General features: G+C 68.4%; 59 protein-coding genes and 1 tRNA gene (1 of these 60 cut by a window edge). 28 read left to right on the top strand and 32 right to left on the bottom strand.

Features of this window, described 5'->3' with window-relative positions:
- Positions 1-1,492: the 5' portion of an ABC transporter substrate-binding protein gene (locus MOX01_RS07850; RefSeq protein WP_046749589.1), read on the bottom strand. The gene continues 197 nt to the left of window position 1, outside the view; only the first 1,492 of its 1,689 coding nucleotides appear in the window; the start codon lies at positions 1,490-1,492; the stop codon falls past the left edge of the window.
- 268 nt (positions 1,493-1,760) lie between these two features.
- Here MOX01_RS07850 and MOX01_RS07845 point away from each other — a divergent pair, with 268 nt between their 5' ends.
- Genes MOX01_RS07845 through MOX01_RS07815 form a run of 7 tightly spaced genes read left to right on the top strand, consistent with a single transcriptional unit; the run spans position 1,761 to position 9,093 of the window.
- On the top strand, positions 1,761-2,477 hold the full coding sequence (locus MOX01_RS07845; protein WP_141369209.1) for an NUDIX hydrolase: 717 nt from the start codon (positions 1,761-1,763) through the stop codon (positions 2,475-2,477).
- On the top strand, positions 2,474-3,811 hold the full coding sequence (nadA, locus tag MOX01_RS07840; RefSeq protein ID WP_058631905.1) for a quinolinate synthase NadA: 1,338 nt from the start codon (positions 2,474-2,476) through the stop codon (positions 3,809-3,811). Before MOX01_RS07845 ends, nadA begins: the two co-directional genes overlap by 4 nt.
- Complete coding sequence (gene nadB / locus MOX01_RS07835; protein ID WP_141369207.1) at positions 3,808-5,331, top strand: L-aspartate oxidase; 1,524 nt, start codon at positions 3,808-3,810, stop codon at positions 5,329-5,331. Before nadA ends, nadB begins: the two co-directional genes overlap by 4 nt.
- The gene (gene nadC, locus MOX01_RS07830; protein ID WP_058631903.1) at positions 5,331-6,182 is read left to right on the top strand and encodes a carboxylating nicotinate-nucleotide diphosphorylase; all 852 of its coding nucleotides are present in this window, start codon (positions 5,331-5,333) and stop codon (positions 6,180-6,182) included. Before nadB ends, nadC begins: the two co-directional genes overlap by 1 nt.
- A gap of 5 nt (positions 6,183-6,187) precedes the next feature.
- Positions 6,188-7,324: a cysteine desulfurase family protein gene (locus MOX01_RS07825; RefSeq protein ID WP_141369205.1), complete on the top strand. Its 1,137-nt coding sequence runs from the start codon at positions 6,188-6,190 to the stop codon at positions 7,322-7,324.
- 22 nt (positions 7,325-7,346) lie between these two features.
- Entirely contained in the window at positions 7,347-8,294 is a 948-nt protein-coding gene (locus MOX01_RS07820; RefSeq protein WP_141369203.1) for a glycosyltransferase family 2 protein, read from the top strand.
- A 25-nt stretch (positions 8,295-8,319) separates the two neighbouring features.
- Entirely contained in the window at positions 8,320-9,093 is a 774-nt protein-coding gene (locus MOX01_RS07815) for an SDR family NAD(P)-dependent oxidoreductase (RefSeq protein ID WP_141369201.1), read from the top strand.
- Positions 9,094-9,168: 75 nt separating this feature from the next.
- On the opposite strand, the gene MOX01_RS07810 is transcribed toward MOX01_RS07815, so the two are convergent.
- Positions 9,169-11,226 (bottom strand): ABC transporter ATP-binding protein, encoded by a 2,058-nt coding sequence (locus tag MOX01_RS07810; protein WP_141369215.1) that lies wholly within the window; start codon positions 11,224-11,226, stop codon positions 9,169-9,171.
- 164 nt (positions 11,227-11,390) lie between these two features.
- Here MOX01_RS07810 and MOX01_RS07805 point away from each other — a divergent pair, with 164 nt between their 5' ends.
- The gene (locus MOX01_RS07805) at positions 11,391-12,869 is read left to right on the top strand and encodes an MDR family MFS transporter (protein WP_141369199.1); all 1,479 of its coding nucleotides are present in this window, start codon (positions 11,391-11,393) and stop codon (positions 12,867-12,869) included.
- Positions 12,870-12,903: 34 nt separating this feature from the next.
- Here MOX01_RS07805 and MOX01_RS19125 read toward each other — a convergent pair whose 3' ends face one another.
- Positions 12,904-13,050: a hypothetical protein gene (locus MOX01_RS19125; RefSeq protein ID WP_170224175.1), complete on the bottom strand. Its 147-nt coding sequence runs from the start codon at positions 13,048-13,050 to the stop codon at positions 12,904-12,906.
- A 95-nt stretch (positions 13,051-13,145) separates the two neighbouring features.
- On the opposite strand from MOX01_RS19125, the gene MOX01_RS07800 reads away from it, so the two are divergent.
- Entirely contained in the window at positions 13,146-13,757 is a 612-nt protein-coding gene (locus MOX01_RS07800) for a 1-acyl-sn-glycerol-3-phosphate acyltransferase (RefSeq protein WP_058631898.1), read from the top strand.
- 2 nt (positions 13,758-13,759) lie between these two features.
- On the opposite strand, the gene MOX01_RS07795 is transcribed toward MOX01_RS07800, so the two are convergent.
- On the bottom strand, positions 13,760-13,963 hold the full coding sequence (locus tag MOX01_RS07795) for a hypothetical protein (RefSeq protein WP_061015142.1): 204 nt from the start codon (positions 13,961-13,963) through the stop codon (positions 13,760-13,762).
- A gap of 69 nt (positions 13,964-14,032) precedes the next feature.
- On the opposite strand from MOX01_RS07795, the gene MOX01_RS07790 reads away from it, so the two are divergent.
- Positions 14,033-14,560 carry a DUF6328 family protein gene (locus tag MOX01_RS07790; RefSeq protein ID WP_046749599.1) on the top strand — a complete coding sequence of 176 codons (528 nt, stop codon included), beginning with the start codon at positions 14,033-14,035 and terminating at the stop codon, positions 14,558-14,560.
- Between the two features lie 30 nt (positions 14,561-14,590).
- Here MOX01_RS07790 and MOX01_RS07785 read toward each other — a convergent pair whose 3' ends face one another.
- Positions 14,591-15,136 carry a Dps family protein gene (locus tag MOX01_RS07785; RefSeq protein WP_046749600.1) on the bottom strand — a complete coding sequence of 182 codons (546 nt, stop codon included), beginning with the start codon at positions 15,134-15,136 and terminating at the stop codon, positions 14,591-14,593.
- Positions 15,137-15,290: 154 nt separating this feature from the next.
- On the opposite strand from MOX01_RS07785, the gene MOX01_RS07780 reads away from it, so the two are divergent.
- The 4 genes from MOX01_RS07780 (at position 15,291) to MOX01_RS07765 (ending at position 17,348) form a co-directional block, all read left to right on the top strand.
- Positions 15,291-15,749, top strand: coding sequence for a GNAT family N-acetyltransferase (locus MOX01_RS07780; protein ID WP_061015145.1), 459 nt, complete (start codon positions 15,291-15,293; stop codon positions 15,747-15,749).
- Positions 15,750-15,856: 107 nt separating this feature from the next.
- A complete protein-coding gene (locus tag MOX01_RS07775; RefSeq protein WP_045262755.1) occupies positions 15,857-16,156 on the top strand; it encodes a Fe-S cluster assembly protein HesB in 300 nt (99 codons plus the stop codon).
- Between the two features lie 122 nt (positions 16,157-16,278).
- Complete coding sequence (locus MOX01_RS07770; protein WP_141369197.1) at positions 16,279-16,944, top strand: hypothetical protein; 666 nt, start codon at positions 16,279-16,281, stop codon at positions 16,942-16,944.
- Between the two features lie 59 nt (positions 16,945-17,003).
- A complete protein-coding gene (locus MOX01_RS07765; protein WP_046749603.1) occupies positions 17,004-17,348 on the top strand; it encodes a LysR family transcriptional regulator in 345 nt (114 codons plus the stop codon).
- A 13-nt stretch (positions 17,349-17,361) separates the two neighbouring features.
- Here the strand turns inward: MOX01_RS07765 and MOX01_RS07760 are convergent, their stop codons facing one another.
- The 6 genes from MOX01_RS07760 to MOX01_RS07735 form a co-directional block, all read right to left on the bottom strand.
- Positions 17,362-17,937 (bottom strand): alpha/beta fold hydrolase, encoded by a 576-nt coding sequence (locus MOX01_RS07760; RefSeq protein ID WP_046749604.1) that lies wholly within the window; start codon positions 17,935-17,937, stop codon positions 17,362-17,364.
- A gap of 159 nt (positions 17,938-18,096) precedes the next feature.
- Positions 18,097-18,651 (bottom strand): GNAT family N-acetyltransferase, encoded by a 555-nt coding sequence (locus MOX01_RS07755; RefSeq protein WP_141369195.1) that lies wholly within the window; start codon positions 18,649-18,651, stop codon positions 18,097-18,099.
- Complete coding sequence (locus tag MOX01_RS07750; RefSeq protein ID WP_141369194.1) at positions 18,648-20,309, bottom strand: ABC-F family ATP-binding cassette domain-containing protein; 1,662 nt, start codon at positions 20,307-20,309, stop codon at positions 18,648-18,650. The genes MOX01_RS07755 and MOX01_RS07750 overlap by 4 nt, the downstream gene beginning before the upstream one ends.
- Before the next feature lie 40 nt (positions 20,310-20,349).
- Positions 20,350-21,369 (bottom strand): hypothetical protein, encoded by a 1,020-nt coding sequence (locus MOX01_RS07745; RefSeq protein ID WP_141369191.1) that lies wholly within the window; start codon positions 21,367-21,369, stop codon positions 20,350-20,352.
- A gap of 100 nt (positions 21,370-21,469) precedes the next feature.
- A complete protein-coding gene (gene ychF, locus MOX01_RS07740) occupies positions 21,470-22,543 on the bottom strand; it encodes a redox-regulated ATPase YchF (RefSeq protein WP_058631893.1) in 1,074 nt (357 codons plus the stop codon).
- Positions 22,544-22,715: 172 nt separating this feature from the next.
- Complete coding sequence (locus MOX01_RS07735; protein WP_046749610.1) at positions 22,716-23,456, bottom strand: class I SAM-dependent methyltransferase; 741 nt, start codon at positions 23,454-23,456, stop codon at positions 22,716-22,718.
- 59 nt (positions 23,457-23,515) lie between these two features.
- On the opposite strand from MOX01_RS07735, the gene MOX01_RS07730 reads away from it, so the two are divergent.
- On the top strand, positions 23,516-24,118 hold the full coding sequence (locus MOX01_RS07730) for a 3'-5' exonuclease (protein ID WP_046749611.1): 603 nt from the start codon (positions 23,516-23,518) through the stop codon (positions 24,116-24,118).
- A gap of 66 nt (positions 24,119-24,184) precedes the next feature.
- Positions 24,185-25,474 carry a DNA recombination protein RmuC gene (locus MOX01_RS07725; RefSeq protein WP_058631890.1) on the top strand — a complete coding sequence of 430 codons (1,290 nt, stop codon included), beginning with the start codon at positions 24,185-24,187 and terminating at the stop codon, positions 25,472-25,474.
- A gap of 32 nt (positions 25,475-25,506) precedes the next feature.
- Here the strand turns inward: MOX01_RS07725 and MOX01_RS07720 are convergent, their stop codons facing one another.
- Positions 25,507-25,791, bottom strand: coding sequence for a hypothetical protein (locus MOX01_RS07720; RefSeq protein WP_046749613.1), 285 nt, complete (start codon positions 25,789-25,791; stop codon positions 25,507-25,509).
- Positions 25,792-25,971: 180 nt separating this feature from the next.
- Positions 25,972-26,958: a class II fructose-bisphosphatase gene (gene glpX, locus MOX01_RS07715; protein ID WP_045262743.1), complete on the bottom strand. Its 987-nt coding sequence runs from the start codon at positions 26,956-26,958 to the stop codon at positions 25,972-25,974.
- A 185-nt stretch (positions 26,959-27,143) separates the two neighbouring features.
- On the opposite strand from glpX, the gene fbaA reads away from it, so the two are divergent.
- A complete protein-coding gene (gene fbaA / locus MOX01_RS07710; protein WP_046749615.1) occupies positions 27,144-28,172 on the top strand; it encodes a class II fructose-bisphosphate aldolase in 1,029 nt (342 codons plus the stop codon).
- A gap of 93 nt (positions 28,173-28,265) precedes the next feature.
- Here the strand turns inward: fbaA and MOX01_RS07705 are convergent, their stop codons facing one another.
- The 3 genes from MOX01_RS07705 to MOX01_RS07695 all read right to left on the bottom strand — a co-directional run bounded on the left by MOX01_RS07705 (position 28,266) and on the right by MOX01_RS07695 (position 30,902).
- The gene (locus MOX01_RS07705) at positions 28,266-28,820 is read right to left on the bottom strand and encodes a DUF6264 family protein (protein ID WP_141369189.1); all 555 of its coding nucleotides are present in this window, start codon (positions 28,818-28,820) and stop codon (positions 28,266-28,268) included.
- Between the two features lie 235 nt (positions 28,821-29,055).
- A complete protein-coding gene (locus MOX01_RS07700) occupies positions 29,056-29,847 on the bottom strand; it encodes an IclR family transcriptional regulator (protein ID WP_046749617.1) in 792 nt (263 codons plus the stop codon).
- Positions 29,848-29,849: 2 nt separating this feature from the next.
- A complete protein-coding gene (locus MOX01_RS07695) occupies positions 29,850-30,902 on the bottom strand; it encodes a 4-hydroxy-3-methylbut-2-enyl diphosphate reductase (RefSeq protein WP_371861847.1) in 1,053 nt (350 codons plus the stop codon).
- A 93-nt stretch (positions 30,903-30,995) separates the two neighbouring features.
- On the opposite strand from MOX01_RS07695, the gene xseA reads away from it, so the two are divergent.
- The 5 genes from xseA to MOX01_RS07670 are packed head-to-tail and all read left to right on the top strand — an operon-like array spanning position 30,996 to position 35,264.
- Positions 30,996-32,273: an exodeoxyribonuclease VII large subunit gene (gene xseA, locus MOX01_RS07690; RefSeq protein ID WP_058631887.1), complete on the top strand. Its 1,278-nt coding sequence runs from the start codon at positions 30,996-30,998 to the stop codon at positions 32,271-32,273.
- 36 nt (positions 32,274-32,309) lie between these two features.
- The gene (locus MOX01_RS07685) at positions 32,310-32,549 is read left to right on the top strand and encodes an exodeoxyribonuclease VII small subunit (RefSeq protein WP_046749620.1); all 240 of its coding nucleotides are present in this window, start codon (positions 32,310-32,312) and stop codon (positions 32,547-32,549) included.
- Positions 32,546-33,190: a DUF4245 family protein gene (locus MOX01_RS07680; protein WP_046749621.1), complete on the top strand. Its 645-nt coding sequence runs from the start codon at positions 32,546-32,548 to the stop codon at positions 33,188-33,190. The genes MOX01_RS07685 and MOX01_RS07680 overlap by 4 nt, the downstream gene beginning before the upstream one ends.
- Positions 33,187-33,873 carry a carbonic anhydrase gene (locus MOX01_RS07675; RefSeq protein WP_141369185.1) on the top strand — a complete coding sequence of 229 codons (687 nt, stop codon included), beginning with the start codon at positions 33,187-33,189 and terminating at the stop codon, positions 33,871-33,873. The genes MOX01_RS07680 and MOX01_RS07675 overlap by 4 nt, the downstream gene beginning before the upstream one ends.
- Entirely contained in the window at positions 33,870-35,264 is a 1,395-nt protein-coding gene (locus tag MOX01_RS07670) for a class II fumarate hydratase (protein WP_046749623.1), read from the top strand. The genes MOX01_RS07675 and MOX01_RS07670 overlap by 4 nt, the downstream gene beginning before the upstream one ends.
- Positions 35,265-35,433: 169 nt before the next feature.
- Here MOX01_RS07670 and MOX01_RS07665 read toward each other — a convergent pair whose 3' ends face one another.
- The 4 genes from MOX01_RS07665 to MOX01_RS07650 form a co-directional block, all read right to left on the bottom strand.
- Positions 35,434-36,036, bottom strand: coding sequence for an endonuclease domain-containing protein (locus MOX01_RS07665; protein WP_052748833.1), 603 nt, complete (start codon positions 36,034-36,036; stop codon positions 35,434-35,436).
- 504 nt (positions 36,037-36,540) lie between these two features.
- Positions 36,541-37,923, bottom strand: a complete 1,383-nt coding sequence (gene phoH2, locus MOX01_RS07660; protein WP_046749845.1) for an RNA 5'-3' helicase PhoH2 — start codon at positions 37,921-37,923, stop codon at positions 36,541-36,543.
- A 158-nt stretch (positions 37,924-38,081) separates the two neighbouring features.
- The gene (locus MOX01_RS07655; RefSeq protein WP_141369183.1) at positions 38,082-39,212 is read right to left on the bottom strand and encodes an aminotransferase class V-fold PLP-dependent enzyme; all 1,131 of its coding nucleotides are present in this window, start codon (positions 39,210-39,212) and stop codon (positions 38,082-38,084) included.
- Between the two features lie 41 nt (positions 39,213-39,253).
- Positions 39,254-40,033, bottom strand: a complete 780-nt coding sequence (locus tag MOX01_RS07650; RefSeq protein WP_046749846.1) for an isoprenyl transferase — start codon at positions 40,031-40,033, stop codon at positions 39,254-39,256.
- A gap of 97 nt (positions 40,034-40,130) precedes the next feature.
- On the opposite strand from MOX01_RS07650, the gene trhA reads away from it, so the two are divergent.
- Complete coding sequence (trhA, locus tag MOX01_RS07645; RefSeq protein WP_058632530.1) at positions 40,131-40,862, top strand: PAQR family membrane homeostasis protein TrhA; 732 nt, start codon at positions 40,131-40,133, stop codon at positions 40,860-40,862.
- A gap of 7 nt (positions 40,863-40,869) precedes the next feature.
- Here the strand turns inward: trhA and MOX01_RS07640 are convergent, their stop codons facing one another.
- A complete protein-coding gene (locus MOX01_RS07640; RefSeq protein ID WP_046749626.1) occupies positions 40,870-41,163 on the bottom strand; it encodes a hypothetical protein in 294 nt (97 codons plus the stop codon).
- Between the two features lie 67 nt (positions 41,164-41,230).
- Here MOX01_RS07640 and MOX01_RS07635 point away from each other — a divergent pair, with 67 nt between their 5' ends.
- Both MOX01_RS07635 and greA read left to right on the top strand, forming a co-directional pair.
- Positions 41,231-41,617: a DUF4307 domain-containing protein gene (locus MOX01_RS07635; RefSeq protein WP_046749627.1), complete on the top strand. Its 387-nt coding sequence runs from the start codon at positions 41,231-41,233 to the stop codon at positions 41,615-41,617.
- Positions 41,618-41,714: 97 nt separating this feature from the next.
- Entirely contained in the window at positions 41,715-42,203 is a 489-nt protein-coding gene (greA, locus tag MOX01_RS07630; protein WP_045262727.1) for a transcription elongation factor GreA, read from the top strand.
- Between the two features lie 70 nt (positions 42,204-42,273).
- Here greA and ilvA read toward each other — a convergent pair whose 3' ends face one another.
- Both ilvA and MOX01_RS07620 read right to left on the bottom strand, forming a co-directional pair.
- On the bottom strand, positions 42,274-43,503 hold the full coding sequence (gene ilvA / locus MOX01_RS07625; RefSeq protein WP_046749628.1) for a threonine ammonia-lyase: 1,230 nt from the start codon (positions 43,501-43,503) through the stop codon (positions 42,274-42,276).
- Positions 43,500-44,696, bottom strand: coding sequence for an AI-2E family transporter (locus MOX01_RS07620; protein ID WP_061017106.1), 1,197 nt, complete (start codon positions 44,694-44,696; stop codon positions 43,500-43,502). Before MOX01_RS07620 ends, ilvA begins: the two co-directional genes overlap by 4 nt.
- A gap of 87 nt (positions 44,697-44,783) precedes the next feature.
- On the opposite strand from MOX01_RS07620, the gene MOX01_RS07615 reads away from it, so the two are divergent.
- Together MOX01_RS07615 and MOX01_RS07610 are read left to right on the top strand one after the other, a co-directional pair.
- Positions 44,784-46,049 (top strand): winged helix-turn-helix domain-containing protein, encoded by a 1,266-nt coding sequence (locus tag MOX01_RS07615; protein WP_141369181.1) that lies wholly within the window; start codon positions 44,784-44,786, stop codon positions 46,047-46,049.
- On the top strand, positions 46,046-46,975 hold the full coding sequence (locus tag MOX01_RS07610) for a hypothetical protein (protein WP_141369179.1): 930 nt from the start codon (positions 46,046-46,048) through the stop codon (positions 46,973-46,975). Before MOX01_RS07615 ends, MOX01_RS07610 begins: the two co-directional genes overlap by 4 nt.
- 39 nt (positions 46,976-47,014) lie before the next feature.
- Here MOX01_RS07610 and MOX01_RS07605 read toward each other — a convergent pair whose 3' ends face one another.
- The 3 genes from MOX01_RS07605 to MOX01_RS07595 all read right to left on the bottom strand — a co-directional run bounded on the left by MOX01_RS07605 (position 47,015) and on the right by MOX01_RS07595 (position 50,227).
- A complete protein-coding gene (locus tag MOX01_RS07605; protein WP_046749632.1) occupies positions 47,015-47,581 on the bottom strand; it encodes a LemA family protein in 567 nt (188 codons plus the stop codon).
- 88 nt (positions 47,582-47,669) lie between these two features.
- Entirely contained in the window at positions 47,670-48,983 is a 1,314-nt protein-coding gene (locus MOX01_RS07600) for a D-arabinono-1,4-lactone oxidase (RefSeq protein WP_058632526.1), read from the bottom strand.
- The gene (locus tag MOX01_RS07595; RefSeq protein WP_141369177.1) at positions 48,980-50,227 is read right to left on the bottom strand and encodes an alanine racemase; all 1,248 of its coding nucleotides are present in this window, start codon (positions 50,225-50,227) and stop codon (positions 48,980-48,982) included. Before MOX01_RS07595 ends, MOX01_RS07600 begins: the two co-directional genes overlap by 4 nt.
- Positions 50,228-50,312: 85 nt before the next feature.
- Between MOX01_RS07595 and MOX01_RS07590 the strand changes: the two genes are divergently transcribed.
- Positions 50,313-50,385: transfer RNA gene (locus MOX01_RS07590), tRNA-Leu, on the top strand.
- A gap of 10 nt (positions 50,386-50,395) precedes the next feature.
- Here the strand turns inward: MOX01_RS07590 and MOX01_RS07585 are convergent.
- The 6 genes from MOX01_RS07585 to MOX01_RS07560 form a co-directional block, all read right to left on the bottom strand.
- On the bottom strand, positions 50,396-51,061 hold the full coding sequence (locus tag MOX01_RS07585; protein WP_141369175.1) for a DedA family protein: 666 nt from the start codon (positions 51,059-51,061) through the stop codon (positions 50,396-50,398).
- A 6-nt stretch (positions 51,062-51,067) separates the two neighbouring features.
- A complete protein-coding gene (locus MOX01_RS07580) occupies positions 51,068-51,922 on the bottom strand; it encodes a cation-transporting ATPase (RefSeq protein WP_141369173.1) in 855 nt (284 codons plus the stop codon).
- Between the two features lie 291 nt (positions 51,923-52,213).
- Positions 52,214-53,686 carry an NAD(P)/FAD-dependent oxidoreductase gene (locus MOX01_RS07575; protein ID WP_141369213.1) on the bottom strand — a complete coding sequence of 491 codons (1,473 nt, stop codon included), beginning with the start codon at positions 53,684-53,686 and terminating at the stop codon, positions 52,214-52,216.
- Between the two features lie 25 nt (positions 53,687-53,711).
- Positions 53,712-55,019 carry a S8 family serine peptidase gene (locus MOX01_RS07570; RefSeq protein WP_046749637.1) on the bottom strand — a complete coding sequence of 436 codons (1,308 nt, stop codon included), beginning with the start codon at positions 55,017-55,019 and terminating at the stop codon, positions 53,712-53,714.
- Positions 55,016-55,558: a DUF501 domain-containing protein gene (locus MOX01_RS07565; protein WP_141369171.1), complete on the bottom strand. Its 543-nt coding sequence runs from the start codon at positions 55,556-55,558 to the stop codon at positions 55,016-55,018. The genes MOX01_RS07570 and MOX01_RS07565 overlap by 4 nt, the downstream gene beginning before the upstream one ends.
- A 47-nt stretch (positions 55,559-55,605) precedes the next feature.
- On the bottom strand, positions 55,606-56,137 hold a 532-nt coding region (locus tag MOX01_RS07560), incomplete at its 5' end, for an FtsB family cell division protein (RefSeq protein ID WP_230979365.1).

The following is a 56,137-nucleotide window of genomic DNA, read 5'->3' as shown; positions in this document are numbered from 1 at the left end:
CCTTCTTCGTCGCCTCGTCGTTCGTGCTGATCGCCGACTGGATCGCCGTGTCGACGACCGGGTTGCTGTAGCGGCTGAAGTTCCAGCGTCCTGCGGGGATCTCGGTGCCGACCGGGGTCGTCGACTCGACGGCCGTGCCGCCGAACCAGTCGCGGTAGATCTGGAACGGGTCGGCGACGGACGTGCCGATCACACCACCCATGATGAGCTGGAACTCGCCACCCTGACGGGAATCGGAGAACTCCTGCCACTGCACCGTCGATGCCGTGATCTTGATGCCTGCGGCCTCGGCCTGCTCGGCGATCAGCTTCGCGGCGTCGTTGTAGTCGGTCCAGCCGTCGACCGAGGTGAGCGTGAGCTCGAGCGGAACCCCGCCCTTCTCGTAGATGCCGCTCGAACCCTTGGTGTAACCGGCGGCCTCGAGGATCGAACCGGCCTCGGCGGCGTTGGCCTCCTGCGGGCTGACCTCGTTGGCCGGGTCGGCGAGCCACTTCTCGTCACGCGGCAGCAGCGTGAAAGCCGGCGAGATGTCGCCCGTGAGGCCGACGAATGCCTTGTCCTTGATGATGCCGCGGTCGATCGCCACGTTGAGCGCCTGACGCACCGCGACGTCCGTCTGCGGGCCGGTGCAGCCGAGCTCGGCGTTCGAGCAGGTGTAGAGCACCGTCGGGTCCTGCGGGGTGTTGATCCAGTCGATCTTGCCGTTGCCGGTCACGTCATCCGGGTTGGGGATGAACATGCCGGTCCAGTCGAGCTTGCCGGCGGCGAGCAGGTCCTGTGCCGTCTGGTTGTTGTCGACCGCGATGTACTGGACCTTCTTGACGCCGAGCTTGTCGGCATCGCGGTAGTTCTTGTTCGCGACGAGGGTGTAGGACTCGCTCGTGGTCTTGTCGACCACGTAGGGGCCGGATCCGACGGGCTCCTCGTTCGTGAAGTTGGCGAAGTCCTTGACGTCCTTCCAGACGTGCTCGGGGAGGATGTAGCTCGACCCCATCCGCTGGAACTCGGTCGTGTACTGGGCAGACGAGTACGTCAGCACGGCGGTGGTGTCGTCCGTGGCCTCGGCGGAGATCAGACCGTTGCCCTCGGGGTTGTTGGCCTCGTAGTTGAACGAGAACGCGACGTCCTTGGCGGTCAGGGGCTCACCGTCGCTCCACTTGAGGTCGGGCTTGATGGTGACCGTGATCACCGTGCCGTCCTCGTTGTACTCGAACGAGTCGCCGATCAGGCCGACCGGCTCGGAGTCCGCGGTCTTGTTGTAGAAGAACAGCGGCTCGTAGATCGGCCCGAGCGCGCCGTGGAGCACGGTCGGAGCGAACGGGTTGTAGTTCGCGGCGATGGGGGTCTGGCTGCCGGCCCAGACACGCAGGGCCTTGTCGCCATCGGCGTTGCCACTGTCGCTGCCGCCGCCACAGGCGGTGAGGCCCAGGGCGAGGACGGATGCACCGGCAATCGCGGTGAGCGCGATCTTGCGCCTTCCGTTACGGATCATTTCTCTTGTTTCCTCTCGGTGCTGCACTGCAGGAGGGATCGCTCCGGATGGAGCAGAACCCCGGAGGTGGGGTTCTCGGGCCCGGGGAGACGACCGGCGGCCACTCCCGAAGGGGTTTGTTAGGACAGTAACCTAACAAACCCCGTCCTCGTGGACAAGCCTCCTCGCGCTCCTCAGATAACGTTTCGGACTCAGCCCGAATCCTCGTCACAGAGGACCACTAAGAGTCTCGATGACACTAAGATCGACATCGGAGGTTAAGGTGCGAATGACTCAAAGCGGTGACATCCGAGTCGCCGTCTCGACGGTGATCCTGACGCTGCGGAGGACCGACGACGGACGGGCGGTGCTCTCCCTGCCCCTCGTGCTGCGCACGCGCGAGCCCTTCGCCGGCCAGTGGGCACTCCCCGGAGGTTGGCTCACATCGACGGAGTCTCCCGTCGATGCCGCGGCCCGCACCCTCGCCGAGACAACGGGACTCGCCCCCAGCTACCTCGAGCAGCTGTATGCCTTCGGAGCGGTCGACCGCTCCCCCACGCGGGTCGTCTCCATCGTGTACTGGGCCCTGTTGCGGCAGGACGACGTGACCGCGCAGAGCGCCGCACATCGCGCAGCCGGGCACAATCCCGAGAACGTTCGCTGGTTCGACGTCGAGGAGCTGCCGGACCTCGCGTTCGACCATGACCGGATCGTCGAGTACGCGCTGTGGCGACTGCGCAACAAGGTGGGGTACAGCCGAGTCGCACAGGGGTTCCTCCCCGCCGAGTTCACGCTCGCCGAGTTGCGCGAAGCCTATGAATCGATCCTCGGACGCGCCCTCGACCCCGCCAACTTCCGTCGCCAGGTGGAGGCGGCGGGCAATCTGCTCCCGACCGACCGGTTCCGCACCGGAAGCCACCGGCCCGCACGTCTGTATCGCGACAACACTGACATCGAGCTCGCCGATCGCGGCCCGCTCCGACCCGAGGAAACGAGCATCCGATGAGCATCACCTTCGTCCCCGCTCCCGCCGTACCACCGCTGGACCCCTCCGTCGACCATGCGATCCAGGCGATCGTCACCGGCGCGTCCACGGACGCCACGTGCGCGACGGATCTCGCCGCAGGACCGTGGGACTTCGACGCGCGGCCCGGATACGGACCGGGCTCATCGATGGGAGACGTGATCCCGACCGGTGCCCCGCGACAAGGCGAGCTGCCTTCCGAGTACCGCGAGGCTTCGGAAGAGGAACTCGACGGGAGGATCCGGGCGGCCAAGGCCACGCTCGGCGACCGGGTGCTCATCCTCGGACACTTCTATCAGCGCGAAGAGGTCGTGCAGCACGCGGACTACGTCGGGGACTCGTTCCAGCTGGCGACGGCGGCGAAGGGCAGAGCCGATGCCGAGGCGATCGTGTTCTGCGGCGTGCACTTCATGGCCGAGACCGCCGATCTGCTCTCGCAACCCGATCAGGCGGTGATCCTCCCCAATCTCGCCGCGGGGTGCTCGATGGCCGACATGGCCGACATCGACCAGGTCGAGGAGTGCTGGGAGCAGCTCGAGGACGTCTTCGGAGACCTCGCGGCCGCAGACGCCGACGGCCGCGTGCCCGTGATCCCCGTGACGTACATGAACTCCTCGGCGGCGATCAAGGGCTTCGTCGGGCGACACGGCGGGATCGTGTGCACGTCGTCGAATGCGCGGACCGTGCTGGAGTGGGCATTCGAGCGGGGGCGGCGGGTCCTGTTCTTCCCCGACCAGCATCTGGGCCGCAACACCGCCAAGGCCATGGGAGTGCCGCTCGATCAGATGCCCATGTGGAACCCGCGGCGAGCGCTGGGCGGATCCTCCGCCGAGGAGTTGCTCGACTCGCGTGTCATCCTGTGGCACGGGTTCTGCTCCGTGCACCGACGCTTCACGGTCGACCAGATCGACCAAGCGCGCACCGATCACCCCGGTGTCCGCGTGATCGTGCACCCCGAATGTCCGATGGAGGTCGTCGACGCCGCCGACGAAGCAGGGTCGACCGAGTACATCCGCCGGGCGATCGACACGGCGACCGAACCGACCACCTTCGCGATCGGCACCGAGATCAACCTCGTCCGTCGACTCGCTGCGCAGTATCCGCAGCACGAGATCTTCTGCCTCGACCCCGTGGTGTGCCCGTGCTCGACGATGTACCGCATCCACCCCGGCTACCTCGCGTGGGTGCTGGAGGAGCTGGTGGCCGGTCGCACGCCGAACCGCATCACCGTGTCCGACGACGTCGCCGCCCCCGCTCGGGTGGCGCTGGAACGGATGCTCGCGGCGAAGCCCCCGGCGGTCGCGGGCACACGATGAAGGTCATCATCGTCGGGTCGGGCATCGCGGGGCTCACCGCGGCGCTGCACGCGCACGAGTCGGGTCACGACGTGACGATCGTCACCAAGGGTGACCTCGGCGACGGCTGCACCGGGTTCGCTCAGGGGGGTGTCGCCGGAGCGTACGGCCCGGGCGACTCCCCGTCGTCGCATGCCGCCGACACGCAGATCGCCGGCGCCGGGCTGTCCGATCCGGACGCGGTGAGTGTGCTGGTCGCCGACGGCGCGGAGCGGATCGCCGAGCTGATCGCACGGGGTGTCGGCTTCGACCGCGACGACGACGGTTCACTGCGACTCGGACGCGAGGCGGCGCACAGCCACGCCCGCATCGCGCATGCGGGCGGCGATGCCACCGGGGCGGCGATCTCCGCGGCCCTCGTCGAATGCGCACGTCGCGCGCGCATCCCCGTTCTCACCGGCGCTTTCCTTGTCGACCTCGTGAAGCGCGACGGTGTCGTTCGGGGTATCCGAATCCGTCGCGACGGTGTGCTCTCGACCCTCCAGGCCGACGCCGTGATCCTCGCCACCGGCGGTGCCGGCCAGCTCTACGCCCACACCACCAACCCCGGAGGAACGACGGGTGACGGCATCGCCGCCGCGCTTCGCGCAGGTGCAGCGGTCGCCGATCTGGAATTCGTCCAGTTCCATCCCACCGTCCTCGCCTCCGGCCCGGCGTTCCTGATCTCCGAGGCGGTGCGCGGTGAGGGCGCGGTTCTGGTGGACGACCGTGGCCGCCGGTTCGTGTTCGACAGCCACCCCGACGGTGAGCTCGCGCCGCGGGACGTGGTGTCGCGAGCGATCGCACGGCGTGCCGCGGCTCAGGCTGCGCCCGTCAGGCTCGACGCCACGATGCTCGGAGCCCGCACGCTCGCGCTCCGCTTCCCGACCATCGATCGTGTCACGAGAGAGCGTGGCTTCGACTGGGCGAAGAGCCCCCTACCCGTGACCCCGGCGGCGCACTACCTGATGGGCGGCGTGGTCACCGACCTCGACGGACGCACTACGGTGCCAGGGCTCTTCGCCGTAGGAGAGGTCGCCCGCACGGGCGTGCACGGGGCCAACCGGCTGGCATCGAACTCCCTGCTCGAGGGCGCGGTCTTCGGGGCTCGCGCGGCGGCAGCGCTCACGATGCCCTGGCCTCTTCCGGAACAGGAGCACACCCCTTCCGAGATGAGCCTCGACGCGAACCTCGTCGACGCCGAACCGGGGTTCACCCGCTCTGGACTACAGCGGCTGATGTGGGACGAAGTGGGCCTGCTGCGCACGGGCGAGGGCCTCACCCGGGCGCTCGGCGTGCTGCAGGGGTGGGCCGGCGCCCCCACCACGCCCACGACCGTGACGGAGCACGAGGATGCGAACCTGCTGCTCCTCGCGCAGGCGACGGCGGCGGCGGCTCTGAAGCGCACCGTTTCCGTCGGAGCACATCATCGTGTCGACACGGATGCGACAGGTGCCCCTTCTTCATCCCCCACACCCTCATCGATCCTGGAGACCGTCTGATGCTGACCCCCGCCACTCTGCACCGCGTCGTCGGCGCCGCACTGGAGGAAGACGCTCCGTGGGGCGACCTCACGAGCACCACGCTGCTGCCCGCCGAAGCCACGGCCACGGCCGATCTCGTCGCACGAGAGGCCGGGGTCTTCAGCGGAGGCGAGGTCTTCGCCGCCGCCTTCCGTCTCACCGATCCGTCCGTCCAGGTAGATCTGCACGTCGGCGACGGTGACGAGTTCGTTGCAGGAGACGTCCTCGCCTCGGTATCCGGTGCGGCGCGCAGCGTACTGACCGCGGAGCGCGTCGCCTTGAACTTCACGCAGCGGATGAGCGGCATCGCCACGCTCACCGCCGCCTACGTGGCGGCCGTCGACGGCACCGAGACGCGGATCGCCGACACCCGCAAGACCACTCCCGGTCTGCGCGCCTTCGAGCGTCACGCCGTCGAGTCGGGCGGCGGCCGCAATCACCGGCACTCCCTGTCCGACGCGGTGATGGCGAAGGACAACCACCTCGCGGTGCTGAAACGCTCGGGCCTCGACCTCGCGGCCGCCCTGCGCGCGGCCCTGTCCCGGCTCCCCCATACGACCCACGTCGTCGTCGAGGTCGACCGTCTCGACCAGATCGACGCCGTCCTGGACGGTGGAGCGGACACCGTGCTGCTCGACAACTTCTCGCTGGACGACCTGGAGCGGGGCGTGGCCCTCATCGGCGGTCGAGCCATCGTCGAAGCCTCGGGCGGTGTCACCCTCGACACGGTCGGCGAGATCGCACGCACCGGTGTCGACGTGATCTCGGTCGGAGCTCTGACGCATTCCGCCCGCGCCCTCGATCTCGGCCTGGATCTGCGGATCGACTGACGGTCATGCTCTACCTCGATCACGCGGCGACCTCACCGGTGCGTCCGGAAGTGCTCGAAGCGATGCGTCCCTTCCTCACCGGGGTGTTCGGCAATCCGTCGAGTCACCATACGGCGGGCGAGGCCGCGGCGAGCGCCCTCGACGGCGCCAGGGCACGGGTGGCCCGCGTGCTGGGGATGCGGACGAACGACGTCGTGTTCACCGCAGGAGGAACAGAGGCGAACAACCTCGCGGTCAAGGGCATCGCGCTCGCCGCTCTGGAGGCGGGACGGCGCCACCTGGTCATCTCCCCCATCGAACACGAGTCGATCCTCGAGTCCGCCGGGTATCTCCGACGCTTCCACGGCGTCGAGGTGACGATGATCCCGGTGGACTCCCGAGGGCGTATCGCCCCGGATGCGCTGACCGCGGCCATCAGGGAAGACACGTCGCTGGTGTCGTTCGGTCACGCGAACAACGAGATCGGGACGGTGCAGGACGTCACAGCCCTGGCAGCCGTCACGAGCGCGGTGAAGGTCCCCCTGCACCTCGATGCCGTGCAGTCGGCCGGGTGGCTTCCCCTGCGGGATCTCGGTGCCGATGCGTTGTCGATCGCTGGTCACAAGCTGGGTGCCCCCAAGGGCATCGGTGCGCTCGCGGTCCGCGGACGCCTTCCCGTGGAGCCCCTGCTGCACGGCGGCGGTCAGGAACGCGGTCGACGATCCGGCACCGAGAACGTCGCGGGAGCGGTGGCGTTGGCAACGGCCCTGGAACTCGCCGAGCGGGAGCGAGAACTCGTGGCGGCGCGGGTCGCCGCCACGAGCCTGCGCTTCGCCGCCCTGGTGCTCGCCGCCGTGCCTGCAGCAGCACTCACCGGCGACCCGGTGCATCGTCTGCCCGGCACCGCGAGCTTCACGTTCGCCGGCACCAGCGGGGAGGCCGTGCTGCTCGAGCTCGAGCGCCGCGGAGTGATCTCCTCGAGCGGATCGGCGTGCGCGGCGGGCAGCGACGACCCCTCGCACGTGCTGCTCGCCTGCGGAATCGCTCCCGAGGTCGCACAGACGTCGGTGCGCTTCACGTTCGGTCGCGAGGAGCTGGCCACGGACGCTCCCGAGCGCCTGGCGGCGCTCGTCGCGGAATCCGTGCGCGCGGCCCGGGGCTGATGCCCGGCCATAGACTCGGCACGTGACTGCCTCCGCCCCGATCGTGACGCTGATCGTCCCCGGACGCGACATCGCCGCCTTCGCCCCCGCTGCGCTCGACTCGCTCCGCGCACAGACCGAACCCCGCTGGCGGGCGATCCTGATCGACGACGGTTCGACCGACGAGACGGGCGCGATCTTCGATGACGCGGCCTCCGCTGACCGACGTTTCACGACCATCCGCCATGACGCCTCCCGTGGCCTCGGCGCCGCCCGCAATGCCGGTCTCGCCCTGGTGGACACCCCCTACCTCGGCTTCCTCGATGGCGACGACGAACTGCGGCCGGACGCCCTCGCCCGGATGACGCACACACTCGAACGGACGGGAAGCGATTTCGTCGCCGGAGCCTACGTGCGCGCACGCCCTCAGGGAGATGCGTACCTCGCCGGTCGCGTGCAGCCCTGGGTATCCGCAGCCACCTCCCCGGAGAGGCTGGGCACCACGCTCACCGCACATCCCCGGGCGGTGTCGAACATCGTCGCCTGGTCGAAGCTGAGTCGCACTCCTTTCTGGCAGGATCTCCGCTTCCCGGAAGGCGTCGCCTACGAGGACCAGATCGTCGCCCAACAGATGTACACCCGCGCACGGGCGTTCGACGTCATCCCGGATGTGGTCGTGCACTGGCGTCTCCGCGCCGACGGCACCTCGATCACCCAGGGCAAAGGTCGACTCCCCGTACTGCGCGACTACCTGGCAGCTCTGCGCGGCGGCATCCGCGTGCTGCACGACGCCGGCGCACGCGCCTCGGTCGTAGCGCGGATCGAGCTGATCCTCGCCATGGACATCCCCTCACTCCTCGACATCGCGGAGCAGCATACCGACCCGGCATACGCCGCCGAGGTCGATGCCTTCATCGCCGAGCTCCGGGCACTCCCCGAGTTCGCCGATGCCACTCCAGACCCCTCCCTCGCCACGGCTCTCGCCTGGTGAGCGCGGACCACCGATCGGCGGACACATGAACGACTACCTCTCCTCGCTGTTCTCCCTCGAGGGACGCACCGCTGTCGTGACGGGCGGCAGCTCCGGCATCGGTCGAGGGATCGCCACCGCGCTCGCTCGTGCCGGCGCGGCCACGGTCGTGGTCGCCCGCGGTGAGGAACGCATCAGCGAGACCGTCGATGAGCTGCGTGCGCTCGGCTGCCGGGCGACCGGTGTCGTCGGCGATCTCAGCACGAGGGCGGGAATCCACGCCGTCGCCGCAGCGGCTGTCGAGCCCTTCGGGGAACCGGACATCCTCGTCAACTCGGCCGGCATCAACATCCGGCCGCCCTTCCCCGACATCACCGAAGAAGACTGGGACGCCACGATGACGGTCAACGCGCTCGCACCGTTCCTGCTCGGCCAGCACTTCGCGAAGGGCATGGCCGCACGCGGATACGGCCGCCTCATCCACATCAGCTCCCAGCAGGCGCACCGGGCCTTCGTGGGCAGCGGTGTGTACGGTGCGTCGAAGGGTGCCGTGGAGTCGCTCATGCGCTCGGAGGCCGAGGCCTGGGGCGGGACGGGCGTCACGAGCAACACGCTGGTGCCGGGGTTCGTGCTCACGCCGTTGAACGCCCGCCTGCAACAGGACCCGGAGAAGGTCGCCGAGCTCGCGGCCCGCACGATGATCGGACGCAACGGTCTGCCGAGCGACTTCGCGGGTGCGGCGGTGTTCCTGGCCGGGGCAGGATCGGGCTACGTCACCGGTCACTCGCTGTTCGTCGACGGCGGGCTGTCGGTGCACTGACCTGAGACTGCACTGACCTGAGACTGCACTGGCCTGAGACTGCACTGGCCTGAGACTGCACTGGCCTGAGACTACTCAGGGCCCCGGCGGGTAGACCCGCTCGTCGGGTCTCGGCTCGGCCAGCAGAGGCACAGCGGCGGTGATGGTCGCGACGGCGTCTTCGCCGGCGGAATCGGCAGGCGCTCTGTCGGCGCGGCGCTCAGCGAGAGGAGCCGCAGCGCCGCCCGTCACCGCCTCCTCGACCGCTGCCTCGGTGTCGAGCACCCGCGACGCCGCCACCTGCTCAGCCGCGAGCTCGGCATAGAGTCCACCGAGCGCCAGCAGCTCGGAGTGAGTGCCGGACTCGATGATGCGCCCCGCTTCGAGCACGTGGATCACGTCCGCGCCCATCACGGTCGAGAGCCGGTGGGCGATGGAGAGCGTCGTGCGCCCCTTCGCGGCCTCGTCGAGCGCTTCCTGCACCACGCGCTCCGACACCGTGTCGAGCGCCGAGGTCGCCTCGTCGAGGAGTAGCACCGGCGGGTCCTTCAACAGCACGCGGGCGATCGCGATGCGCTGCTTCTCCCCGCCGGAGAGCCGATACCCGCGCTCGCCCACCACGGTGTCGTACCCCTGCTCGAAGCCGGCGATGATGTGGTGGATGTTGGCGGCCGTGCACGCCGCGATCAGCTCTTCCTCGGTGGCATCGGGCTTCGCATAGCGGAGGTTGTCACGGATGGTCGCGTGGAACAGGTAGGTCTCCTGGGACACGATGCCCACGTTGTCGATGATCGACTCCTGCGTGAGGGTGCGCACGTCGGCGCCCGCGAACATCACGGCCCCTCCCTTCGCCTCGTACAACCGCGGCGCCAGGTACAGGATCGTGGTCTTGCCCGCGCCCGACGGGCCGACGAACGCGACGTGCTGACCCGGTTCCGCCGTGAACGACACACCGTCGAGAGTCGGCCTGGCGTCAGCCGAGGCATCGGGGTACCGGAACACGACCTCGTCGAACTCGATGCGCCCGCGGGGTCCAGGAGCCTGATCGACGGTGATCGCGTCGGGGGCGTCCTGGATCTCCGGCACGAGGTCGAGGTACTCGAAGATGCGCGCGAACAGCGCGGACGAGGTCTGCAGATCGAGCGAGACCCTCATGAGGCCCATCAACGGCATGAGCAGCCGCGCCTGCACGGTGGTGAAGGCGACGACGGTTCCCGCGGTGATGGCTCCGGTCCCGCCGGCGATCAGATAGCCGGAGACGAGATAGATCACGGCGGGCACACTCGCCATGATCACCTGCACGACGGCGAAGAACCCCTGGCCGCTCATCGCACGCCGCACCTGGAGCACGACCTGGTTGCGGTTCTCCGCCTGGTACCGCTCCGACTCGGTGCGCTGCCGGTTGAACGCCTTCGACAGCAGCATGCCCGACACGCTCAGGGTCTCCTGGGTGATCGAGGTGAGCTCGGACAGCGACTCCTGCGTCTCCCCCGCGATCCTGGCGCGCACCTGCCCCACCTTGCGCTGCACGACGATCAGGAACGGCATCATGACGACGGCGATGAGCGTCAGCCGCCAGTCGATCAGGATCATCGCGACGAGCGAGGCGATCACGGTCACGACGTTGCCGAGGATGCTGGTGACGGTGTTGGTCAGCACGCCGGACACGCCACCCACGTCGTTCTGCAGCCTCGACTGGATGACGCCCGTCTTGGTGCGCGTGAAGAATCCGAGCTCCATCGCCTGCAGATGCTCGAAGAGCTTCACGCGCAGATCGCCGGTGACGCTGTTGCCGACGGTCGAGGTGAGCCAGGTCTGCGCCACCCCCAGCCCCGCGGAGACCAGGAACAGCGCGACCATAGCGGTGACGAGCCAGGCCAGCAGTTCGAGGTGCGGGCTTCCGCCGTCCACCGGGAACAGCGCGTCGTCGAAGATGCGCTGCACGATCAGCGGCGGGATGACCGCGATCGCGGCGCCCAGCACGACCAGGATGCCCGTGAAGAGGATGCGCCAGCGGTAGGGGCGGAACAGGGAGACCACCCGCGCCCCGAGACCGTTGATCCGCGGCGCCTCGGCGTTCAACTTCCGCTGCGCGTCTTCATCGACTCCGCGGAAGCCACCTCCCCGCGGGCCACCGCCCATGCCGCCGCCCATGCTCATTGCGCCAGCGTACCCACGCGCGCGGACATCGGGCCGCGTGTATCCGCCTTCAGCGGATATCTGTGAATACGGAATGAAATGTCCGCGGCTGCCGTTACGCTGAATGACTCTTGCGAACTCTCGCGATATCCATTTCTTCTTCGCCCTGGAGGCCGCCCATGTCTGCCGTCGATACCGGCTCCATCTCGACGACTCCCGCCGCGGCAGGGGGCGAGATCCCCCGCAAGGACATGCGGGTGATCTGGCTGCTGCTCGTCGCCGCCTTCGTCGCCATCCTCAACGAGACCACGATGGGGATCGCGATCCCCCATCTGAACACCGACCTCGGCATCCCGCCCGAGCTCGGCCAGTGGCTCACGAGCGCCTTCATGCTCACCATGGCCGTGGTCATCCCCACGACCGGGTTCATCCTGCAGCGGTTCACGACGCGCCAGGTCTTCATCGCCGCGATGATCGCGTTCTCCCTCGGCACGCTCGTCGCTCTCGTCGCCCCCGGCTTCGCCGTGCTGCTCGTCGGCCGTGTCATCCAGGCCGCAGGTACCGGCATCATGATGCCGCTGCTGATGACCACGATCATGAACGTCGTGCCGCCGCAGTCCCGCGGTCGCATGATGGGTCGCGTCGGTCTCGTCATCTCGCTCGCTCCCGCGATCGGCCCGACCCTCGCCGGAGCCGTGCTCGAGCTCGCCAGCTGGCGCGCGCTCTTCGGCATCATCCTCCCCATCTCGCTCATCGCCCTCTTCATGGGTGTGAAGTGGATGACGAACCTGGGTGAGACGCGGTCCGTGCCGCTCGACGTGCTCTCGATCCCGCTCGCGGCTCTCGGGTTCGGCGGGATCGTGTTCGGTCTCAGCCAGTTCGGCGGCGAGGGCGGATCCGGCGAGACCGCAGGGATCATCTCCCTGGTGGTCGGTGCCGTCTCACTGGGGCTCTTCGTGTGGCGTCAGCTCGTGCTGCAGCGCATCGACGACGCACTGCTCGACCTGCGCGTGTTCCGCTCGAGCAACTTCACGCTGTCCGTGATCATCATGTCCATTCTGGCGCTGTCGATGTTCGGCACGCTGACCCTGCTCCCGCAGTACCTGCAGAACGTGGCGGGGCTCAACCCGCTCCAGTCCGGCCTGATCCTGTTCCCCGGTTCGCTGCTGATGGGCCTGCTCGGACCGATCATGGGCCGTGTCTACGATGCGCGCGGCACCCGCCCGCTGCTCATCCCCGGCACGATCATGGTGTCGGCGTCGCTGTTCTTCTACTCGACCGTCGGTGAGCACACCGTGTGGTGGGTGCTCATCATCGTGCAGGCTGTCATGTCCGTCGGTCTCGCGATGTCGTTCACACCGCTGTTCTCGGCATCGCTGGGTTCGCTCCCGCGGTCGCTGTACTCGCACGGTTCGGCCGTGCTGAACACACTGCAGCAGGTCGGTGGCGCGGCAGGTGTCGCACTGCTCCTCGTGACCTACTCGTCGATCCTGCACGCGGGCGAGCAGGAGGGCCTGACGACTGCGGTCGCCGGCGCTCCCGGCGCACGCATGGCATTCCTGATCGCGGCGATCATCTCGCTGGCGACTGTGGCGCTCAGCCCGTTCGTCCGCAAGCCTGCAGACGATGCGGGCGAAGGGTTCCACGGCGGGCACTGACCGCGCCGGGACGGCCTGAGATGGCGTCTGCTGCTTACTCGCTCTTCGGGGCGGGGAAGTGGCAGACGCCATTGCTGCAATAGCCGGCCGCTTCCCCCTCGAGCAGGTTCAGAGAATCCAGGAGCGGCTGCAGCCCGACGGGCGCGTCCTGCTGCACGGAGTCCTGCTGCGTTTTCTTCATCCCTCGATCGTACGCCTGCCTGGAGGGAGTGGCACCGAAGGCGCCCGTAGCACGTCGACAGCAGATCGACAGCCGTTCTCCCCTACGGTTGAGCCATGCTCAAACGACTCCTCGCCCGCGTGTTCTGGGCGTTCAGCAGATGGAAGCTCGTGAGCGAGTCGGCGCCGACGCGTCCGACGGTGCTCGTGGGAGCACCCCACACCTCGAACTGGGACTTCGTGCTGATGCTCGCCATCGCGTGGAAGCTCGACATCAGCGTGCACTGGCTCGGGAAGAAGAGCCTCTTCCGCGGTTGGCGGGGTCCGATCATGCGGCGTCTCGGCGGTATCCCCGTCGACCGCACCGACCCGGCGCGCGTGGTGAAGGATGTCGTGGGCCAGGTGCACGACGGCACCGTCTTCGGACTGGTGGTCACCCCCGACGGAACACGCGGGGGCAACGAGTACTGGAAGTCGGGTTTCTACCGGATCGCACGAGAGACGGGCATGCCGGTCACTCTCGGTTTCGTGGATCGGACGACCATGACCACCGGCCTCGGACCGACGATCGATCTCACCGGAGACGTCGCAGCCGACATGGACCGGATCCGCGCGTTCTACGCCGACAAGGCGGGCGTGCGGCCCGACCGACGTACCGAGCCGCGGCTGCGCGAGGAACTCCCCACGACCACCGAACCCGAGTCTCCTCAGGACGCGCCGGCGCCGTGACCTCAGTCCTCGGCCTCGCTGTGCTTTCGCGCGTAGGCGAGGTCTGATTCGCTGAGGGACTCCACCATCCCGACCACGGCGCCGGTGATCACCCGGATCTCCTCGCGCACGGCATCGTCCAGATGAGAGGTGTCGCTGTTCAGCACGGCGCGGCGCCCGTCCTGCGAGAGCTCAGGCCACCAGTCGCGGATCGGTGGGAGCGTCATCTTGCACTCCTTCGTTCGGGGGACGCAAGCGGCTGGACAGCGCCAGGTCGGGAAATCCACACTGAGACCATGACATCAGACCCATCGCGTGGAGAACACGAGCGCGACGACCGTGTCGACGGACGCGACGAGACCGCCAACGAGCGGGCGGATCGCAACTGGGACGAGTTGCTGCAGGAGTTGCGGGTCATGCAGACCGGCACCCAGATCCTCACCGGCTTCCTTTTGGCTGTCGCCTTCCAGCCGCGGTTCACCGACATGGACGAGCTCCAGCGTGACCTGTATGTCGTCCTCGTCGCTCTCGCAGCTGTGGCGACCATCTTGGCCCTCGCGCCGGTCGGAATGCACAGGGCGCTGTTCGGACGTCGTCGCAAGCCCGATCTCGTCCGCATCGCCGCCCGGATCGTGCGTATCGATCTGGTCGTGATCGGTGCGTTGACCGTCGGGGTGACCACGCTGATCGTCGACTTCACGGTGAATCGGACGGCGGGTGTCATCGCTCTCTTCGCGGCGCTCGTCCTGATCGGAGCCCTATGGCTCGCTCTGCCCCGAGTCATGCGCGGAAGGCCTCTCACCCGCGGAGCAGGACCCGAATGAAGAGGGCGTGGTCCGCGGGTGAGCGGACGTTCAGCGTCCCGCGGGGCTGCGGTTCTCCGCGCTGACCATCCAGGCGAACTGTTCGAGCCGCTCGATGATCGCGTGCAGCAGGTCCGCCGAGGTCGGATCCTCCTCGTCGACGGCATCGTGCACGTCGCGAGCGGTGGCCACGGCCGCCTCCAGGCGCTCGGTGACCAGGTCGATCGTCTCGGTGGTGGACACCTCTCCCGCCGGGAACTCGGGAAGCGAAGAGGTCTTCGCGATGGTGGCACTGCGCCCGTCCGGCACAGCGTGCAGGGCACGCATGCGCTCGGCGATCGTGTCGCTGAAGGTGCGAGCGTCGTCGATGATCTCGTCGAGCTGCCGGTGCGTATCGCGGAAGTTGCGTCCTACGACGTTCCAGTGGGCCTGCTTGCCCTGGATCGCGAGATCGAGCAGGTCGACCAGCACCGCCTGCAGGTTCTTCGCGAGCGTGGTCGAGGCGGTGAAGCCTTTCTCCGCGTTCTGCTGCCTGGTCGTCTTGACCGCGCCCTTCGTCGAGCCGCCGGTCTTCTTGGTGGTTGTGGTTTCAGCCATGGTGTGACCTCCTGATCGCGACGCTAGCCCTGGCGATCCTCCACGGCGAGGGGGTTGACACCGCGGGCGCCCACCCCGGAATGTGACTCGGGTGAGTGACGCAGACATCGTGAACGAAGAGCACCGCCCCGACCAGCACGCCGCACCGGGTGAGGTGGTCATATCTCCCATCAGCGACCGCGACGCCGGCGAGGTGCTGACCGTGCAGAGGGCGGCCTTCGTGTCGGAAGCGGCGATCTACGGGAGCGTCGACATGCCACCGCTGACGCAGACGCTCACCGAGCTGGAAGCGGAACTCCGCTCCGAATCCGGGCTGACAGCACGCATCGACGGGCGGCTCGTCGGCGCGATCCGGTACGTGGAGCAGGACGGGCTGTTGCTGATCGGCAGGATCGCGATCGCACCGGACATGCAGGGCGAGGGAATCGGCCGCCTCCTGCTCGAGAGCGCCGAGAAGGCGTCGAACGCGGATGTGGCCGAGCTGTTCACGGGCAGTCTGAGCGAAGCGAACATCCGCCTCTACGAGTCGTGCGGGTATGAGGAGCACGAGCGTGTACCTGACGGCGACGGCACCGCGCAGGTGTTTCTGCGCAAGAACCTGCGAGCAGGGTAAGAGCCTCCTCCGAATCCCCGCAAGGGGGTTGAGACACTCGCCGAGGTTCGGCATCGTAGCCCGGACATGTCGCGACCGTGACATGCCCCAACCGGAAGGAGAGTCTCGTGCTCACCCTCACCGACAACGCCTCCGCCATCGTGACGACTCTGGTGAGCCGTCAGACCGACGCCCCGGATGCCGGGCTCCGCATCCACTCGACAGAGCCTCAGAACGCCGAGGGCGGTGCGCGCCTCGCCGTGCTCGTCGCCGCCGACCCGGAGCCGCAGGACCAGGTCGTGGAAGTGGCCGGCACCCGGCTCTTCCTCGATGAGTCGGCAGTCGCTGCTCTCGACGACAAGATCCTCGATGCCGGCGTGGACGACGAAGGCTCCGTGTCCTTCGCCGTCACCCCACAGGTCGCCTGACCGAAGGATTCCGGATGCCGCGGCCGAATCGGTCGCGGCATCCGTCTGTCCGGAATATCACGATCCGACCCCGTCGGCCTGCCCGTTGCTGCGTCGTCACCCCCTATCGATACCGTGAGACCATGCGACGTTCACTTCTGCCTGCGCTGGCTCTCGCCGGCGCGGCTCTCCTTCTCGCCGGCTGCACCTCAGCTCGCCCCGCAGCCGAGCCCACCACCGTGCCCAGTTCTGCACCCTCGTCGCCGACCCCTAGTCCGACCCCCACTGTGGAGCCACGGATCGTCGTGTCCCTCGACGGCATCGCCGTCACCGACGAGACGGGCACCCGCGACGCCGCTCTCGACGACACCGAGGCGGTGCTCGACCTGTTGGAAGAGACGACGGGAGAGCTCCCGGAGCCGGCGAAAGTGGAGACCTTCCCGGGTTACGACTTCTCGTTCGTGAACTACATATGGGACGGCTTGCGGGTGTTCACCGACACTGAGCACGAAGGTCCGGCCTCTGTGGCGATCACCGGAGCGTCGCTCGACGGTGTTCCGATCACCGCCGCAGACGGTCTCTCCGTCGGATCCACGCGTGCCGAGCTCCTCGATGCGGGCGCCTGGGCGCTCGACGATGCCGAGGACCCCGCCACCGCCGAGTTCCTCGGCCTGGGAGGACGCGAAGCGCCAGGGACCGAGTCGCTCAGCCGCCCTGGCTCCACCGGCATCATCTACACGCTCTTCTGGTTCGACGGCGACACGGTGAAGCAGATCCAGGTCCCCGCGAACGACTACAGCGACCTCTGAACGACACCACGTACCCTGGAAGCAGTCCGCAAGCCCGTGCGGATCATCGAAAGGCTCCCGTGAAGATCTCCCTGCTCCGCCGCTTCGTCGTCCTGGCGGATGAACTCCATTTTCCGCGCGCGGCGGACAAGCTCGGGATTCCGCTGGCTTCGCTCTACACCTCGATCGACAAGCTCGAAGCCGAGGTGGGCCACCCCATCGTGCACCGCGAAGGCCCGACGCGGCTCACTTCCGTGGGTGAGCTGCTCCTCGTGGAGGCGCGTGCCGAGGTCGCGGCTGCGCCGGAGCCGGTTCGCAGCGCCCCTGCCCCTGCCGGAGGCAAGGCCAAGGCGTCGAAGGGCAAGGGGCGTGCTCCCGCGGTGAAGGGCCAGCCGAAGCCCTACAAGAAGCGGCAGGGCCGGTAGGCGAACGGGTCGCTCAGTCCCAGTCGAGGTACTCCTCGATCACGACGGCCGTCTCGATGGGGAAGGTCATCGGGAACATGTGGTCGCCACCTTCGATGGTCTTCACGCTCGCGCGCTCGGGCGCCGTGGACTGCAGCTGCTCGCCGTTCGCCGGAGGCGTCTCGATGTCCTTGCTGCCCTGGATGATGAGAACGGGCATCACCGGCGCGAGCGGCGTCGCGTCGTCTTCGACGGCCAACAGGGCCAGGCCGTTCACGCGGTCGGCGTGGGCGACGGCGAAAGCACGCGCCACCGTACCGCCGAAGCCGTGTCCGCCGATCCAGGTGTCTCCGAGGCCCACGTGGTCGATCACGGCGAGCGCGTCGTCAACCCGCGCAGCCAGCGTCGCCTCGTCGTGCTTACCCTCGGCACGGTGGCCGATCCGCAGCACATGGAAGCCCGCTTCCTCCGCAAGGTAGTGCGCCACGACGCCGAGCACATCCGCCGCCACGTCGCGCTCCTGGATCAGGACCAGCTTGACGGGTCCGTCTCCCTCGTCGACGAAGGGGATGGCGCGGCCGTCGGGCTCGAAGATCTGGGTCTCGGTCATCGGCGTCAATCTCCTCGTGCCGTCAGGGTCAGGAACTCAGGCGGAACGCCCACGGCGGACACCAGCGACCGGACCGCGACCGGAGCCGCCGTGCTCCAGCGTATCCCGACCTGGCGGTCAGCGAGACGACGACACCTTCGAGCGCACTCGGTCAGACGATCACCAGGCGCGCCCGCGGAGATCGATGGCACCTGCCGGCCACGAATCCAGCGGAGCCTCGACCGGGAGCAGCAGAATCGGCGGCCCCGGCGGCTGCGTGACCGGGCGCCCGGCGCGATCGACCGATTTCTCGGCTGCCGTGACCCGCTGCCACCCGCACGACGCGTAGAAGGGGACGACCTCCTCACGGCACCCCAGGTAGCCGAACTCGATACCACCGGCATCGATCATCGACGCGGTCGCGGCCGCCATGAGTCTCGCACCCGCTCCTTCGCCCCGCGCACGCGGAGAGATGAGGACTCCGCCGACACCCGCGATCACGACCTCTGCGGTGCCGACGCCGATCGTCCGCCGCGCCCAGCCGACGTGGCCCACCACGTCGTGCCCGAGTCGAGCGATGACGTGCAGGTCATGGGGCGCGTAGCCGTAGGGCTGATCGGGGTCCCACTCGCCGAACCGCGCGAGATACTCCACGTCGAACAGTTCCCACAGCCGCGCCACGTCATCCTCGGTCAGACGCTCATGGGGGACGGTCTCGATGACGAAGGTCGTCACGCCTCGACCACCTGCCCCGCCTCCACTCTCCAGTGGCGGTCGGTCTTCACGGTCGCGAGCATCCGCCGGTCGTGGGTCACGAGCAGCAGGGTTCCTTCATACGACTCGAGGGCCTGTTCGAGCTGCTCGATCGCGGGCAGGTCGAGGTGGTTCGTCGGCTCATCCAGGACGAGGAGGTTGATGCCACGGGCCTGGAGCAGCGCGAGTCCTGCGCGGGTGCGCTCTCCGGGCGAGAGTTCGTCGACCGCACGGGTGACGTGGTCGGCCTTGAGCCCGAACTTCGCAAGGAGGGTGCGGATCTCGCCCGAAGCCATCTCGGGGACCAGAGCCTCGAACGCCGTCGCGAGCGGTTGCGAGCCGGTCAGTTGCGCACGGGCTTGGTCGATCGCACCGATCTGCACGCTCGCGCCGAGGCTCGCCGTCCCCTCGTCGGGAAGCTGACGTCCGAGCAGCCCGCGAAGGAGCGTCGACTTGCCCGCACCGTTGGGGCCGGTGATGCCGATCCGCTCCCCCGCGTTGACCTGCAGCGACACCGGGCCGAGTTGGAACGTCCCCTGTCGGAACACTGCGGAACTCAGCGTCGAGACGACGGAGCTGGAGCGCGGCGCCGAGCCGATCGTGAACTCGAGCTGCCACTCCTTGCGCGGTTCGTCGACTTCTTCGAGCCTGGCGATCCTGCTCTCCATCTGGCGCACCTTCTGCGCCTGCTTCTCGCTCGACTCGGCCGAGGCCTTGCGCTTGATCTTGTCGTTGTCTGGCGCCTTCTTCATCGCATTGCGCACACCTTGGCTCGACCACTCGCGCTGAGTTCGCGCACGGGAGACGAGGTCGGCCTTCTTGTCGGCGAACTCGTCGTACTTCTCGCGCGCGTGTCGACGGAGCGTGGCCCGCTCCTCCAGGTACGAGTCGTACCCGCCCCCGAACACCCTGTTGCTGCCCTGCGCCAGGTCGAGTTCCAGCACACGGGTCACACACCGCGCCAGGAACTCGCGGTCATGGCTGACCACCACGGCACCGCCACGGAGCCCCTGCACGAACGCTTCGAGTCGCTCGATGCCGTCGAGGTCGAGGTCGTTCGTCGGCTCGTCCAACAGCGCGATGTCGAAGCGCGAGAGCAGCAGGGCGGCGAGTCCGACCCGCGCAGCCTGCCCACCCGACAGCGACGTCATCATCGTGTCGGCGGGATCATCGCCGAGGTCGAGTCCGAGCTCGGCAAGCACCGCCGGAAGCCGCTCGTCGAGATCGGCGGCACCGCTCGCCAGCCAGCGATCCAGCGCGACCGAGTAGGTGTCAGCGGGATCCGTGCCCGGAGGTGCGAGGCTCGGGTCGCCCAGAGCAGCGGCGGCGGCATCCATGTCCCTGGTCGCTGCTGCGCATCCCGTGCGGCGGCCGATGTACTCGGCGACACTCTCGCCGGGGACGCGCTCGTGCTCCTGCGGAAGCCAGCCGACGAAGGCATCTGAAGGTGAGAGACGGATCGTCCCGGCCTGCGGTTCATCGACGCCGGCCAGCAGCTTCAGGAGGGTCGATTTCCCTGCGCCGTTGACCCCGACGAGGCCGACCACGTCGCCTGCCGCGACGGTCAGATCGAGCGAGTCGAAGAGGGTGCGGTGGCCGTAGCCGCCGGCCAGCCCTTGTGCCACGAGAGTTGCGGTCATCCGTCAATCCTGTCACCCGTGCGGGTGGTGCACGGACGCGTCAGCCGTCGAGGCGCTCGGCGAGCCATTCCTCCAACTGATCGGCATACGCGCGCGCTCGGTAGCGGCGAATGCGCGCCATATCCTCGACGTCGGTCGTCTCGTTCAACGCCCGATCGTTGCCTGCTTCGACGATCTCGACGACCTTCGCAAGCATGCCGTCCTGCAGGACACGCTTGAGATAGGCGTGATCGCCGGTGATGCCACCGCCACGTTTCATGGACATCGCCCCCGCCGGCTGGAGGATCTGCAGGAACCTTCCCAGGTGCCGGTCATCAGTGACGAAGACGCATGGAACCTCGAACGCGCCGCGGAACTCGGGGAGAGAGGGCATCGTCGCGACTCGCGAATGCGTCAGGTCAAAGCTCGTGTTCCACAGTGCGTCGAGCGTTGAGGCGAGGTCCTTCTGCTCGCGCAGCTTCATGATGTTCAACGCCATCTCACGCCCCGTGTGATTGCCTGCCAGCAGCAGCGCGCCCAGCAACACCTCGCGTGAGCCACGGGCGAACAGCTCCTCGGCGAACCCGGCGAGGACACGGAACCCGGACTCGGGACTCCTCCCCTGCAAGTACAACTGATATGCCTTCAGCATCACGGCGTAGGACGGAATGAGGAGGTTCTCTCGAACGATCTCGAACTCCTCTGTGCCTATCTCGCTCGGATGCTCAGCGTCCACGGGAACACGAGGGTCGGGTAGAGCCTCACCTTCGAGCCACGCTGTGATCCGCGAGCGGTCACCGGCGAGCAGCTCCTGCGCGTTCTCGCTCCGGCGCCGGTAGTTCGAGACGTCTTGCAGTCCCGCCCGCCGCATGACCCCCTCGCCTGCACCGAGGCCGGGCAGGACCCGTGCGTCAGCATCGAGACGGCGGACAAGATCCGCCATGCGTCGATTCACCACTCCGTCGGCGTACTCCGTGCCCTTACGCGCGATGGTATCCAGGTGCGCCGTCACGTTCGCATCCAGGAGGAGGGTCCTGATGGGGCCCTCGTATCGGGCGGGAAAGTACTGGTACGTGGGCATCTGTCGTCCTCTCGTCCTCGTCCACGACGCTATCGTGACGGTGCAGACGAGCACGGATTCGCGTGCGCAGTGACAGGTGTCCGGAGCTTCCCCGCCGAACTCAGTTGTTGAAGCGGAACTCCACGACGTCGCCGTCCTGCATGACGTAGTCCTTGCCCTCGAGGCGGGCCTTGCCCTTGGCGCGGGCCTCGACGACGGAGCCCGTCTCGACCAGATCGTCGAACGAGACGATCTCGGCCTTGATGAAGCCCTTCTCGAAGTCGGTGTGGATGACGCCCGCAGCCTGTGGCGCCTTCGATCCCTTGGGGATGGTCCAGGCGCGGGCTTCCTTCGGACCGGCGGTCAGGTACGTCTGCAGGCCGAGCGTGTCGAAGCCGATGCGGGCGAGCTGGTCGAGACCGGACTCGTCCTGGCCGGTCGAGGCGAGGAGCTCGGCCGCGTCTTCCGGGTCGAGGTCGATGAGCTCGGACTCGATCTTCGCGTCGAGGAAGATGGCCTTCGCCGGGGCGACGAGGGCGGCGAGCTCCGCCTTGCGCGCGTCGTCGGTCAGCACGGACTCGTCGACGTTGAAGACGAAGATGACGGGCTTCGCGGTGAGCAGACCCAGCTCCCGGATCGGCGTCAGGTCGATGCCGGCGACCGACAGCAGCACACCGCGCTCGAGAGCATCCTTCGCCGCGTTCGCGGTCTCGAGCACGATGGGCTCGATCTTCTTGCCGCGCACTTCCTTCTCGTACCGCGCGATCGCCTTGTCGACGGTCTCGAGGTCGGCGAGCATGAGTTCCGCGTTGATGGTCTCCATGTCCGAGGCAGGATTCACCGTGCCGTCGACGTGGACGACATCGTCGTCGGCGAAACCGCGCACGACCTGAGCGATGGCGTCGGCCTCACGGATGTTCGCGAGGAACTTGTTGCCCAGACCCTCACCCTCGCTCGCCCCGCGCACGATGCCGGCGATGTCGACGAACGACACCGCTGCGGGCAGGATGCGCTCGCTGCCGAAGATCTCCGCGAGCTTGTCGAGGCGAGGATCGGGCAGGTTCACCACGCCGACGTTCGGCTCGATCGTCGCGAACGGGTAGTTCGCCGCGAGCACGTCGTTCTTGGTGAGTGCGTTGAAGAGGGTGGACTTGCCGACGTTGGGCAGGCCGACGATACCGATAGTGAGAGCCACGGGGCACGAGTCTACCTGGCTGAAGACGCACGATCCTGCGGGATGCTGTGCGAGCGAGGCGCGAGATCAGGCGAACGCGCGAGATCAGGCAGACGCCGGGCCGTTCGGCCTGATCCGGCGCGAACGCCTGACGCGGCGCAGCGGCCCGAGCCGCAGAGCCGCGCAACGGACCTCAGTCGCGAACGGCTCGATACGCCCGCGTGACGTACGGAAGGTCGATCGTGGCGTCCCCGTGCAGGTCGAGCTCGTCGAAGAGCGCGTCGAGCTCGCGCGCGATGCGTGCCTTCTCCTCGTCCGAAGCGGTGATGATGTAGCTGCGTGACGCCGCCATCCGGTGCAGCACGTCGCGCGTCACGGGGCGGGCCCATTCCCAGCGCTCCTGCTCGAGTCCGCTGAACGGCGCGGAGACAGTCGGGTCCCCCTCGGCGAGCATGTTCTCGGCGTGGCTGCCGTGCATGATCTCGGTGAGCCTGCGCACCCAGTCGACACGGTCGTCGCGGATGTTCCAGATGAGGCCGAGCACTCCCCCTCCGCGCACGGCGCGCCCGATCTCGGCTGAGCCGGCCACCGGATCGACCCAATGCCATGCCTGCCCCAGCACGACGGCATCGACACTCGCGTCCGGAAGCGGCAGCTGCTCGGCCGATCCCTGGAACGTCGGCACGCCGGGCACCGCACCGCGGAGCGTCGCGAGCATCACGGGGTCGGGATCGACGGCGACGACCTCGGCGTCCGGCGCCTCCGCGAGAACCCTGGTGAGCTTTCCTGTGCCGGCACCGACATCGGCGATCCGACGTGAGCCGTGCGGCATGCGCTCCAGCATCCATGCCACGGCCTCGAAAGGATAATCAGGTCGACCGACCTCGTAGTTTCCCGCCTGCGCTCCGAACGACGTCGCCATGTCCTCAGCCATGTCGCCAGCATACGGCGAGTCTCCGAGACGTCTTCGAGGGACCGGGGGAAGGTGGGGATGTGCCACTGGACTTCACTGCGATCGACTTCGAGACCGCGAACTCCAGCCCGGCCTCTGCGTGCTCGGTCGGACTGGTCCGCGTCCGCGACGGCCAGGTCGTCGCCACCACCGGTTGGCTGATCCAGCCGCCACCTGGCCATGACGAGTTCCAGGAGTGGAACGTGCGCATCCATGGCATCCAGCCGGAGGACGTGCTGTCAGCCGCGACCTGGGTCGACCAGTTCGACCGCCTGTGCGCCTTCGCGGGTGCCGATGTGCTGGTCGCGCACAACGCCGGCTTCGACCTCAATGTGCTGCGCCGCGCGTCTGAGGCCACGGGCCAGCTGTGCCCGCCCTACCGGTCGCTGTGCAGCCTGCAGGTCGCCCGCAAGACCTACACGCTCGACTCGTACCGACTGCCGGTCGCCGCTGCTGCCGCGGGGTTCGAGGAGTTCTCGCACCACGATGCCCTGGCCGATGCCCGTGCGTGTGCCCAGATTGTGATCGACGCCGCCTACAGAGCCGGTGCAGGCGACGTCTTCGCTCTCGCCGACGCGCTGAGTCTGCGGGTCACCGCTCCGGTTGCTCCTGTCGCACCCGCACTGGAGCGTGCGGTCGCCTGACCCGCACCTCGACCGCTCCGTGCGCGGCGACCTCCGAATGTCGGAGGCGGGCCCCATCATGAACACATGGATGCTCTGGCTGTCGTTCTCCTGCTCGTCGCACTCGCTGCGGGCATCGCCGTCGGCTGGTTCCTGCGCGCCGGCCGAGGCGCCGCCGATCTCGCGCGCGCTCAGGCCGAGCTGGCCGCTGCGCGCGACGACCGAGACCGTCAATACGACCTGTACCGCGATGCCGTCGAGCACGCGCGAAACGAGCAGCGCGCCGAGGCGCAGCGGGTGCAGCAGCAGAATGCGGTGCTCACCGCGCTCGCCCCCGTGCGCGAGAGTCTGCAGCAGATGCAGACCAAGGTCACCGCGATCGAGCGGGAGAGGCACGCTCAATTCGGCACGCTCGAGGAGCAGCTGCGCCGAGCACAGGAGTCCGATGAAGCGCTCCGGGCGACCACCGAGTCCCTCGCGGGAGCTCTGCGCTCCAGCGCCACGAGAGGCGTGTGGGGCGAGACGCAGCTCCGCCGTGTCGTCGAAGCCGCGGGCCTCACCCGACACATCGACTTCGACCTGCAGGCGACGATCTCCAGCGACCGGGGCCAGGGCCGTCCCGACATGGTGATCCGGCTCGCGGGTGGCAGCTCGATCGCGGTCGACGCCAAAGTGCCGCTCGACGCGTACCTCGAGGCATCTGCGCTTCCGGGCGGCGACGCCCAGGAGCCTCAGCGTCGAGCATTGATGCAGAAGCACGTGAAAGCAGTCCGAGCGCACATCGACGCCCTGGCGAAGAAGGCCTATTGGGCGGGGCTCGATGCGAGCCCGGAGTTCGTGATCTGCTTCCTGCCGAGCGAATCGCTGCTGGCCGCCGCGATCGACGAAGACCCGACGCTGCTCGACTACGCATTCGGCCGACGAGTCGCGCTCGCCTCCCCCGTCAACCTCTGGGCCGTGCTCAAGACCGTGGCGTTCACCTGGACACAGCAGGAGGTCTCGACCGAGGCTCGCACATTGCTCGCGCTCGGCACTCAGCTGTACGACCGGCTGGGAACCCTGGCCGGACACGCCGACGATCTGCGCCGCGCCCTGGAGCGCACCGTCGACAGCTACAACCGGTTCGCCGGTTCGCTCGAGACACGCGTGCTCGTGACCGCTCGCCAATTCCCCGGGGTCGACGCGTCGGCGCTCTCGACAGCCCCCGCGGTGACGACAGGGGCGGCCAGACGATTCACGGCACCGGAGCTGATCGCCTCTGAGGAGAGCACCCACGAACCGGAGTCAGGCGACGCGGTGGCTGACGCGGCGCGCGACGAGTCGGTGCTCCGCGCAGACGTGGGCGACGTGCGGATCAGACTCGACGAAGAACGCTGATCCAGCGCTCACCGAGCAAGAGGGCGCCGTGATCAGGCGATACCGGGAACGCCGCTGAGCAGCAGGATCACCAGACCGCTGGTTGCCAGGAACGCGCCGATCATCCACCATGCGCTGAGCTCGTGCCCCTCATCGCGCCGGACGCGGAAGAGAACATCCGCACGTCGGGCCGGGTCTACTGCCGGTGCGACGGGAGCCACGGTCGGGGGCTTCGGAGCGGATTCCGCGTCCGCGCTCACCCGGAGGATGCGCCCTGTGTTCGTCGTGACGATCCTGGTCGCGGCGGCTTTCGAGCCGCTCGTGTGCTGCGTTGTCATCTGTTCGCCCTCCTGTGCCTGCGGTGCCTGGCGGCTCCGTCGACGGCGACAAACCCAGTGACAATTGTGACACGGGGGCCCGGCGAACCGTGGATCGTCGGAGTGTGAGGCGATACCGGCTCGATAACGATGCCGACGGCCTCAGCGCCGACGATCACACGACGGCGAACACGAGAAGCGTCAGAGCCACTTCGAGACGAGGTGCTCGGACGCGATGCGACGGAGCGTCCCCGAGGCGCCTCTGAGCACGACGCTCTCGGTGTACACATAACCGCGCTCGCGCCGGACACCCGCGACGAGCTGGCCATCGGTGACACCGGTCGCGACGAAGATCGTGTTGTTGCCCTGCACCAGATCGTCGGCCTCGTACACCTTGTCCATGTCGAGCCCCGCGTCGATGCCGCGCTGGCGCTCGTCGTCGTCACGCGGCCAGAGCCGACCCTGGATGTGGCCGCCGAGCGCCTTGATCGCACAAGCCGTGACTATGCCCTCGGGGCTGCCTCCGATGCCGACGCACATGTCGGTGCGGGCGTCGTGGCGTGCCGCATTGATGCCGCCGGCGACGTCTCCGTCACTCATCAGACGGGTGCCGGCACCGGCATCGCGGATCTCCTGGATGAGCTGCTCATGACGCGGACGGTTCAGCACCGAGACGACGATCTCGTCGACGGGCTTGTCGAGAGCGCCGGCGAGCTTGCGGATGTTCTCCCCGATGGGCAGACGGATGTCGACGACACCGACGCCGGCGGGCCCCGTCACGAGCTTGTCCATATAGAAGACGCTCGAGGCGTCGAGCATGGTGCCGCGGTCCGAGACGGCGATCACCGACAGGGCGTTCTGTCGACCGGCAGCGGTCAGTGAGGTCCCGTCGATGGGGTCGACGGCGATGTCGCACAGCGGCCCTCGGCCGGTTCCGACGATCTCGCCGTTGAAGAGCATCGGGGCGTTGTCCTTCTCGCCCTCACCGATGACGACCCGTCCCTGGAAGTCGACCGTGCCGAGGAAGGCCCGCATGGCGTCGACAGCCGCGCCGTCCGCAGCTTCCTTCGCACCGCGACCGATGAACGGCACAGCGCGGATGGCCGCAGCCTCCGTCGATCGCACCAACTCCATCGCCAGGTTGCGGTCGGGACGAAGCGGGCTCAGATCAGCAGTAAGACTCACCATGCGGTCAGCCTAGCCATCGTGAGCTCCGAATCCGCCGCTTTTCGGGCACGATCCGCCGAAGGAATCGCTGTTCTTAACAGCTACGCAGAAGCGGACGTGCTCGCCCCCGGCCGCGACTGCGGTATCGGCGCGTGCGCCCCGATAGAGTGGCAGCTGTCCCGGCTTCCCCTATCGCAGGAGTTCTCATGCCCGTCGCCACCCCGGATCAGTACGCCGAAATGCTCGACCGCGCGAAGGCCGGCGGCTTCGCGTACCCCGCATTCAACGTCTCCAGCTCGCAGACGATCAACTCCGTCCTCCAGGGCCTGACCGAGGCCGGCTCCGACGGCATCATCCAGGTCACCACCGGTGGTGCCGACTACTTCGCCGGCCACACGGTGAAGGCTCGCGCCACGGGCGCTCTCGCGTTCGCGCGCTTCGCCACCGAGGTCGCCAAGAACTACCCGATCACCGTCGCCCTGCACACCGACCACTGCCCCAAGGACGCACTCGCGGGCTTCGTCGAGCCGCTGATCGCCGCTTCGGAGGAAGAGGTCAAGGCCGGTCGCAACCCGATCTTCCAGTCCCACATGTGGGACGGCTCCGCTGTTCCCCTCGCGGAGAACATCGAGATCGCGAAGGATCTGCTCCCCCGCATGAAGGCCATCAACGCCATCCTCGAGGTCGAGATCGGCGTCGTCGGCGGCGAGGAGGACGGCGTACAGCATGAGGGGTCGAACGAAGCTCTCTACACGACCTTCGCCGACGTCGACCAGGCTGTGCAGGCGCTGGGTCTCGGTGAGCAGGGGCGTTACATCGCGGCCCTCACCTTCGGCAACGTCCACGGTGTCTACAAGCCCGGTGGAGTGAAGCTGCGTCCCGAGCTGCTCGGCGAGATCCAGGCGGAGGTCGCCGCGAAGTACAACACCGGCCCCAAGCCGCTCGACCTCGTGTTCCACGGTGGCTCGGGCTCGACCGATGAGGAGATCGCCCTCGCGGTCGCCAACGGCGTCATCAAGATGAACATCGACACCGACACCCAGTACGCCTACACGCGTGCCATCGCCGACTACATGTTCAAGAACTACGACGGCGTTCTGAAGGTCGACGGCGAGGTCGGCAACAAGAAGCAGTACGACCCGCGTGCCTGGGGCAAGATCGCCGAGTCGGCCATGGCCGCCCGCGTGGTCGAGTCGACCCGCCAGCTCGGCTCGTACGGCCAGTCCAAGAGCTGATCGGTCGCGAGACACAGAAGGGGCCCGGCATCCTGCCGGGCCCCTTCTCGTTCTCCGTGGAAGCTGCGCCCGCGCAGACCTCACGGAACGTCCTCAGGGACGCGTCATCTGCTCGAGGTGCGCGATGAACGCCGGATCGCCCATCATCGGCACGGCGATGCAGACCGACACCACACCCATGGTCACGATGGCCCCGACGATCGGAACCCACCACGTCACACGTCCACGGCGGAGGCGACGGATCGAGAGCGCGGCGGTGACCGACCACCCGACGGCGAGCAGGATCGCGGCGATCGTGCCCCAGGTCCTCGCGGACGCGAAGTTCGTGAACTCGCCTTCGATGCCGATGATCTTCATCGTCTGGTTCATGACGCTCGGCAGGTCCAGGTACGACAGCCCGGTGACGACGACATTGATCAGTCCGTACGCCAGCATGGCGATCGTGGCGAAACGATCGAGCGGGTGCGCCCGCTTCGCGGGGGAACCGCCCGAGGGGCTCGACGCCGCGACCGCTCCCGGCACGGCCGGCAGTGGTGACGCTGCAGCGGCTGGAGCGATCACAGGCTCATCGATCGGAGGCAGACCCGCGGCCCGTCGCTGCTCCTCCGGGGTCGCGAGTTCTCCGTACTGGGGCCGCTGATCGCTCATCTCGCCATGCTAACGGCATACCCTCATGCCGCCTCCCAGCAACTGCGTGCCGAAAACGATAGCGGCCCCGGAGAAGTGGGGACTTCTCGGGGCCGCGGACGTGAAGCGCTGGGGACGCTTCTCATCCAGGTCGACCGCCAGCGCTGGGGACGCTCGAGGCGGTCGGTAGCGCTCTTGTATGCCGCTACTCCCCCCATAGTAGGAAAACGCATGCCGCCGCGCCAGGGGTCTGACTTCAGATAGTGAAATCCTCGTCGGATGACCCGCTGTCCAGCGCATCCGCGCCGAGTTGCAGCGAGAGGCGCCTCGCGGCGACCTGCAGCTTCGACACCAGCTCCCTGTCGACCACATCGCGCTCGGCGTTCAGCGAGATCGCGAGCGACGCGGTGACGCCAGGGGCGATGACGGGCACAGCGAGGCAGGTCGCACCGATGGCGTACTCCTCGTGGTCGACAGCCCACCCCGGCGAGCGCTCCAGCTGTGTGAGCAATGTCCTGCGATCGGTGATCGTACGCGGGGTGAGCTCGGGCAGCCGATGGCGGGACAGGTAGTCGAGGCGATCCTCCTCCGAGAGGTCGGCGAGGATCTGCTTGCCCAGCGCAGTCGCGTGGGCGCTGGACTGCAGCCCCACCCAGAGCTCGATCCGAGGGTTCCGGACCGCGTCGACGATGTCGACCAGATGCATCTCCCCGTCGTCGAAGCGCGACAGGTAGGCCGTGGCTCCCACCTCCTCGGTCACCTCGCGCAGCGCCGCGCGCACTCGAGCGAGGAACACGCCCCTGGAGCCGATCTGCTGCTGGAACGACGGAAACCGACTGCCGAGCACCACGCCGTCCGGCTCCGACGACAGATACCCCTCATGCACGAGCGTGCGCACCAGGTTGTAGGTCGTCCCCGGCGTCAGTCCGGTGATCGCCGCGAGCATCTTCGGCGGAAGCGGGCGTGGGGAGTTCGCGACGATGTCGACCAGTCGCAGAGCGCGTTGCACCGACCCGATGAGGGTGGGCTCCGCCTCCGCGGCGCTCAACGCTACGCGCCTCCTCCGGATGCACGACCGCCGAGAGCCCGGGCGTCCCGCTGACCTGCAGCGTCCTGACGCAGTTCCTTGGGCAGGGAGAACATCAGATCCTCCTCAGCGGTCTTCACCTCTTCGACATCGCGGTAGCCGGCGTCGCCGATCGCATCGAGCACCTCGCGGACCAGAACCTCGGGCACGGATGCTCCGCTGGTCACACCGACCGTCTCGACGCCGTCGAGCCACTCCTGCTGGATCTCCTCGGCATAGTCCACGCGGTAAGCGGCCTTCGCTCCGTACTCGAGGGCGACCTCGACCAGACGCACACTGTTGGACGAGTTCGACGAGCCGACCACGATCACGAGGTCTGCCCCGGCGGCGACCTTCTTGATCGCGACCTGACGGTTCTGCGTGGCGTAGCAGATGTCGTCCGACGGCGGATTCTGCAGTTCGGGGAATCGCGTGCGCAACCGGTTGACCGTCTCCATCGTCTCGTCCACCGACAGCGTGGTCTGCGACAGCCAGACGACCTTGTTCGGATCCTTCACCACGACGGTGTCGGCTTCTTCGGGGGAGTTCACGACGGTCACGTGGTCCGGCGCCTCTCCAGCCGTGCCCTCCACCTCTTCGTGCCCGTCGTGACCGATGAGCAGGATCTCGAAGTCGTCGCGCGCGAAGCGCACGGCCTCGCGGTGCACCTTGGTGACCAGAGGACAGGTGGCATCGATCGCGTGGAGTCCCCGATCGGAGGCCGCGTTCACGACCGCGGGTGAGACGCCATGGGCGCTGAAGACGATGTGCGTACCCTCGGGGACCTCATCGACCTCTTCGACGAAGATCGCACCCTTCTCCTCGAGCTCGGTGACGACGTGGATGTTGTGCACGATCTGCTTGCGCACGTAGACGGGGGCGCCGTAGCGTTCGAGAGCCTTCTCCACCGCGACGACCGCGCGGTCGACACCCGCACAGTAACCGCGCGGGGCGGCGAGCAGAACACGCTTGTGTCCGGCCACCGGGTTATCCTGAAGCCGCCCGGCCGCCGCACGCACTCGTGGGAGGCGGGGCACGGGGAGATGAACGGCAGTCGAAGTCACCCTTGAATTCTACCGTCGCGCAGCTGTGCACGGCCGGGGAGGTTCGAGGGCAGGGAACGGGAGCGGATGACAGTCTTCGAAGCGACGACGGGCCAGGGCGAGACGCCGCCGGCCGACTCGGTCGCACCCCGCGATTCCACCGCAGACGCCCCCACCTCCGTCACCCGCCTCAACGCGACGATCCGCGACTTCATCGCGCGGTGGAACACGGTCTGGGTCGAAGGCGAGATCACCTCGTGGAACGTGCGAGCCGGCAACGTGTTCGCGCGCCTGAAGGACACCAGGTCCGACGCGCAGATCTCCATCCGCGTGTGGTCGAGCGTGCGTGCGCGCATCCCGTCCGACATCGGCGTCGGCGACCATGTGGTCGCCGCGGTCAAGGCCGACTACTTCGTCAAGGCGGGCGACTTCAGCTTCGCCGTCTCCGCGATGAAGCACGTCGGGCTCGGCGATCAGCTGGAACGCCTCGAGAAGCTCCGCGTGCAGCTGCGGCAGGAGGGGCTCTTCGATCCTTCGCGCAAGAAGCGCCTCCCCTTCCTCCCGCACGTGATCGGCCTCATCACGGGCGAGCGCTCGGACGCCGAGAAGGATGTGCATCGCAACGCCGAGCTGCGCTGGCCGCAGGTGCGCTTCCGCACCGAGTACGCCGCCGTGCAGGGGGACCGCTGTGTCCCGGACACCCTCGCCGCGCTCGCTCGGCTCGACGCTGATCCCGAGGTCGACGTGATCATCATCGCCCGCGGCGGCGGCGACCCGCAGACGCTGTTGGGCTTCAGCGACGAGAGACTCGTGCGTGCGGTCGCCGCGGCATCGACGCCCGTGGTGAGCGCGATCGGGCACGAGAACGACCACCCGCTTCTCGATGACGTCGCCGATCTCCGCGCCTCGACGCCGACCGATGCCGCGAAGCGCGTCGTGCCCGACGTGGGAGAGCAGCGAGCCCTCATCGCGCAGCTGCGGTCGCGAGCGACCTCACGGCTCACCCAGCGCCTCACGCACGACATCGCCCAGCTGGAGCAGCTGCGCTCGCGACCGGTGCTGCGCTCGCCCGCACCGATCATCGATGCCCGCGCCCAGGAGACGTGGCTGCTGCTCGGGCGTGGACGGGACGCCGTGAACCGACAGCTCGACGACGCCGGGCGCCGCACGGGAGAACTCCGCGCATCCCTGCGAGCCCTCTCCCCCGCGGCGACCCTGGCTCGCGGCTACGCGATCGCCCACCTCGACGGTGGTGTGATCCTCCGCGATGCCACCGACGCTCCCGCCGGGAGCAGCCTCACGATCACGCTGGATCGTGGATCGCTGGCAGCCCGCTCCGAGGGCGAGATCCCCGAAGGGGACTGAGCAGAGCGTCGGCGTCGATCGACGTAAGATGGAGGAGTGAGCGCCCTGAACGACACCCCCGTGGACACGCTGTCGTTCGAGGCGGCCCGTGACGAACTCGTCAAGGTGGTCGCAGAGCTCGAGCAGGGCTCCCCCACACTCGAGCATTCGCTCGCGCTGTGGGAGCGCGGAGAGGCGCTGGCCGCACGCTGCGAGGAGTGGCTGCTGGGAGCGAAGCGGCGTCTTGACGCTGCTCGTGCCGCGGCTTCCGATGCCGACGACGCCGGAGAGTCATGAGCAAGCAGCCCCCCATCATCGCCGAGCTCGGCCGTCCGGAGACACCCGACGAGACCGCCGCCAGGAAGGCGGCGTCGAGCAAGGCGTACCGATCGAGCCAGACGGTGCGGAACCTGGTCGCAGCGCTTCTCGTGACACTCGCCGTGGTCGCCGTCATCATCTTCGCGGTTCCCCGCGGCGCACCCGTCGAGCAGAAGCCCCTCGACGTCGCCGCGGTGGCCGAGGGGGTGGAGTCCTCGATGGACCGCCCCGTCCTCATCCCGGAACTCGGCGACTTCTGGCGCGCGAACGGGGCCGAGATGCAGGGTGGCGCGACCGTCGTCTGGGAGGTCACGCTCGCCCCCAAGTCGGACAAGGAGCGCGGGTTCATCAAGGTGGACCAGGCCTTCGACGCGGATTCGTCCTGGGCTCCGCAGCGCTTGAACGGCATCGCGCCGACCGACACGGTGCGCATCGGCGGGCTCGACTGGGACGTCTACAAGCCGGGTAGCGCGGAGTCGAACGCCAACGTCACCTACGCCATCGGCACGCAGGCCGGCGCCGACTACATCCTGCTCTACGGCTCACGGTCGGCCGATTCCACGGCCGAACTCGCCGAGAGCCTCATCCCGCAGATCCGCACCATCTCGGAGACCCCATGACCCACCCCCTCACCCCCGCCGCCGCCTGGACGCAGATGCAGGACGGCAACCGCCGTTTCGTGCAGGACGAGCCTCGCCACCCGAATCAGGACGTCGCTCGCCGCAAGGACCTGACCGCGGCGCAGCACCCGGTCGCCACGCTCTTCGGATGCTCCGACTCCCGCCTGGCCGCCGAGATCATCTTCGACCTCGGGCTCGGCGACCTGTTCGTGGTGCGCAACGCCGGGCAGGTCATCGGAGAATCGATCGTCGCGAGCCTGGAATACGCCGTCGCCGTTCTCGAGGTTCCTCTGATCGTGGTGCTGGCGCACGACTCATGCGGTGCGGTGCGCGCCGCCATCGACGGCACGGCGATCGATGCCGCTCCCCTGCCGCCGCACATCTGGAAGCTGATCGCCCCGATCGTGCCGGCCGCGCGCAAGGTGCTGGCGGAGAGCGGGGGCACCACCGTCGCCGAGATCGACTCGGAACTGGTCGGCATCGAGCACCTGCGCAACACCGTGAACGATCTGCTGCAGTCGTCCGAGATCATCAGCGATGCCGTCGCGGCTGGTCGCCTCGGCATCGTCGGCGCCAACTACCGTCTGGCCGAGGGCACCGCCGTGCCCGTGATCACGGTCGGCATCGACACCGACGACGACATCCAGGGGATCGACCCCGCAACCAAGGAGGGTTCGGAATGACCGAGCAGGACTACCGCATCGAGCACGACACCATGGGCGAGGTGCGGGTGCCCGTGAATGCGCTCTACGGCGCTCAGACGCAGCGCGCCGTGGAGAACTTCCCGATCTCGGGCAAGGGGCTGGAGTCGACGCAGATCGCCGCCCTCGCTCGCATCAAGAAGGCCGCCGCACTCGCCAACAAGGAGCTCGGCACCCTCGACGGCGCCATCGCCGACGCCATCGCCCAGGCCGCCGACCAGGTCGCTTCGGGCGCGCACGACGGTGAGTTCCCGGTCGACACCTACCAGACCGGCTCCGGCACCTCGTCGAACATGAACATGAACGAGGTGCTGGCAACGCTCGCCACGCGCATCCTCGGTTCGACCGTGCACCCCAACGACCACGTCAACGCCTCGCAGTCGTCGAACGACGTGTTCCCGACCTCGGTGCACATCGCGGTCACCCAGGCACTCATCGACACGCTCATCCCCGCACTCGACCACCTCGCCGTCGCTCTCGAGGCGAAGGCGGAGCTGTGGAAGGACGCGGTCAAGTCCGGCCGCACGCACCTCATGGACGCGACGCCCGTCACCCTTGGACAGGAGTTCGGCGGCTACGCGCGTCAGATCCGTCTGGGCATCGAGCGCGTGCAGTCGGCTCTCCCCCGCGTGGCCGAGGTCCCCCTGGGCGGCACCGCCGTCGGCACGGGCATCAACACGCCGCTGGGCTTCCCGCAGAAGGTCATCGCGCTGCTCGCGGCCGAGACCGAGCTGCCCATCACCGAAGCCAAGGACCACTTCGAGGCGCAGGCGAACCGCGACGGTCTGGTCGAGGCCTCCGGTGCTCTCCGCACCATCGCGGTGTCGCTGACCAAGATCAACAACGACCTGCGCTGGATGGGGTCGGGCCCCAACACGGGCCTCGGCGAGTTGCACATCCCCGACCTGCAGCCCGGATCCTCGATCATGCCGGGCAAGGTCAACCCCGTCGTGCCCGAGGCCGTGCTCATGGTGTGCGCGCGCGTGATCGGCAACGACGCCACCGTCGCGTGGGCCGGCGCATCCGGTTCCTTCGAGCTGAACGTCGCCATCCCGGTCATGGGCACCGCGGTGCTCGAGTCGATCCGTCTGCTGTCGAACGCCTCGCGCGTGCTCGCCGACAAGACGATCGACGGTCTGCAGGCGAACGTCGAGCGGGCGGCGGCCTTCGCGGGCATGAGCCCGTCGATCGTGACGCCGCTGAACAAGCTGATCGGCTACGAGGCGGCGGCGAAGATCGCCAAGCACTCGGTCGCCAAGGGCATCACGGTGCGCGACGCCGTGATCGACCTCGGCTACGTCGAGCGCGGCGAGCTCACCCTCGAGCAGCTGGACGAGAAGCTCGACCTGCTGTCGATGACGCACGCGGGCTGACCCGCCCACGATGAAGCGGATGCCGCGAGGACTCGATCCTCGCGGCATCCTCTGTCTCCGGGCGCCGCGTCTCGGGTTCTCAGCGCAGACGCATGACCAGCCGACGATTGCATGAGCGTTCGGCGGGACGGCACCTGCATCCGGCATCGCCTCATGCAGGTGCACCAGTTCACGCACGAGCCCGAGCGAGCGCAGCCAGAATCGCTGCTGCGACCACGTCCCACGAGTACACGATCATCGAGTAGTCGAAACGGAGCGTCTCGAAGCCGAGGTCGGATGCGACTGCGTCTCGCATGAGATCGCGATGCCGTTTCGCAGCATCCTCGTGGTTGTCGCGACCGTCGGCCTCGAGGATGACGCGGCCCTCGATCACGAAGTCGACCCGCCCGACCCCGCCGACGGTCACCTGGGTGCGCACAGCCACTCCGATCAGATGGAGCCGCAGCCGCACCAGGGATTCCAAGCCGCTCTCCGCGTCCGGACGTGCGAGGTCGACGAGCCAGCGCGCCGTCGCAGGAAGGGCGGAGCGGACGTGCGCACGCGCCGCAGCAGTCAGCATCCGCTTGTTCCAGGCCGACTCGTACGCGGCGAAGAAGAACTCCTCCCCGTAACAGGCGTATGCGTGTGTCAGCGCGACCTCTATCGGCGCGATGCCGACATCCATGCGTCCGCGGGTGAAGTGAGCGACGCAGCCGCACTGCTTCGGATGATGCCGTCGCCCGCCGAGCCCCATCCAGACATGCACCTCAGCGGGAACCTCCAGCGTCCACACCTCTCGAATCCTCAAGGCGCTCCCGCAAGTGAGGGCTCCCCCGTGGGCCGCTGCTGTGACCACTTCGGTCGCGGCTCCTCGAGATGCGAACACACCAGAACGCACTCGGACGATACGACCGGCCCTGCACTCCGCTCCCAGCCGTGAGCGTGAGCATCCGAAGCCCTGAAGCCGGGTGCCGCGTGCGACCCCTCCCAAGCGTCCGAGGAGCATATTGACGTCGATCATCGTTCGATTCTGGGGGCCCACGCCCGCTCGGCCGGCCCACCTTCACGCCATCGGTGAACACGAGCGCAGAACAGGCCGCTGTGCAGTCCGACTGACCTGCTCTCCCCTCTCACGCGCATGACCATCCGACGATCGCATGACCAGGAACGGCGAATCATCATGCAAGCGGACGGGGTTCATGCACGCGGACGGGGTTTATGCGACCGGGGGCTGCACCGAGACAAAGAAGCGGATGCCGCGAGGACCGAGCCCTCGCGGCATCCGCTGTTTCCGTAGTCAGCTGAGTTCTCCACCCTCCAGGAGCTCGGTGACGAGGGCTGCGATGGCCGAACGCTCCGACCGCGTCAGGGTCACGTGTCCGAAGAGATCATGTCCCTTCAGGGTCTCGATCACGCTGGCGATGCCGTCATGACGACCCACGCGGAGGTTGTCACGCTGACCGACGTCATGGGTGAGGATGACGCGCGAGTTCTGTCCCATGCGGCTCAGCACCGTCAGGAGCACGTTCCGCTCGAGCGACTGGGCCTCGTCGACGATCACGAACGCGTCGTGCAGGGACCTTCCGCGAATGTGGGTGAGCGGGAGCACCTCGAGCAGTCCGCGCTCGACGACCTCCTCGATGACGTTGCCCGACACCACCGAACCCAGCGTGTCGAACACCGCCTGACCCCAGGGCCCCATCTTCTCGCCCTGGTCGCCCGGGAGGTAGCCGAGCTCCTGCCCACCGACTGCGAACAGGGGCCGGAACACGATGATCTTCTTCTGCTGCTGCCGCTCGAGCACCGCTTCGAGTCCTGCGCACAGCGCGAGCGCCGACTTGCCGGTGCCCGCACGCCCGCCGAGCGAGACGATGCCCACCTCCTGGTCGAGGAGCAGATCGATCGCTATGCGCTGCTCCGCGGAGCGGCCGTGCATGCCGAAGATGTCGCGGTCGCCGCGCACGAGCCGGTACTCGCCGTCTCCCGTGACGCGACCGAGCGCCGACCCGCGCTCGGAGTGGATGATCAGGCCGGTGTTCACCGGGAGCCCCCGAGCCTGCTCGCTGATGCCGACCTCGCTCTCGTACAGGTCGCTGATGTCGTCACCGGAGAGGTCGAGAGTCGAGATCCCGGTCCACCCCGAGTCCACCGCCTGCTCGGCGAGGTACTCCTCGGCGCGCAGACCGAGGGAGGCGGCCTTGACGCGCATCGGCAGGTCCTTCGACACGATCGTGACGTCCTGGCCGTCCTGTGCGAGATGCATGGCGACGGAGAGGATCCGGGTGTCGTTGTCGCTGAGGCGGATGCCCGCGGGAAGCACCGAGGAGTCGGTGTTCGCGAGTTCGACCCGGAGGGTCCCGCCCTCGCCGACCTCGACGGGGAAGTCGAGACGCCCGTGCTCGATGCGCAGATCGTCGAGGTGGCGAAGGGCCTGTCGCGCGAAGTAGCCGATCTCCGGATCGTGGCGTTTGCCCTCCAGCTCCGTGATCACGACGACGGGGAGGACGACCGAGTGCTCGGCGAACCGGAAGAACGCCTGCGGATCGCTCAGCAGCACGGACGTGTCGAGGACATACGTGCGCAGATCCTGATCCGGATCGGCGGAGGATGCTCGTCTCGTCGTCTTACGGGTGGACTGCTGCGCGGTGCTGGTGGCCTGCTGCGCTGTACGTGTGGTCACGACCCACTCCCGACCCGGGGAATCCCGGTAGTTCGAACGAGTCGACCAGGGGGTCACGAGTCGTCAACCTGAGGCCGACCCGACCGGGCGCCTTGCCCGATGCCTAGAACGTACGACTGTGCGGACGATTAACCCGAACTCGACACGCCAGCGATTCGTTACGCGCTGATGAACGTCTCGTTGCCGAACGCACGCAGGGTGTCGTCGAGGAGCTCGAGGCTCGCGGCATCCGTACCTGCGTGGGGAGCGATGCGCACCGCCGCACCCCGCGCCGTCACGACGATCCCGGCGTTCGCGAGCGCGGCGGCCAGGCGCCCGGGTTCCGCCGGAGCGAGAGACACGATGCCGGCACGCTGATGGCGCTCACGCGGGGAGCTCACCTCGATGCCGTGACGGTCGGCGATCTCGATCACGGTGTCGACGTTCTCGACCAACCGTGCCTCGATGGCGGCGACGCCGGCGTCGCGCACGTCCCGCACCCCGATGGCGAGTCGCCCTGCCGCGAGCGTGTCCGGCTGACTGACGGTGAAGGCGCGCGCGGACGGAGCGGGTGCCGGCAGCTCGTCGACGAACAGACCGGGCGACGTCGTACCGGTGATCCCGGACAGCACCGGGGCGATGCGCTCCCGTGCGCGCGGGGAGAACCACCCGAACGCACTGCCGCGGCCGGCGCGCAACCACTTGTAGCCGTGCCCTACCACCACGTCCGCCGCAGAGTAGTCGGCATCGATCACCCCGAACGACTGGACGGCGTCGACGATGAGCAGCCGATCGGGACCGATCGCCTCGCGGAGAGCGGCGAGATCGGTGCGGAAGCCGGTGCGGAAGTCGACGTGGCTCACAGCGAGTGCGACGACATCGTCGTCGAGGGCATCGGTCACCGCATCAGGGGTCACGCGGCCGTCACCGGGCGTGATCCAGCGCGGCGTGACGGCGCACTGCGATGCCGTCGACGCGCGCTCCACCGTCAGGCTCACGCTCGGGAACTCGGCGGTGCTCGCGATCACTCCCCCGGTGAGACCGAACAGCGCGTGCATGAGCCCGTGCGTCGAAGAGGACTGCAGCGTGACGTCGGCCGCATCGGCGCCCAGCAGCTCGGCGACGAGTTCCTGTGCCTGGCCGATGCGCTCTCCGACGAGAGCGAGTGAGGAGGGCCGTCCGCTTGCCAGCAGGTCGGCATCGGCGAAGACCTCTTCCCGGACGGACGGCGACAGCGGCCCGAAGGCGGCCCAGTTCAAGTAGCCGGACTCGTTGTCGAAGGAGTCGACGTAGTCCTGGAAAGTGCTCACTGCGTCATTGTGGCACGGCTCCGCTCGGACCCGTCGCCGCGTCAGCGCCCGAAGCGCCTGTCCCGATCGGCATAGTCCCGGATCGCACGCAGGAAGTCGACCTGGCGGAGGTCCGGCCCCAGCGCCTCCACGAAGTAGAACTCGCTGTGCGCACTCTGCCAGAGGAGGAAATCGCTCAGCCGCTGCTCTCCACTGGTGCGGATCACGAGATCGGGGTCGGGCTGTCCCCCGGTGTACAGGTGCTCGCCGATCATCTCGGGCGTGAGGTGGGCTGCGAGGTCTTCGAGCGTGCCGCCTGACGCCTCGTGCTTCGCGATGATGCTCCGTACCGCATCGACGATCTCGTTGCGCCCGCCGTACCCGACCGCGAGGTTCACGTGCAGCCCGGTGTGATCCTTCGTGCGCTGCTCCGCGTCGGAGAGCACTCGCGCGAGCTCGGCGGGGAGGATGTCGGAGCGGCCGACGTGCTTCACCCGCCAGTTCCCCTCCAGGGACAGCGCCTCCGCCAGCTCCGCGATGATCTCGATGAGGTCGGCGAGCTCCGCGGAATCCCGCTTCCTCAGATTGTCGCTCGAGAGGAGGTAGAGCGAGACGACCCGCACACCGAGCTCGTCGCACCACTCCAGGAACTCGCGCATCTTCGCCGCACCCGCCCGGTGTCCCTCCGCGGGCGTGTCCAACCCGAGCTGACGGGCCCACCGGCGATTGCCGTCGATCATCATCGCGACGTGATGCGGCACACGAGCCGGATCGAGGTGACGACGCAGCCGACTCGTGTAGAGCCGGTACAGCGGCCCGCGTACCGGGCTCTCGCGTGGAATCACCCACCTACGCTACCGTGCCGCGGCCGTCCGCACCGTGTGGGAACGCTGGATATATGTGCCGTGAGCGGTATGCGGGGCCGCCTAGAGTGAGCACGTGAGCACTCCCGAGCACTCCGGTCCCGACGTCCCTCAGCTGCCCCTTCTGGACGCAGCCGCCGCGGATGCGGCCACCGACGTGAAACCGACCTGGCGAGGGTGGATCCACGCCGGCACCTTCCCGGTCGCCGTGGTCGCCGGAATCGTCCTGATCGTCGTGGCCGAGGGAGCCGCGGCGAAGTGGGCCTCCGCTGTGTTCATGCTCACGTCGCTGCTCCTCTTCGGCAACTCCGCGCTCTACCACCGCATCGACTGGAGTCCGAAGGTGAAGGTGATGCTCAAGCGCATCGACCACGCCAACATCCTGCTGCTCATCGCCGGTACCTATACGCCTCTGGCCGTGCTGGCGCTGCCACCGCAGAAGGGCATCCTGCTGCTCTGCCTGGTGTGGGGCGGCACCCTCGTCGGCATCCTCTTCCGCGTCTTCTGGATCAATGCGCCGCGTTGGCTCTACGTGGCCCTTTACCTGCTGCTGGGCTGGGCCGCCGTGATGTACATCGTCGATCTGATGAACGCGAACGTCGCGATGATGGTGCTGGTGATCGTCGGCGGTCTGCTCTACACGGGCGGCGCGATCGTCTACGCGCTCAAGAAGCCGAACCCCTGGCCGGGCCATTTCGGGTTCCACGAGATCTTCCACGTGTGCACGGTTCTCGCGTTCCTGTGCCACTGGACGGCGTGCCTGCTGATCGCGCTGGCGCCGCTTTCTCCCTCGCTGGGTGCGCCGTGACGCACGGTCAGCGCGTGGGCGAGTCGTCTTCGGGAGCGTCGGGCCGGTCCGAGGTCGACGGCTCCGCACCGGGGGCGGCCGTGCCGTCGGCGTGACGCGCCGCCTCTTCGGCATCCAGCTCATCGCGCACCTCTTCGCGGTAGCGGACACGGCGGATGCGACGGTTCATGTCCCAGATCAAGAGGATGACCGCGATCACGACCACGACGATCGCGGCGAAGCCCACGAACCCCGGGGTGACCGACACCGGATCGACGGTCATGCTCGGCGTCGGCATCGGGGTCTCGGACAGAGAGAACATGAATCGGCCTTTCGTACGCAGGTCGCATAACCTGGTAACACCAGCCTAACGACCGGAAGACTCCCCTGTGACGACCGCACGAGACCTCGACGAACGCTATGGCCGAACCCGACGGCGGCGCACGCCCTGGATCGTCGGCGGCGCGGTCGCCGTGATCCTGCTCGGCGCGTTCGGCTGGATGACCGTCGCTCAGTCGATGGCGTCCGTCGACGCCGACGATCTGGGCTTCGAACTCGTCGACGAGCACTCGGTGAACATCACCTTCCAGGTCACCGGAGTGCAGGGCAAGAACGTCGTGTGCGCCGTCGAAGCGCTGGACGAGGAGTTCGGCGTCGTCGGCTGGAAGATCGTCGAGATCGAAGCAGGAGACAGCCACTCGCAGGCGCGTTCGGTCACCATCCCGACCGTCGCGGAAGCCACGACAGGTTTGGTGAACGCCTGCTGGGTCGCCTAGACTCGTGCCAGACAGACGACGCCCCGGCACCGTGCCGGGGCGTCTTGGCATATCCCCCGCAGCATGCCGGAGGGATCCCGAAAGAAGGAGCTTCGTCATGTCCACCGATGCTCAGGTTCCCTTCCTCACGCAGGAAGCGTACGACCGGCTCGTCGCCGAGCTGGAGCACCTGTCCACTGTCGGCCGCGACGAGATCGCCAAGCGCATCGAGGCGGCCCGCGAAGAGGGCGACCTCAAGGAGAACGGCGGGTACCACGCCGCGAAGGACGAGCAGGGCAAGCAGGAGGCCCGCATCCGCACTCTGGAGGGTCTGCTGAAGACCGCCAAGGTGGGCGAGGCTCCCGCCAGCCGCGGGATCGTCGAGCCCGGAACCGTCGTCACGGCCCTCGTCGCCGGCGGCGAAGAGGTCTTCCTCCTCGGTAGCCGCGAGATCGCCGCAGGCAGCGACCTCGACGTGTACAGCGAGGCCAGCCCCCTCGGCCAGGCCATCCTCGGTCTCAAGGTCGGCGAGAAGTCGTCCTACGAGGCTCCCAACGGTCGCGACATCAGCGTCGAGATCGTGAACGTCGAGACCTACACCGGCTGAGACGCCAGACGGAAGCGCCCCCTCCTCCGCTCGGACGAGGGGGCGCTTCCGTATGCGCGATCGGTCGTGCTCAATCCGGGACGAGGATCGGCTCGAAGCCGGCCAGACGCAGAGTGTCGAGCGTGTGCTCGGAGTGCTCGGGACCGCGGGTCTCGACGCTGAGTTCGAGGATCACCTCGCTGATCTGCAGCCCGTGTCCGTGACGTGTGTGCATGGCCTCGATCACGTTCGCTCCGGCCTCCGCGATCAGCTCGGACACGCGGGCGAGCTGGCCGGGCCGGTCGGGCAGCGGGATGCGGATCGTGAGGTATCGACCGGACGCGGCGAGTCCGTGCGAGACGACCCGCTGCAGCAGGAGCGGGTCGATGTTCCCACCTGACAGCACGGCCATGGTGGTCCCCGTCGCGGTGACCTTGCCGGCGAGGATGGCTGCGACGCCCGCGGCGCCCGCGGGCTCGACCACGACCTTCGCCTGCTCGAGGAGGATGAGGATGGCTCGCGCCAGATCATCGTCGGAGACCGTGACCACCTCGTCGACGAGGTCCTTGATGATGTCGAACGGGATCGCACCGGGGCGCGCGACCAGGATGCCGTCGGCGATGGTCGGCCTCGTCACGATGTCGACGGGCTCTCCCGCCTCGAGCGATGGCGGCACGGCGGCGGCGTTCTCCGCCTGCACGCCGATGATCCTGACCGAGCGTCCGAGCTCGGCGGCACGGGCCTTGACAGCTGCGGCGACCCCGGCGATGAGACCTCCACCGCCGATGCCGAGCACGACGGTGTCGACCTCGGGCGCATCCTCCAGGAGCTCGAGCCCGAGCGTGCCCTGCCCGATCACGACGTCGCGGTGATCGAACGGGTGGATCAGCACCGCGCCGGTGCGCTCGGAGAACTCGGCGGCGAGACGCAGCGATGTCGCCACCGTCTCCCCCTCCAGCACCACTTCCGCTCCGTAGCCGCGAGTGGCGAGCAGCTTCGGCACCGGCACACCCAGGGGCATGAAGATCGTCGCGGGGATCCCGAGCGCTTGGGCGGCGAGGGCAACCCCCTGGGCATGGTTGCCTGCGGAGGCCGCGACCACTCCCCTGGCGCGCTCCTCGGCGCTCAGCTTGGACAGCCGGTAGGCCGCCCCGCGGATCTTGAAGGAGCCCGTGCGCTGGAGATTCTCCATCTTGAGCAGGACGGGTGCCCCGAGGATGTCGGAGAGGGCCCGCGACGGCAGCGATGGCGTGTGCGAGATCACCTCAGCCAGACTCTGAGCGGCGTGCTCGAACTCGGTCAGGCTGGGGACTGCGCTCATCGATTCCTCCGTCTCCGCTCGCGCGGAACTGTGCTCCAGATCAGATCTCCGCTCGGTCCGACGCCGGTGCGCCAGGAACCCGAGCTGATGGTCACGGCGGCGACGTTGACGAACGCCGCCAACGGGACCGCGAACAGGGCGCCGGGGATTCCGGCGATCATCGCTCCTCCGGCCACGACGAGCACGACGGCGAGCGGGTGCACCTTGACCGCGGAACCCATCATGATCGGCTGCAGGATGTGTCCCTCGATCTGCTGGACCGCCAGCACCACGACGAGCATCCACAGAGCGATCCACGGCCCGTTGTAGACGAGGGCGAGGAAGACGGCGACCGCGCCGGTCACCACGGCACCGACGATCGGGATGAAGGAGCCGAGGAACACGAGCACCGCCACAGGGAGCGCGAGCGGAACCTGCAGCAGGAAGGCGCCGAGGCCGATGCCGATCGCATCGATGGTGGCCACGAAAAGCTGCGTGCGCGCGTAGTTGACGATCGTCGTCCAACCGTTGCGGGCGGCGCCGTCGACGGCCGGACGGGCGCGACGCGGGAAGATCTTGAGGGTCCAGCGCCAGATCCCGGCTCCATCGGCCAGCAGGCAGATGAGGATGAAGAGTGCGAGCACGGCGCCCGTGGCGACGTGACCGACGGTCGTGCCGATCGCGAGTGCGCCCGTCCAGAGCACCTGTGCCTGTTCGCTGATGAGGTCGAGACCCTGCTGGAGGTAGTCGGCGATCTGGGTGTCCGAGAGATTCAGCGGCCCGTCGTGCAGCCACACCTGGAACTGATCGAACGCCTCGGTCGACCGCTCCTGCACGTCGGGAAGCTGGGCGCGCACCTGCCAGACGACGAGCCACATCAGCCCGGTGACGATGGCGGCCGTCCCGATGAGCGAGATGGCGATCGCCAGCCATCGCGGGAGGCCGCGTCGCAGCATCCACGAGAACGCGGGCCACAGCAGCGCCGTGATGAGGATGCCGACCATGAGGGGGATGACCAGGAGCTTGAGCAGCATCACGAGCCAGATGAAGACGCCGATCGCAGCGGCGATGATCAGCAGCCGCCAGGCGTAGCTCGCGGTGATCCGCAACGGCAGGGGCACGGTCTCGTCGGCCTCGGTCGTCACGGTGCGGTCGGTGGAGACCGGGCGCGGACGGAAGAGATCACGCAGCCGGGGTCGCTGGTCGTCGCTCATCGCCCAAGTCTAAGGTCATGCCGTATGCCCTCGAACGCATCTTTCCGAGCGCGGAGCGATGTCGGCGCGCGGCGCTACCCTGGCGAGGTGACAGACACCCTCAGCTCGACCCAGGCACGTCGCATCGCGCTGGCCGCTCAGGGATTCACCCGAGCACGACCGGCGACGGTCGCGGGGCGGCACGTGCACCGGGTCATGGACCGGCTCGGAGTCCTGCAGATCGACTCCGTGAACGTGTTCGCGCGATCGCACTACCTCCCGCTGTTCTCACGGCTCGGCGCGTACGACCCCGCGCTGCTCGACCGCATCTTCCTCTCCCGCACGACGCACTACGTCGAGTACCTCGCCCACGAGGCCACTTTCATCCCTGTCGAGGACTGGCCGTTGTGGCGCTTCCGCATGGACGACTTCCGCCGGCGCTGGGCGGGCGAGGACTCGTGGATGAGCAGCAACACCCGCACCGTGCAGTGGGTGACGGACGAGCTGCGTGCGCGCGGCCCGCTGCGACCGGCCGACCTCCGCGAAGACGCACCGCGGGAGCGCGGCACCTGGTGGGACTGGGACGATGTGAAACTCGCGCTCGAGCACCTGTGGCGCACCGGTGACGTCGCGATCAGCGGGCGTCGCGGATTCGAGCGCACGTACGCGCTGGCGGAGCATGTCATTCCCGACACCATCCGCTCACGGGAGGTGTCCCGCGCCGAGGCCATCCTCGAGCTGAGCCGGCGCGCGGCGCGATCGAGTGGCGTCGCCACACAGTCGGATCTCGCCGACTACTACCGCATTCGCGACCGCGCCGCAGTCGCCCGCTCGATCGCCCAGCTCGTGGATTCGGGTGAGCTGATCCCGGTGAAGGTGCGGGGTTGGGAACGTGGCGGGCGCCCGCTCCCCGCCTGGCGGCATCAGGATGCGGTGCTGCCGCGCAGAGTGGATACGGCGGCGATCCTGACGCCGTTCGACCCGGTGGTGTGGTTCCGGGACCGGGCCCTCCGTGCATTCGGCCTCGACTATCGCATCGAGATCTACGTGCCGGCCGAGAAGCGGCGATTCGGCTACTACTCCCTGCCTGTGCTCGTCGGCGACCGCATCGTCGCACGGGTGGACCTCAAGGCCGATCGGACCACATCGACTCTGCAGGTGCAATCCGCGTGGTGGGAGCCGCAGGCGCGTCCCGGCGACGCGGAGCCGATCGCCCGGGAACTCGCACTCGCCGCCGCCTGGCAGGGTCTGGAGCACATCTCGGTGTCCGGTTGGGGTGAGGCCACGGCGGCGCTTCACACCGCCCTGGCCGCGGGCACGGGAACAGGTCCGGCCGTGCGCCGCCATCTGCATCCCCGAGAGAGTCCCGCATGAACAAAGAGTCCCGCAGGAGCAGAGTGCGGCGGCGCTGGGTGATCAGCGGCGCCGCGATCGTCGTCGTCCTCCTCGCCGCAGGGGTGTGGATCTGGCAATCCTCCGCGCGGTCGACCACCCCGGAGGAAGCGGCACTCGAGTACCTGCAAGCCCTGGAGTCCGGCGATGCCGATACCGTGCGGGCCACCGGAATCGTGGTCACGGAGGCCGCACTCGACGCCTTCGACGCCGCGAGCGCGCTGGTGCGAGACGCCGAGGTCACGCGCGTGCGACACAGCAACGGCAGCACGTCGGCGGCGGTGGAGGTGTCGTTCGAGCTCGATGGAGATGCCCACGACGCAGTGCTCGCGCTCGACATGGCCGACGGCCGCTGGCGTGTCGACTCCTCGGGGCTCGGCAGGGTGACCCTCGACTCGACCATCGGTGCTTCCGTCGCGATCGGCACCACCGCTGTCCCCACGGGCGAAGCGGTCGCTCTCCTCCCCGCGCTGTACACGGTCTCTGCGATGCCGGCGACGCTGCTCGAAGGCGAGAGCGCTGTGACGGTCATGCCTGCCGTCGAGGTCACGACCGTGGTCGATGCCACGCTGCGCCCGGAGGCGACGGCGGTCGCCCAAGACCACGTGGACGACATCGTCGAAGCGTGCACCGTCCCCGGGACCGAGACGCCGGACGGTTGCGGACTGCGCATCCCCTGGGGAACGGAGTTCCGTGATGTCGACGGGTTCCGCTACCGGGTCGAGGAGGCTCCCGCCGTCACTCTCACCCCGGCAGGCTTCACCGCGGACGGCGGGGTGCTGGTCGTCACCGTGACGGGGACCGGCGCAGACGGCGCCGGACTGACGACGACGTACCGCACGGACTCCTGGACGCTTCGCGGCGACGTGTCCTTCACCGCCGACGACCTCGTGCTCTCACCGTGGTGACGAACGCCGTCGCCGAACCGTGCGTCAGAAGTGCACGCGTCAGAACTGCACGCGCGGAGGCTCCGAGATGGCGCTGCTGTCGGCGACCTCGAAGAACTCGCGCTCGGTGAACCCCAGCCCCTTGGCAAACAGGTTGTTGGGGAAGACCTTGATCTTGGTGTTGAGCTCGCGCACGCCGCCGTTGTAGAACCGGCGCGCCGCCTGGATCTTGTCCTCGGTGTCGACCAGGGCCTGCTGCACCTGGAGGAAGTTGGTGCTCGCCTGCAGCTGCGGATACGCCTCAGCGACCGCGAACAGGCTGCGCAGAGCCTGCTGCAGGTGCCCCTCGGCGATACCGGCTTCTCCGGGCCCTCCCGCCGACAGCGTCTCGGCACGCGCACGGGTGACGTTCTCGAAGACCGCCTTCTCGTGCGAGGCGTAGCCCTTCACCGTCTCGATGAGGTTGGGGATGAGGTCGGCTCGTCGCTTGAGCTGCACGGTGATGCCGCTCCACGCCTCGTCGACGCGCACATTCAGCTGCACCAGCGAGTTGTACGTGGCCCACAGATAGATGCCGACGAGCAGGATCACTCCGACAACGATCAGTACCGGCACGAGCCATTCCATCAGAGGCCCACCCTTCCTCGTGTTTCTCTCATCCTAGACGCGCAGCCTGCACGTGGACTGGGCGTACGCGGCGTCCGCCGCCGTCGGTTCAGCTGCCGAGCACCCGTTCGAGATAGCGGTTGCCGAACCGACGTTCCGGGTCGAGCCGGTCGCGCAGTGCGATGAAGTCGTCGAAGCGCGGATACCGCTCCCGGAGCGTCTCCGCGGTCAGCGTGTGGAGCTTGCCCCAGTGCGGACGTCCGCCGAACCCGTGCATGATCTCCTCCACCGCTCCGAAGTACTCCGTGGGGTCGGCTCGCCAGTATCGATGCACGGCGATGTACGCACTGTCGCGCCCGTGAGCGGTGGAGAGCCAGCGATCGTCGGCTGCGGCGAAACGCACTTCGATCGGGAACTCGATCCGCCACCCGCGCCGGTCGATGAGAGCCCTGACTGCCTGGAACGCCGCCACGACGTTCTCGGCCGGGATCGCATACTCCATCTCCCGGAAGCGCACGGTCCGGCTCTGGATGAGCACGCGGTGCGACAGCTCGGTGTACTCGCGATCGCCGGTGAGCTTGACCGCGAGCCGGCTGAACGACGGCGTGATCGCCGGGACGACCTGGCCGGCTGCGCACACGACGCGGTAGACGCCGTTCGAGAGCACCGTCTCGTCGATCCATCGCCCGACCACAGGGAGCGGCTTGCGGACCGTCGCTTCCGGGAGACGCGCCTGGCGCTTCGTCAGGGCGACGTCGGTGTGCGGGAACCAGTAGAACTCGAAGTGGTCGGATGAGGCGACGCGCTCGTCGAGGGTGGCGAGCACTTCGTCCAGGGCGACCGGCTCGTCGATGGCGTGCATCACGAACGCGGGTACGCATTGCAGCGTCACCTCGACGATGATGCCGAGGGCGCCGAGTCCCAGTGCCACCGCAGGCAGGAGCTCGCTCTCGTGCTCCTCGTCGATCCGCAGGAACTCGCCAGCGGCCGTGACCATCGTGACGCCGACGACCTGGGTGGCGAGGCCGCCGTATCCGGCTCCCGTGCCGTGGGTGCCTGTGGAGATCGCTCCGGCGATGGACTGGCGATCGATGTCGCCGAGGTTCTCCATCGCGAGCCCGTACGGCGCCAGGAGCCCGGGGATGCGGTGCAGCCGCGTTCCGGCGAGCAGAGTCACCCGGCCGGTCTCGGCGTCGGCGGAGACGAGGCCCTGCAGGTCGTCGAGCTCGAGCAGCACACCAGGAGCGATGGCGATGCCGGTGAAGCTGTGACCGGCCCCCACCGCCTTCACGGGCAGTCCGTGCCTGACCGCGGCGATCACCGCGCGCTGCACGCCCTCCGGGCTGCGCGGCCGCTCCACGCGTACCGGACGCACGGACGCCGAGCGACCCCAGTTCTGCCAGGTGCCGCCGATTCTCGTCACAGGAAGGCCTTTCCCTCGCCGCGGTATGTCGGCAGCTCGTCGACGATCTCGTCGCCCGAGATCAGGTGATAGCTCTCGATGCGCTCTGCCGGTTCACCGCTCTTGGCATGGCGGAACCAGACACGGTCTCCCACGCCGAGCGACGCGGCCGCCGGCCCCTGCAGCGGCGTCTGCACCTCGCCGGCGGCTTCGCGGGAGAGGGTGTGGAGCCCCTCTGGCCACACAGCACGCGGCTGCCGGGAAGCCACAGCGGGGCCGGAGGCGATCCACCCGCCTCCGAGCACCGTGGCGATGTCGGCGGCGGGGCGGCGCACCACATCGAACGCGAATGCGGAGGCGGGCGCGGGACGGAACGACCGGTAGCCGTCGAAGAGGTGTCCGCCGAGCAGCCCGCTGCCCGCGCTCGCCTCGGTGAGGGACTCGTCGCTGCCCGTGAACTCGAGCGAGCCCGTTCCCCCGCCGTTGAGGATCTCCAGGGGTGCCACGGACCCGACTGCGGCGACGATCTCGGCTCGACGCTCACGCAGCTCGTTGCGCGAGCGCGCCTGCACCATGCGGATGAGCGGCGCATCGGGACCGGCGTCGTCGCCCTGACCGGCGATCTGCGCGTCGTACATCTGCAATCCGACGAGGCGGAACCCGGGGCGGGCGACCACCTTTCGGGCGAAGGCGGCGACCTCGCCCGCGCTGAACAGAGCAGAGCGGCGCACTCCGATGTGGCCGAGGATCGAGGACCGCCAGGAGGCATCCACGTCGATGGCGACGCGGAGCTCGGGGCGCGACCGGGGACCCGCGACGCTGTCGATCAGATCGAGGTGCACGAGGTCGTCGACCATCAGCGTGATACGCCGCGCGGCCTGCTCGTCGGCGAAGAGCCGCGCCAGTCCCGCGCGGTCCACGGTCGGGTAGCCCAGCATGATGTCGTCGTGGGTCTCGGCGAGCCAGAGCGCCTCTTCGAGCGTGAAGGCGAGGATGCCGCGGTACCCCGGCAGCTTCAGCACGGCGTCGAGCACGGAGCGCACCCGCACGGACTTCGAGGCGACGCGGATCGGGAGTCCACCGGCCCGCACCAGAAGGTCCATCGCGTTGTAGCGGAGCGCCTCGCGGTCGATCACCGCCACGGGTGCCGGGAGGTGTCCTGTCGCCGCGGACAGGCGCGGCCAGTAACGGGCCGGGTCCTCCCACTCAGGGGCGACCGCGGAGGCACCGTGGACGGGGCTCAGTTCATCGATGAGGTCGAGCACTCCCCCACCCTAAGGCCTCGCGGACTCCGGTTCACCCCTGACGGCACGGCGTCGCAGTCGAGCGCGGCGATAGGCTGACCGGGAGGCCCCCGTAGCCCAATGGCAGAGGCAGGCGACTTAAAATCGCTTCAGTCTGGGTTCGAGTCCCAGCGGGGGCACCGCCGACGCTCAGTCCTCCCCCTGCGCGACCGCCTTCCGCTCACCCGCTGCCTCCCGTATCCGGCGCACGATCAGGACGACGAGAGCTATCGCGATGGCGGAGTAGACGGCGTAGTCGAGATAGCCGAGGTACTGCTCCAGCTGCTCGTGCTGGGTGCCCAACGCCGCTCCGACCCCGAGGAGAAGAGCGTTCCACAGTCCGCTCCCGATGATCGTGTAGACGCTGAAGGTCACGAGGTTCATCCGCGACGCGCCGGCGGGGATCGAGATGAGGCTGCGGACACCGGGAACCATCCGTCCGACCAGGACGGTCCAGCCGCCACTGCGCACGAACCACTCGGATCCGCGTTCGAGGTCGGAGCGACTCACCAGTTTCGTGGCAGCAAGCATCCGCACCGCCCGGTCCATTCCGATCGCCGCACCGAGCCAGTACAGCAGCAGCGCCCCCAGCCACGACGCCAAGGTGCTCCAGAAGATCAGCGACCCGAGATTCAGGGAGCCGCTCTGGCTCAGGTATCCCGCAAAGGGCAGGATGACCTCGCTCGGGATCGGCGGCACGAGCACCTCGAGAAAGACGAGCACGCCGACGCCGACGTCTCCGAGGGCTGTGAGGACGTCGGCGGCGAATCCGGTGAGGCCGGTGAAGCCGTGTTCGGCGGCAGCAGTGGGAACCATGCGGGGTCAGCGCCCGAAGATGTCGCCGATGCCGGGGAGGCCGAGATCGCCGAGCTGCTCGCCCCATCCACTCGCTGCCTCTCCGACCCCGGATACCGTCTCGCCGGCGGCCCCCATCAGCTCGCCTGCGCCGCCGGCGAGCGACTCGATGTCGACGCCCTCTGCGAGCGCTCCGAAGTCGACGCCGATGTTCGCCGCCTGCTCCAGCAGAGGCCCGGCCACGGTGCTGACCACCGCTCCTCCGGCCACGACGCCGAGAAGACCGACGGCCGCGCCCCCTGCGGCGACGGCAGCGCCACCGACGCCTGCGCCCCGCACGCGCGAGAGCAGTCCGCGCATCCGTCCGGGGTTCATGGCCTCTGCACGACCCGCCGCTCTCGCGAGGTCGTCGGCTGACGAGGAGCGCGGCCGCTCTCCTGGGGCAAGTTCCTGTCGCATTCGAGCCTCGACGAGCGCACGCTGCTCGGGCGAAAGTCGCGCGAACGCCTCGCGGTGGATCTGCTCGACACGCTGCGGATCGGCCGTCTGCAGAAGGTAGTCGTAGCGGGCGATGGCCGCCCGATCGGCATCGGTCACGGACGGCGACGCGCGCGAGGCACCAGCCGCGGGCGGCGTGTACGGGTCACCGGCAGCCGGCGGCGTGTACGGGGCACCGGCTGCGGGACCGGGCAGCGAAGTCCGTCCGGCATCCCCCTGCCCGCGCACGGCGTCGACGGCGCCGCGCAGCATCCCGCTCCAATCCGTCGACCGGGATTCGTCGTGCGAGCGCGATCCGCCGGCCGAGTGGCCGTTGCGCCCTGAGGAGGCATTCTTCTCCAGCGCTTCGGAGGCCATTCCGATCAATCGGGAGAGCTTTCCCATGAGTGGTCCCTTTCGTGGTGCGGACCACCGGGGATCCACGACGTCGGGACGACGGCAGGGTTCACTCAGCAGCCCGCGATGCGGGTGCCAAGGTCTCCTCCACCCTCACGGGCCGGCGGGCCGGAGCACGATCTCGAGCTCGTAATGACGACTTCGCCGCATTCGGGAGTACTCCCCTTGCCCGCGAGACGATACCGACCGCACCTATGCGTCGCCTCGGAACGACCCGCCACGACGACGATCGGCCCCGGCGCAGTGCGCTCGGGGCCGATCGTCGTCGTGCGGAAGGTGTTACTTCGCCGCTGCTTCCGCCGTCTCGGGAGTCTTCTCCGCGACGGGCTTCTTCGCAGCCGGCTTCTTGGCAGCAGGCTTCTTCGCGGCGGGCTTCTTTTCCGCCGGGGCGGCCTTCGCCGGAGCATCAGCCACGGGCGCAGCGGGAGCGGCCGGGCGCGGACGCGCGGCGAACTCCTCGAAGACGTAGCGCGGGTTCTGCACCGTCTCGAGGTTCACGAGATCACGGCCGAGCCACAGGTTGTTCCACCAGCCCCACAGCACGCGCCACTTGCGCTCCCACGTCGGCATCGCGAGACCGTGGTAACCGCGGTGCGCGAGCCAGGCGATGAAGCCCTTGAGCGCGATCTTGCCGGACTGGAAGACGCCGTTGTACAGGCCGAGACCTGCGACAGCGCCGAGGTTCTTGTGGAAGTAGTCCTTGGGCTTCTCGCCCCGGAGCACGGCCACGAGGTTCTTCGCGAGGAGCTTCGCCTGGCGGACCGCGTGCTGGGCGTTCGGCACGCAGAAGCCTCCGACGCCACCACCCGAGAGATCGGGGACAGCGGAGACGTCTCCGGCTGCCCATGCACCCTCGACGAAGGCCTCGGGTGTGCCGACGCGCAGATCGGCGCGGGTCTGGATGCGACCGCGCTCCTCGACCGGCAGATCTCCGCCGCGCACGACGGTCGGGTTGGCCATGACGCCGGCTGTCCACACGATGACGTCGGTCGGGATGACCTCGCCGGTGGAGAGCTCGACGTTGCCGTCGACCGCACTGGTGAGCTGCGTGTCGAGGTGCACGTTCGCGCCGCGCTTGGCGAGGTCCTTGAGCACCCACTCGCTCGTCTGCAGCGAGACCTCGGGCATGATGCGGCCCATCGCCTCGATGAGGTGGAAGTGCGTGTCCTCGAAGCTGATCTGCGGGTACTTGCCGACCAGCGCGGACGCCAGCGAGCGGAGTTCGGCGAACACCTCGATGCCGGCGAAGCCACCACCGACGACCACGACGGTCAACAGACGGTCGCGCTCGGGACCGGCGGGGAGCGAGGCGGCCTTGTCGAAGTTCGACATGACCTTGTCGCGGATCGCGACGGCCTCTTCGATCGTCTTCAGTCCGATCGCGTTGTCGGCGATGCCGGGGATCGGGAAGGTGCGCGAGACGGCGCCCGCCGTGACGACGATCTGGTCGTATGCGAACTCGTACGGCTCTCCCAGCGGCGGCGTGATGGTCGCGACCTTCTGGGCGTGGTTGATGTTGGTCACCTTGGCGGTGAGCACGTTGGTGCGCTTGAGGTGACGGCGGTGCGCGACCACCGAGTGACGGGCCTCGATGGAGCCCGCGGCGACCTCGGGGAGGAACGGCTGGTACGTCATGTACGGCAGCGGGTCGACCATGGTCACGTCGGCTTCGCCCTTGCGCAGGTGCTTCTCGAGCTTCCACGCGGTGTAGAAACCCGCGTACCCTCCGCCGACGATCAGGATCTTGGGCACAGTGCTGTTCTGAGGCACAGAAGAACTACTCCTCGGAGTCGGGGGTGTGGCGTACGGAAATGCGCGCCGATCGGATGCGCCGGGCAGCAGCGGTGACGCCAAGCGCTATCAGGATACCAGGGACTGTGAGCGCAATGAGCGGCAGGGTACCGTAGCGCAATGAATCCGCGCTGGGAAGCAGCGGTGAGCCGGGATCGGTGGGTGCGTCGGCCGCCGGCAGAGGCGGGATGTCTACCGGCGTGACGGGCGCGGCCGTCTCGGGCTCCGTCTGTGCACGGCGGAAGACGCGGATCCACTCGGCGAGATCCCCCATCGGGTTCTCGCTCACCGCCGGAAGGTTCGCGGAGATCGCGGCAGCGGCGTCGACCAGCCCATACCCATACAGCGGGTCCTGCGGTTTGACCGCGTCGGGGACGGGGATGGCGGTCTTGATGATGCGGTTGATCACGTCGATCGCCTTGATCTCGGGGTGCGCCGAGCGGATCAGGGCAGCGACCCCTGCGACGATCGGGGCTGCGCCGCTCGTGCCGCGCCACGGCGTGACGGTCCCGTCGGCGGAGACTCCGATGAGTCCTTCGCTGGGCGCGGAGATGCCGATCGTGATGCCCTGTGTCGAGGCCTCGATGCTGGCCGTGCCGGTCTGGTCGACGCCGCCGACCGTCAGCACCCCGGGGATGGTCGCGGGAGCACCGATGATGTTCGTGCCGCTTCCCCTGTTCCCCGCCGCGACGACCACCACGACGTCGTGCTGGAACGCGTAGAGGAATGCCTCATCCCAGCTCTCATCCCAATCGAGCGTGTTCGTGGTGAAGGAGAGGTTGATGATGTCGGCGCCGTTGTCGACAGCCCACTTCATGCCCTTCGCGACCTGCTCCGTGAACGGCACGGCCGCGGCGGCGCCGAATCCGACGGAGATCGAGAGCAGGTTCGCCTCCGGAGCGACGCCGATCATCCCGGTGCCGTCGGGAGCGCCTCGTCCGGCCGCGAGCGACGCCACCCAGGATCCGTGATTGCCGTCGACGGCACCCAGAGGGGTGCGGCCATCCGGCGTTCCGGTTCCCGATACGTCGGTTCCGCCGACCACGGCGTCGCCGAAGACGGAGGGCACCTTGGCGATACCCGTGTCGATCACGGCGATCGTCACGCCCTCGCCACGTGTGGTCTGCCACGCTTCGCGGATACGCGCGCCGTCGAGCCAGTACTCCGAGGCCCGGACCGGGTCGGCCGGGTCGTCCGGGACCGGTGGCGGGGTGGCCGTGGCCCCGATGAGCAGCACGGACGCTGCGACCACCACGATGGCGGCAGCGCTGCGCAGCGTCCGGCGCACGGTCATGCCGTGGAGGCCGCCGCGTCGCGGGTGGCAGCGCCGGGGTCTTCGCAGCGGCAGACGGCGGGCGACCAGGAGGAACGCGCGAGCGCCGCGTCGCCGATCGGGTTCACTCCAGGACCGGCGGCCAGGGCATGCCCGGCCAGGGCGTGCAGGCACTTGACGCGCGTGGGCATGCCACCCGCGGAGATGCCGTCGATCTCGGGGACCTCGCCGAACTCGGCACGATCCGCCAGGTAGGCCTCGTGGGCTGCGAGATAGGCCGCAGCCATGTCGTCGTCCTCGGCGATGAGTGCGGCGAGCTCGGGCATCACCTGGGTGGCTTCCAGCGTCGACATCGCCGCCGTCGCCGCGGGGTGCGTGAGGTAGTAGAACGTGGGGAACGGCGTGCCGTCCGGCAGGCGCGGCGTCGTGGCGACCACCGTCGGGTTGCCGCAGTCGCAACGGGCCGCGATACCCACCACACCCCGGGCGGAACGGCCGAGCTGGGCCGATACGACGGCGAGTTCGGCGGGCGTGGGGGCGGGGAAGGGCGGCGTGGTCACCCCACCAGCGTAGGGGAGGCTGCGGGGAAGATGCTCGGAGCGGATGCTCAGCGAGTGACGGCGGCGGTGTCGCTGAGCCCGGACGACACGAGGGTGCGCAGCAGCTGCGGCATCCAGTCCGTCGGCTTCTCGACGAGCGTGTCGCTCACCGGCTCCTGCTCCCGCGGGAGGGCAGCAGGATCGAGGTCGTTGTCGATCAGGTAGACGACCTCGCCTGGTTTCACGTAATAGAGGCGCTCGCGGGCCTGCGTCGTGATGTACGCGGGGTCGTTCCAGCGCTCGCGTTCGGCTTCGAGCGCCGCGATCTGGTCTTCGCTCACCTGCACGGAGGCCTCGAGGGCTGCGATCTTCTGACGCTGGTCGATGAAGGTCCCGAGCGTCGGCACCAGCACCCACGCGCCGAGCACCACCAGCGAGAGCATGATGACGGAGAAGGCGGAGAGGCGGATGCCGGAAGCCCACTCGCGCACATCGACGCGGGGGGCTCCGCCTCGGCTCCCCGCCGCCGCGCGCGCGGTCGAAGGCGCCGCCGCGCGCGCGGTCGAAGGCGCCGCCGCGCGCGCGGCCGAAGGCGCCGTC

The organism is Microbacterium oxydans, assembly GCF_006540085.1.
GTDB lineage: Bacteria > Actinomycetota > Actinomycetes > Actinomycetales > Microbacteriaceae > Microbacterium > Microbacterium oxydans.
This window is presented reverse-complemented; position numbering and strand designations above follow the sequence as displayed.

Coding starts and splice junctions, on each gene's coding strand:
- MOX01_RS07845 (WP_141369209.1), top strand. CDS start 1,761: ATGACTCAAAGCGGTGACATCCGAGTCGCCGTCTCGACGGTGATCCTG.
- nadA (WP_058631905.1), top strand. CDS start 2,474: ATGAGCATCACCTTCGTCCCCGCTCCCGCCGTACCACCGCTGGACCCC.
- nadB (WP_141369207.1), top strand. CDS start 3,808: ATGAAGGTCATCATCGTCGGGTCGGGCATCGCGGGGCTCACCGCGGCG.
- nadC (WP_058631903.1), top strand. CDS start 5,331: ATGCTGACCCCCGCCACTCTGCACCGCGTCGTCGGCGCCGCACTGGAG.
- MOX01_RS07825 (WP_141369205.1), top strand. CDS start 6,188: ATGCTCTACCTCGATCACGCGGCGACCTCACCGGTGCGTCCGGAAGTG.
- MOX01_RS07815 (WP_141369201.1), top strand. CDS start 8,320: ATGAACGACTACCTCTCCTCGCTGTTCTCCCTCGAGGGACGCACCGCT.
- MOX01_RS07810 (WP_141369215.1), bottom strand. CDS start 11,226: ATGGGCGGCGGCATGGGCGGTGGCCCGCGGGGAGGTGGCTTCCGCGGA.
- MOX01_RS07805 (WP_141369199.1), top strand. CDS start 11,391: ATGTCTGCCGTCGATACCGGCTCCATCTCGACGACTCCCGCCGCGGCA.
- MOX01_RS19125 (WP_170224175.1), bottom strand. CDS start 13,050: ATGAAGAAAACGCAGCAGGACTCCGTGCAGCAGGACGCGCCCGTCGGG.
- MOX01_RS07800 (WP_058631898.1), top strand. CDS start 13,146: ATGCTCAAACGACTCCTCGCCCGCGTGTTCTGGGCGTTCAGCAGATGG.
- MOX01_RS07795 (WP_061015142.1), bottom strand. CDS start 13,963: ATGACGCTCCCACCGATCCGCGACTGGTGGCCTGAGCTCTCGCAGGAC.
- MOX01_RS07790 (WP_046749599.1), top strand. CDS start 14,033: ATGACATCAGACCCATCGCGTGGAGAACACGAGCGCGACGACCGTGTC.
- MOX01_RS07785 (WP_046749600.1), bottom strand. CDS start 15,136: ATGGCTGAAACCACAACCACCAAGAAGACCGGCGGCTCGACGAAGGGC.
- MOX01_RS07770 (WP_141369197.1), top strand. CDS start 16,279: ATGCGACGTTCACTTCTGCCTGCGCTGGCTCTCGCCGGCGCGGCTCTC.
- MOX01_RS07760 (WP_046749604.1), bottom strand. CDS start 17,937: ATGACCGAGACCCAGATCTTCGAGCCCGACGGCCGCGCCATCCCCTTC.
- MOX01_RS07750 (WP_141369194.1), bottom strand. CDS start 20,309: ATGACCGCAACTCTCGTGGCACAAGGGCTGGCCGGCGGCTACGGCCAC.
- MOX01_RS07745 (WP_141369191.1), bottom strand. CDS start 21,369: ATGCCCACGTACCAGTACTTTCCCGCCCGATACGAGGGCCCCATCAGG.
- MOX01_RS07735 (WP_046749610.1), bottom strand. CDS start 23,456: ATGGCTGAGGACATGGCGACGTCGTTCGGAGCGCAGGCGGGAAACTAC.
- MOX01_RS07725 (WP_058631890.1), top strand. CDS start 24,185: ATGGATGCTCTGGCTGTCGTTCTCCTGCTCGTCGCACTCGCTGCGGGC.
- MOX01_RS07720 (WP_046749613.1), bottom strand. CDS start 25,791: ATGACAACGCAGCACACGAGCGGCTCGAAAGCCGCCGCGACCAGGATC.
- glpX (WP_045262743.1), bottom strand. CDS start 26,958: ATGGTGAGTCTTACTGCTGATCTGAGCCCGCTTCGTCCCGACCGCAAC.
- fbaA (WP_046749615.1), top strand. CDS start 27,144: ATGCCCGTCGCCACCCCGGATCAGTACGCCGAAATGCTCGACCGCGCG.
- MOX01_RS07705 (WP_141369189.1), bottom strand. CDS start 28,820: ATGAGCGATCAGCGGCCCCAGTACGGAGAACTCGCGACCCCGGAGGAG.
- xseA (WP_058631887.1), top strand. CDS start 30,996: ATGACAGTCTTCGAAGCGACGACGGGCCAGGGCGAGACGCCGCCGGCC.
- MOX01_RS07680 (WP_046749621.1), top strand. CDS start 32,546: ATGAGCAAGCAGCCCCCCATCATCGCCGAGCTCGGCCGTCCGGAGACA.
- MOX01_RS07675 (WP_141369185.1), top strand. CDS start 33,187: ATGACCCACCCCCTCACCCCCGCCGCCGCCTGGACGCAGATGCAGGAC.
- MOX01_RS07670 (WP_046749623.1), top strand. CDS start 33,870: ATGACCGAGCAGGACTACCGCATCGAGCACGACACCATGGGCGAGGTG.
- MOX01_RS07640 (WP_046749626.1), bottom strand. CDS start 41,163: ATGTTCTCTCTGTCCGAGACCCCGATGCCGACGCCGAGCATGACCGTC.
- greA (WP_045262727.1), top strand. CDS start 41,715: ATGTCCACCGATGCTCAGGTTCCCTTCCTCACGCAGGAAGCGTACGAC.
- ilvA (WP_046749628.1), bottom strand. CDS start 43,503: ATGAGCGCAGTCCCCAGCCTGACCGAGTTCGAGCACGCCGCTCAGAGT.
- MOX01_RS07620 (WP_061017106.1), bottom strand. CDS start 44,696: ATGAGCGACGACCAGCGACCCCGGCTGCGTGATCTCTTCCGTCCGCGC.
- MOX01_RS07610 (WP_141369179.1), top strand. CDS start 46,046: ATGAACAAAGAGTCCCGCAGGAGCAGAGTGCGGCGGCGCTGGGTGATC.
- MOX01_RS07605 (WP_046749632.1), bottom strand. CDS start 47,581: ATGGAATGGCTCGTGCCGGTACTGATCGTTGTCGGAGTGATCCTGCTC.
- MOX01_RS07585 (WP_141369175.1), bottom strand. CDS start 51,061: ATGGTTCCCACTGCTGCCGCCGAACACGGCTTCACCGGCCTCACCGGA.
- MOX01_RS07580 (WP_141369173.1), bottom strand. CDS start 51,922: ATGGGAAAGCTCTCCCGATTGATCGGAATGGCCTCCGAAGCGCTGGAG.
- MOX01_RS07570 (WP_046749637.1), bottom strand. CDS start 55,019: ATGACCGTGCGCCGGACGCTGCGCAGCGCTGCCGCCATCGTGGTGGTC.